The following is a 56,986-nucleotide window of genomic DNA, read 5'->3' as shown; positions in this document are numbered from 1 at the left end:
GTCGACTCGCGCGGGTCCATCTCACGGGCCCGGTCGATCGCCACCTGTGAGATGTCGATCGCGAGCACCTGCCAGCCGTGGTCGGCGAGCCAGCGCGCGTCGGCCCCCTCACCGGAGCCGACGTCCAGGGCGGTGCCGGGCGCGACGTCGGAGATCTCCGCGATCAGTGCCGGGTTGACGTCCGCGGTCCACAGTCGATCGGAGCTGCTGTAGCGCTCGTCCCATTCGTTGGCGCCGTCGAAGTCTTTGTGCTCACCCATGCCTTCGACCGTACTTGTCGGAGATCCATGCGAACATACGTTCTATGCGCATCGAGCGTAAGGAGAGGTCGGAGGCGACGATCCTGCATGCCGATCTGGACTCCTTCTACGCCTCGGTGGAGCAGCGGGACGATCCCCGGCTGCGCGGCCGGCCGGTCATCGTCGGCGGCGGTGTGGTGCTCGCGGCCAGTTACGAAGCGAAGGCGCGCGGCGTGCGAACTCCGATGCCGGGCCGGGAGGCGCGGGCGTTGTGTCCCGATGCCATCGAGGTGCGGCCCCGGTTCGACGCCTACATGGAGGCCAGCCGGGCGGTGTTCGAGATCTTCGACGACATCACGCCCGTCGTCGAGGGCATCTCCGTCGACGAGGCATTCATGGACGTCGGCGGGCTTGGCCGCATCAGCGGGTCGCCGGTCCAGATCGGCGCCCGCCTGCGGGACCGGGTCGCCACCGAGGTGGGGCTGCCCATCACGGTCGGCATCGCCCGCACCAAGTTCCTCGCCAAGGTCGCCAGCGCGGTCGCCAAGCCCGACGGGCTCCTCGAAGTGGCCCCCGGTACCGAGATCGACTTCCTGCATCCGTTGCCGGTGCGGCGACTGTGGGGAGTCGGCGCGATCACGGAGGCCAAACTCGCCGATGCGGGCATCCGTACCGTCGGCGACCTCGCGTCCTTCGGCGAACACTCCCTGTGCGGCCTGCTCGGTAGGGGTTCCGGCCGCCATCTGTACGCGCTGTCGATGGCCCGTGACCCGCGGCGGGTGGAGACCGGGCGTCGGCGTCGATCGATCGGATCGCAGCGTGCCCTGGGTCGGCGCCCCAAGAACGAGGCCGACATCGAGGCGACGCTGGTCGCGATCGTCGAACGTCTCGGCAAGCGTTTGCGTGGCGCCGAACGGGTGTGCCGGACCGTGGTTCTGCGGCTGAGGTTCGACGACTTCAGCCGCGCCACCCGGTCGCGGTCCTTTCTCGAACCGACCGACCGCACCGACATCATCATGGCCGTGGCCCGCGGTCTGCTCGACGACGCGATGCCACTGATCCGGGACCAGGGGTGCACGCTCATCGGGTTGTCGCTCACCAATCTCGACGACCGCGACAGTGTGCAACTGAGCCTGCCGTTCGAATCCGATCACGCCGCCGACCTCGACATCGCGATGGACGCGCTGCGCAACCGGTTCGGGCGCGACGCGGTGACCAGAGCGGTCCTCGTCGGCCGCCACCATGGCGACGACGCGCCGATGCTGCCGGACTGAGCCGCCCTCGCTGACCTTCCCGCTGAGCTTTCCCGCTGATCGAGTAGCGGGCGAGCGACAGCGAGAACGCGTATCGAGATTCCCTGCACCGCACTAGATCTCGATACGGCTCCTCGCTGCCGCTCGTCACCTACTCGATCAGCGGGGGGTGGGGCCCGCTACTCGATAGCGGCTGGACACCCCTGCGCAAAACGCGCAAAAGACGACTTATGAGCACAACAGTGACTGTGACGCCGGTTACCCGAAGACTGCTCCTGTAACGGCCGATACGCCCCGACTGCGGCGCACCCCGGGCCGTCCCCCACGCAGAAAGAGCACGGCAATGTTGGTAGCACTCGGCCTCGGAATGGTGGCCACCTTCATGTTCCTGATCATCACCAAACGGGCGACACCGGTGGTCGCCCTGATCCTGGTGCCGGTGGCGTTCGGCCTGTTCGCGGGCGCCGGCCTCGACATCAGCGACATGATCATAGGCGGCGTCGAGGACCTCGCCCCGACCGCGGCGATGCTGTTCTTCGCGATCATCTTCTTCGGGATCATGATCGACGTCGGCCTCTTCGACCCGATCATCCGGGTCATCGTGCGCGCGGTCCGCAACGACCCGGCCCGGCTGGTTGTCGGTACCGCAGTGCTCGCGATGCTGATCTCGCTCGACGGCGACGGCTCGACGACGTTCATCGTCACCACCGCCGCAATGCTGCCGTTGTACCTGAAACTCGGTGTGAGCCCGGTCGTCCTGACCGTCGTCGCCGGCCTGGCCAACGGCACCATGAACATCCTGCCGTGGGGCGGCCCCACCGCCCGTGCGGCCAGCGCGCTCGGTCTCGACACCAATTCGGTCTTCCTGCCGATGGTTCCGGCGCTCGCCGCGGGCCTGGTGGTGGTCCTGCTGTTCGCCTTCCACCTCGGTGTGCTGGAACGTCGTCGCATCGGACAGATCGAGATCAAGGAATCGTTGCTGATGCCCCGCGACGAGGTGTTGGTGGCGGCCGGCGGATCGGGCACCGACGTCCCGCCCCGCAGCCGCCGCTTCGGCGGGAGCTCCTCGGCCACAGGCGGTTCCGCCGACGGTCCCGACAACTCCGGCCCGTCCACGCGCGACCTCCCGGCCGCCGGTGACGCCAACGACGACGACCCGGCCGCGTCCGCATTCACCGGAATCCTCGACCCGAATCGGAAAACACTGCGGCCCAAACTGTTCTGGGTGAACGCCGGCCTGACCATCGCCCTGCTGGCCGTTCTGGGCCTCGACATCGTCTCCATCCCGGTGCTGTTCATGATCGCCGCCGGTATCGCGTTGGCCGTCAACTTCCCGCACCTGAAGGATCAGCAGGAGGCCATCACCCGGCACTCGTCGAGCATCGTGTCCGTGGTGGCGATGGTGCTCGCGGCGGCGGTGCTGACCGGCGTGTTCAGTGGCACCGGCATGGTCGACGCCATCGCCCGCTGGCTGGCCTCCGGCATCCCCGACTGGATGGGCCCGCACATGGCCGTCGTCATCGGAATCCTGTCGATCCCGCTGACCTTCCTGATGAGCAACGACGCCTTCTACTTCGGCGTGCTGCCGGTGTTGTCGGAGACGGCGACCCGCTACGGCATCGATCCCGCCGAGATGGCCCGGGCATCCATCACCGGACAGCCGTTCCACATGCAGAGCCCGCTGGTCCCGGCGATCCTGCTGCTCGTCGCGCTGGCCGGGGTCGGACTGGCCGATCACCACAAGAAGGTGCTGTGGCGGGCGGCCGCGGTGTCGCTCGTGATGCTGGGTGTCGGCTGCCTGATCGGCGCGATCCCGTTCTGATCTGACGCACTGCACCGGCGAATAGGCTGGCCGTATGCGCTTGCGAACGCAGGTACTGCTCCTGCAACTCGCGGTCATCGCGGTCAGCCTTGCCGTCGGTTTCGGGCTGGTGATCTCCGGCGCCGACGACCGCGTCCGCGACGAATACGCGCAGCGTGCGCTCGCCATCGCCCAGTCGGTAGCCGCCGACGCGACGGTCGCCGACGAGGTGGCGGCCCGGCAGGGTGGCAACCTCGACCCGGCCGAGCTGGCGGCCGGTCCACTCCAGACCGAGGCGAACGCGGTCCGCGACCGCACCGGCGCCTTGTTCGTGGTCATCGGCAACACGGCCGGTCTTCGCCTGGCGCATCCCGAAGACGACCAGCTCGGCGACCCGGTGTCGACCGATCCGTCCGCCGCGTTGGCCGGTGCGGAGGAGGTCACCACCGACCGCGGCACGCTGGGTGAATCGGTGCGGGCCAAGGTCCCGGTCGTCGACGACGGGCAGGTCGTCGGATTCGTCAGCGTCGGGGTCTCCACCGAACGTCTGGCCACCGAGACACGCCGCGACGTCGTCGCGACCGGCATTATCGCGGCGGCTGCGCTGGGGGTCGGCGCGCTCGGCTCGATGCTGCTCGCCCGCCGCTGGCGGCGGTTGACCCTCGGGTTGGAACCTGACGAGCTCACCGAATTGGTGCGTGAACAAGGCGCGGTGCTGCACTCGATCGCCGACGGTGTGCTCGCGGTCGACAGCGACGGAGTCGTGCGGGTCGCCAACGACACCGCCCGCCGCCTCCTCGACGTCTCCGACCCGATCGGCGCCCGCGTCGACGACCTCGACCTGAGCCCACGTATCCGCGGTGTCCTCGCCCGGCCGACCGCCGATCCGATCGCCGCGGGCATCGGGGACAGGGTGGTACTGGTCAGCTCGCACACCGTCGAAGCCGACGGCCGCGACCTCGGCATGGTGCTCTCGGTGGTCGACCGCACCGATGTGGAGCGCCTGACCCGCGAGGTCGACTCGATCCGGGCGATGAGTACCGCGCTGCGGGCGCACCGCCACGAGACCGCCAACCGCATGCATGTTCTCGCCGGTCTGCTGCGGCACGGCCACACCGACGAAGCCCTCGAGTACCTGGACGAACTGGGCGGCGGCGGGCCGCAGGGGGCGCTGCTCGACGGCCTCGACAACGTCGGCGAGCCGCATCTGCAGGCGTTTCTCGACGCCAAGGCCGCCCACGCGCGCGAACGCGCCACAACACTGACGCTCGGGGACCAGACCTGGGTGCAGGGCAGCTTGCGCGACCCGGTGATGGCGACGACCGTTGTGGGTAACCTCGTCGACAATGCCATCGACGCGTGTGCCCACACCGGCACCGGCCACACCGGTCCCGATCGGCCCGGGTCCGTCGAGGTCGAGGTGATCACCGACGGTGACGACCTGTTGATCAGCGTCGCCGACTCGGGTCCGGGAATCGCGTTCGACGACCCGGACGAGATCTTCGCCGAGGGCGTCACCACCAAGACCGATCCCACCGTGCCGGGCGGACGGGGTATGGGTCTCGCGCTGTCGCGACAACTCGTCCGACGCATCGGTGGGGACATCTGGGTCGCCGACCCGGGTGGCGACGGCGCGGGCGCGGTGCTGGTGGCGCGACTGCCCGGGGTGATGGATGCGTCGGAAGGAGAGATCAGGTGACCGACGAGCTGGGTGTCCTGATCGTCGACGACGACTTCCGGGTCGCCGCACTGCACGCGAGCATCGTCGACGCCGTGCGGGGCTTTCGGGTCCTCGACCGGGCCGGCAGCATCGCCGCGGCGCGCGCAGCGCTGGCCAATCACGGCAGCGACATCGACCTGGCGCTGCTCGACGTGTACCTGCCGGACGGATCCGGCATCGATCTGGTCGGCGAACTGCCCTGTGACACTTTCATCGTCGGTGCCGAGACCGACGCCGGTGCCGTGCGGGCCGCGATGCGTGCCGGCGCGCTGGCCTACATGATCAAGCCGTTCGACGACACCGAACTCGCCCGCCGGCTCGCCGGATATGCGCAGTACCGACGGGTGCTCGCCGCCGACGTCGTCGACCAACATGCCGTCGATTCGGCGTTGTCGGCGTTGCGATTCGGCGGTCGGGGATCGGATCGGGCGGAGACCGGCTCGCACACCGAGCAGCGCATCTTGGAACTGTTCGCCGAGTCCGAGGGGCCGATGTTCGCCGACCAGGTGTCCTCGGCGGTCGGGGTGTCACCCGCCACCGCACGCCGGCACCTCGCCCACCTCGTGTCCACGGGGCGGCTCGCCATGTCGCTGCAGTACGGCACCACGGGACGACCCAGGCAGGAGTACCGACTCGCCCGGTGACTGCCGGCCCACAGCATCGCCCCCGCCGACGGATTAACGTTCTATCTCGGATGTGGCCGCCGGTCGGCCGCACTCGAGAGGAGCGGCCGAGGTGGTGGTGAAGGCCCGACGGATGGGCGAGTGGCTGCGCACCGAATCCGGGAGCGCCGCGCTGTTGGTCGCCGTGACGATCGTCGCGCTGCTCTGGGCGAACTCGCCGATGGGCGACTCGTACGAAGAGTTGTGGCACACCCACCTCGGTGTCGTGTTCGGCGAGCACGACTACGAGATGGAACTGCATCACTGGGTCAACGACGGCCTGATGGTCCTGTTCTTCTTCGTCATCGGACTCGAGGTGCGCCAGGAGTTCGCCGTCGGGTCACTGCGCGACCGACGCCGCGCGATGGTGCCGATGGCCGCCGGCGTGGCCGGGGTGATCGTGCCCGCGCTCGTCTACCTCGCGATCGCCGGCCGCGACGCCGTCGACGGATGGGGTGTGGTGGTCGGCACCGACACCGCCTTCCTGCTCGGCGCCCTCGCGATCGTCGGTCCGCGGATGTCCAACCAGCTGCGGATCTTCCTGCTGACGCTCACCGTCGTCGACGACTTCCTCGCCGTCTCGATCATCGGTGTCGTCTACACCGAGGACCTGAAGGTCGGCCCGCTGCTCGTCGCCCTCGCCGGCCTGGTCGGACTGTGGCTGCTCTCGAAAACGTCCGAATGGCGCAGCACCCCGTACGTCCTGCTGGTCATCATCGTCTGGGTGGCCACCCTCGATTCCGGTGTCCACCCGTCCCTGGCCGGCATGGCCGCCGGCCTGCTGGTGCCCGCGCGGCCCACCGAACGAGGTCATGTGGAACGGGCCAAAACCCTGTTCCGGGCCTACTGGCAGTCGCCGGAGGCCACCGTCGCGCGCACTGCGCGCCGCGGCCTCGCCCGGTCGATCTCGGTTAACGAACGCCTGCACGACGTGCTGCGCGCACCGGTGTCGCTGTTCGTCGTCCCCGTGTTCGCGCTGGCCAACGCCGGTATCGACCTGGGCGGCGGTGTGCTCGCCGAGGCGTTCACGTCGTCGATCACGTGGGGTGTGGTGATCGGTCTGGTCTTCGGCAAGCTCGTCGGCATCGCCTTGGGAACGTGGCTGGCGATCCGAGCCGGCCTGGGCAAGCTGCCCGACGGCGTCGGGCCGGGCAGCATCCTCGGCGGCGCGGCGCTGTCCGGAATCGGCTTCACCGTCTCCCTGCTCATCGTCGGGCTGGCATTCACCGACGGCGACGACGCCGCCAAGGCGACGGTCGGTGTGCTCACCGCCATGGTGGGCGCGACCTTGTTGGGCTGGCTGATCTTCACACGGGCCCGGGTGAAATGGGGGGAGACGTCGGCCGACCTGCCGGTGACGCTGGATCCGCCGGTGGACCTCGTCATCGACCACATCCGCGGCCCGGTCGACGCGCCGCTGACCGTCGTGGAGTTCCTGGATTTCGAATGCCCGTTCTGCGCCCGCACCACCGGCATGTGGAACGACGTACACGCACACTTCGGCGACCGCGTCCGCTACATCGTGCGACACCTGCCGCTGCTCGACTACCACCCGCACGCGATGCTCGCCGCGACCGCGGCAGAGGCGGCGGCCCGGCAGGGCAAGTTCTGGGAGATGCACGACGTGCTGTTCGCCAACCAGGCCGAACTCGAGGCCGAGCACCTGATCGTCTACGCCGAACGCCTCGAGTTGGACGTGAACCAGTTCGTCGCGGACCTGGAGAGCGAGGAGATCGCGACGGTCATCGCCGCCGACGAACAGAGCGCGTTCGCCAGTGGCGCCCGCGGCACCCCGACCTTCTTCCTCAACGGACACCGCCATCGCGGACCCCACGACGCCCGCACCCTGATCGACGAGCTCGAACAAGCGGAGGAAGCGACGTCGGCGGCGCGGCGGAGGTCGTAGGGGGCGGCCGCTATCGTGGCCCCATGACGATGAACGTGGACGCCACCAACCCCGAGCTGGTCACCGTGGGGGTGCCCACGCACTGGTACAACCTCGCGGCCGAACTCGAGACCCCGATCCCGCCCCATATGCACCCGGGTACCAAGGAACCGGTCGGTCCCGACGACCTGGTCGCGCTGTTCCCGGGCGGGCTCATCGCCCAGGAGGTGTCGACCGAGCCCTACATCGAGATCCCCGAACCGGTCCGCGAGATCTACCGCATGTGGCGGCCGTCGCCGCTGATCCGCGCGCGCCGGTTCGAGGAGGCGCTCAACACCAAGGCGCGCATCTACGTCAAGTACGAGGGCGTCAGCCCGGTCGGCAGCCACAAGACCAACTCCGCGGTCGCGCAGGCCTACTACAACAGCGTCGACGGTGTGCGGAAGCTGACCACGGAGACCGGTGCGGGCCAGTGGGGCAGTGCGCTGGCGTTCGCCGGCGCCCAGTTCGGCATCGACATCGAGGTGTGGCAGGTCCGGGCGTCCTACGACTCCAAGCCCTACCGCGGCCACCTGATCCGCACATACGGCGGCACGCTGCATCCGTCGCCGTCGGACCTCACCGAATCGGGACGTGCGATGCTCGCCAAGGACCCGAACACCACCGGCAGCCTCGGCATGGCGGTCAGCGAGGCCGTCGAGGTGGCGGCCGCCGACCCGGATGCCCGCTACGCCCTCGGCAGTGTCCTCAACCATGTGGTGTTGCACCAGAGCGTGATCGGGCAGGAGGCGGTCGCCCAGCTCAACGAGATCGAGAGCGGCGCAGACGTCGTGTTCGGTTGCGCCGGAGGCGGTTCCAACCTCGCCGGCCTGTCTTTCCCGTTCCTGCGGGAGAAGATCCACGGTAGGTCGAACCCGCGGGTCGTGGCCGCCGAACCCGCCGCATGCCCGTCCATCACCCAGGGCGAGTACCGCTACGATCACGGCGACGTAGCCGGCCTGACGCCACTGCTCAAGATGCACACGCTGGGAATGGATTTCGTGCCCGACCCGATCCACGCGGGCGGCCTGCGCTATCACGGAATGGCCCCCGCGCTCAGCCACACCGTCGAACTCGGACTGGTCGAGGGAGTCGCGATCAGCCAACACGACGCGTTCAGCGCGGGTGTGCAGTTCGCGCGGACCCAGGGCATCGTGCCGGCCCCGGAGTCGACGCACGCGATCGCCGCATGCGCCGCCCACGTCGCCGACAGCGACAAGGAGGAGGTCGTGGTGATCGGCTTGTCCGGGCACGGTCAGCTCGATCTGCCTGCGTACGCCGAGTTCCTCGACGGGAAGTTCTGACCCCCGACGCGATGCCCCCTGTTCCCTGAGGAGCCTCGTGAGGAACGAGCGAGGCGTCACGAAGGGGCCCTTCGTGACGCTCGCAGGCTCGCTCCTCAGGGACCGGGGTGACGCTCGCAAGCTCGCTCCTCACGGACCGGGGTTCCCACCTGCTCCCTGAGGAGGCCCGGAGCGCTAGCGGAGGGCCGTCACGAAGGGTAGGTGAAATGCGCACCGTCGGAATCGATCTCGCGGCGTCCCCGGCGCGGACGGCCGTTGCCGTGGTCGACTGGTCGACCGGTGCAGCGCGGCTGACGGATCTCGTCATGCCCGCCGACGACGCGCGAATCGTCGACCTGACCGCAGGGGCCGACCGGATCGGGATCGATGCACCGTTCGGGTGGCCCGACGACTTCGTCGACCTCGTCGTCGCGCAGCATCGCGGACAGCTCGGGCCGGGACGCGGCCTGGACGACATCGAGCAGCGCCGACCACTGGCCTACCGCCGGACCGACCGTCACGTCATGTCTGCGAAGCTGGGGAACCCGCTGAGCGTGTCCGCGGATCAGATCGCGCATGTCGCATTCCGGTGTGTCGGCCTGCTGGCCGACCTCGGCGTGTCGGATCGCGTCGACGGCCGGGCGGTGGAGGCATATCCGGCTGCGGCACTGCGCCACTGGGGCCTCACCCACCGCAGCTACAAAGGTCCGGCGCGACGGTCCGTGCTGGCGGCGTCGTATCAGGACCTCGTCGAGCGTGCACCCTGGTTCGACGTCGCCGGCCACCGCGAACTGCTCGTCACCGACGACAACGCATTCGACGCCGTCGTCACCGCGTTCATCGCGCGCGCCGCGGCGCTGGGGCGCACCACTCTCCCCGACGACGGGGATCGGCCGATCGCGTTGCGTGAGGGCTGGATTCACGTGCCCGACTGTGCACTGGCTGAACTCGTGTGAGCAGACAATGCCGCCGACTATGTCCTGCGCGCTGCACTGATCGCCGCCATGTGCTGCTCGCCCCAATCGCCGAGCGACGCCATCGCCCGATCCAGGGTCACCCCCATCGGCGTGAGGCTGTACACCACCTTCGGGGGCACCTCCTGATGCACCTCCCGGTTGATGATGCCGTCCCGTTCCAATTCCCGGAGCTGTTGAGTCAGCACCTTTTCCGAGATGCCCTCGAGCTCACGGCGCAGTTCGCCGGTGCGGCGCGGCTCCACACTCAGGGCCCACAGGATCAGCGGTTTCCACTTGCCGCCGATCACCGCCACCGCCGCATCGAGACCACAGATGAACTCGGGCATGTGTCCTCCTTGCGTCCTCTTCATGGGTGCCCCGTCCTGGTCATGACACCCACCTCAAGGTAAGTACCCCACAATATAGTGGGTACTTGTCGCCGTAGCGGTACGCGTCGACCATGGAGACATGACGACATCGACACCAGTTCAGCTCGATCAGACCGCATTGATAGGACTCGGCCCGATGGGGACGGCCCTCGCCGGTGCCATGCTCGCCGGGTCCGTGCCGCTCACGGTGTGGAACCGTACCCGCGCCAAAGCGGAGCCTCTCGCTGCCGACGGTGCCACCATCGGCGACGACCTGGAAACCGTTGTACGAGATGCGCAGCTGGTCATCACGTGTCTCCGTGATCACCAGTCCACGCGGGAACTCCTGCAGACCATTCCCGCGGCGGCATTCGCCGACACCACGGTCGTCGTCCTCGCCTCGTCGACGCCGGACGACGCTCGGGAGACCGCCCGATGGGCCGAGCAGCAGGGAATCGCCCTGCTGCCGGGCGCGATCATGGTGCCCACGCCGGTGATCGGGACGCCGGGTGCGCTGGTGCTCTACAGCGGCCCCCGACACCTCGTCGACCGTCACCGCGCGGTGCTGCAGACCTTTGCGCCGCGTTCGGAGTACGTCGGTGGCGATCCCGGGCTGGCATCGACTTTCGACACCGCCATGCTGGAGATCTTCTTCACCGCGATGACGGCGTTCCTGCACGCGGCTGCGATGGTCACCGCGACCGGTACCAGCGCAACCGATTTCGTGCCGAAGGCCAAGGAGATGCTGGACATCCTCCCGGCGACCTTCGAGGGACTGGCCGCCGACGTCGATGCCGGACAGCATCCGGGCATCGAGGACAGCATCGCCATGGAGGCCGCTGCGCTCGGACACATCGTCGCCGCCGCGCGGGACGCCGGGCTCGACGAACGTCTTCCCGCGCTCATGTACGACCTGGCGAGCACGACCGTCGCACGCGAACACGGCGACGACAGTTGGTCCCGGATCGTGGACATTCTTCGCCGGCCAGCGGGCTCTCCGACGACCACCGCGCTCGCCGGCTAACCGAGGTCGCGCCGCATCAGCACCCGCGGAAACCGGTTGAGCACCGACGTCGTGTCGGCAGCCCATTCGAAGCCGCCGTCCTCGAACAACTTTCGCGTGCCGACGTAGGCCATCGTCAGGTCGACCTTCTCGCCTTTGTTGTCGACCGGGTAGCCCTCGATCGCGGGGGCGCCGTGGTCGCGGGCGAAGTCGACAGCGCCGGCCAGCAGGGCGTGGGAGATGCCCTGTTTGCGGTGGCCGGGACGGACCCTGATACACCACACGGACCAGACATCGAGATCGTCGACGTGGGGGATCTTGCGGTTGCCGGCGAACGAGGTGTCGGCGCGCGGTGCCACCGCCGCCCAACCGACCACCTCGTCACCGTCGTAGGCGAGGACGCCCGGCGCCGGCTTGCGCCGCACCAACTTCCGCACATACTCGCCGCGTTCCTGACGGGCGAGCTGCTGATTGAGCTTGTTCGGAATCCGATAACTCAGGCACCAGCAGACGTTGGCGTCGGGACTCTTGGGCCCGACGACTGCGCGGACGTCGGCGAAGCGGGTCGCCGGGCGAACCTCTATGGCCATGCGTCCCAGGATGGTCGGATGGCGACCCATCCGCAAGGCAGGTTCCGAACTGTCATGGGGCGATGTCAGATCGACACCGCCAGCTTCCCGCGCACCTGACCCTCGGTGAGGTACTCCATCGCCTTCGCGGCCTCGGACAGCGCGAACGTCCGGTCCAGGGTGGGGCGTAACGTGCCTGCCTCGACCATGCCGCTCAGCACGGCCAGGTCGTCGGCGCTCTCCTTGGCCAGGATGCCGACCAACCGGTGCTTGACGAACGGCGACAGCAGCATCGCGCCGAGCTGACGTTGAATGCCGCCCAACATTTTTCCGCCGCCTTCTCCGCCGACTATGACAAGGGTGCCGCTCGGAGTCAGCAGGCGACGCAGGGCCGAGACGCGTCGATTGCCCGCGATGTCGAGGATGACGTCGAACGGGCCGGCCGAGACGTCTACGTCGTCGCGGGTGTAGTCGATCACCTGCTGTGCGCCCAGCGACCGCACCCGCTCGGATTTCGGACCGCTGGCCACGGCAACCACGTCGGCGCCGAACCCCGCGGCGACCTGCACGGCATACGAACCGACACCGCCGGATGCGCCGATCACCAGCACACGATCACCTGAGGTCACCCGACCCGCGTCGCGCACGCCTTGCAGCGCGGTGAGTCCCGACACCGGCAACACCGCAGCCTCATCGAAGGAGACACCGGCGGGCTTGCGTCCCAGGCGCTTGACCGGAACCACCGCATACTCGGCCATCGACCCGCCCGCCGTACCGATCACCTCATCACCCACCGACCAGACGTCGACGCCCGGGCCGACCTCGGCGACGACCCCGGCGAGGTCACGGCCGGGTACCGGCCAGCGGGGCCGTCGCAGGCCGAGTCCGAGGCGTGCGACGTAGGGCGTGCCCGTCATGAGGTGCCAGGTGCCGCGGTCGAGACCGGCGGCATGCACCCGCACCAGAACCTCGTCCCTTTTGGGTAAGGGACGATCCACCTCGCCCAGGTGCAGACAGTCGCTGGTGCCGTACTCGCACTGAGTCAATGCCCTCATCGTCGGCTCCAAAACTTACGCTGTAAGTCGATGGTCAACGGTACGGCTTGCGTCGGCAGAGGGTCAAGGGGCTGGTCACGGAACGACACGACAGTGGGGTCGGTCCGAGCCCGCGTCAGCTACGGAAGAACTCCAACAGATCGGCGTTGATGGTTGCCGCCTCCGTCGTCGGCATCCCGTGCGGGAATCCCGGGTAGGTTTTGAGCGTGCCGTTCGGCAAGAACTCGGCGGACCGGACACCGGCATCCTCGTAGGGCACCACCTGGTCGTCCTCGCCGTGCAGCACCAGCACCGGGATCTCGATCTTCTCCAGGTCCGGGGTGAAATCGGTCTGCGAGAACGCGACCACACCGTCGTAATGCGCCTTCGCGCCGCCCATCATCCCTTGGCGCCACCAGTTCGCGATCACACCCTGCGACGGCTCGGCGCCCTCCCGGTTGTAGCCGTAGAACGGTCCGGCGGCGAACTCCCAGAAGAAGTCCGCACGACGCTGCGCGACCTGCGTCTGGATGTCGTCGAAGACCTCCTTGGGCAGTCCGTCGGGGTTGCTGTCGGTCTTGACCATGATGGGCGGCACCGCGCTGATGAGGACCGCCTTGGCGGCGCGGTCGACGCCGTGCCGGGCGAGGTAGCGGGCGATCTCGCCACCGCCGGTGGAATGGCCGACGTGGATGGCGTCGGTCAGATCCAGATGCTCGACGACCGCACGCATGTCGTCGGCGTAGTGGTCCATGTCGTGACCGTCTGTGACCTGAGCGGACCGCCCGTGACCGCGACGGTCATGGGCCACCACCCGATAGCCGTGCTCCAGGAAGAACATCATCTGCGCGTCCCAGTCGTCGGACGACAGCGGCCATCCGTGGCTGAACACGATCGGCTGACCGGAACCCCAGTCCTTGTAGAAGATGTCGACGCCGTCGGAGGTGGTGATGGTGGGCATGGGGTGCTCCTTCGCAGAGTGATGACGAGGTGACCAGCACTGTCAGTCTGCGCGCCGCGCTCGCTCCGCGGTCCCACTCGATGCGCCACAAACACCCCCATTTGCGACATCTCTTCCGGTGCTCACCTCATCCGGCGGCAGCCCGGGTGGAGGAGAACCGGCGCTGGTACTTGCGGGGGGAGATGCCGATCCGGGTGACGAACGCCCGGCGCATCACTTCCGCGCTGCCGTAGCCGGCCGCGTGGGCGGCTGCGGTCACGGTGAAACCGGCGTGCAGTTTGTCGCGGGCCATCGCGAACCGGGCCTCGGCGACGAAGCCGGCCGGAGTGGTGCCGAGCTCGTCTCGGAAGAGTCTGGTCAGTTGCCTCGCACTGACATTCACATGCTCCGCGATGCTCGCAACCGTGTGCGGCAGATGGAGATTCGCGTGAACATGATCGGTTGCCCGACGGACCAGGCTGGTGCGTGGCGGTGGCCCGCTGAGCGACGACGAGAACTGCGACTGGCCGCCGCCGCGCTGCATGTAGACGAGGAGCCCCTGAGCGGTCCGTCGCGCCACCTCGGCGCCGTGGTCCTCTTCTACAAGCGACAGGCTCAGGTCGATTCCGGCAACCACTCCGGCCGAACTGTAGACGTCACCGTCGCGGACGTAGATCGCGTCGGAGTCCACCCGGACCGCGGGGAAGCGGTGCGCCAGGTCGGCGGTGAACTTCCAGTGCGTCGTCGCTGACCGCCCGTCCAGGAGCCCGGCCTGGGCGAGCACAAACGAACCGGTGCACACCGACGCGAGGCGGCGGGTGCGTCCGGCGAGATCGGATACGGCGGCGATGAGTTCCGGTGTCACGAACAACGGCGGCGCGATCTCGCTGCCGGCGATCATCACGGTGTCGAACCGGCCCGAGCCCGATACCGGATCGGTGCTGACCCGCACCCCCACCGATGTCGCCACATCACCACCCGAGGGAGACATGACGACGACCTCGTAGTCGCCGCCGAACTGGTTGGCCTCGACGAACACCTCCGCGGGCCCGGTGAAGTCGAGCATCTTCACGCCGTCGAACACGACGATCCCGATCCGGCGGCGGGCGCCGGAGCGCACGATCTGCATGTCCACAATTTATGCCCTCACCGATGGCGGTGTCGTAGAGAACCTAGGGTGAGGTCATGAGCGTCGACACTTCGACCGAGCAGCAGGTCACGATCGTCGAGGTCGCTCCGCGCGACGGTCTGCAGAACGAGAAGGTGTCGTTGTCGACCGACCAGAAGCTCGACCTCGTGGGTCGCGCGGTGGGGTTCGGCGCACGCAACGTCGAGGTCACCAGCTTCGTCCACCCCAAGAAGGTGCCGGCGATGGCCGACGCCGAAGACGTGGTGCGCGGGCTGCCGGACGTCGACGGCGTCACCTACAGCGCCCTGGTGCTCAACGAACGTGGGCTCGACCGCGCACTGTCGGCCGGGGTCAGCGAGGTCAACGCCGTGGTCCACTGCACCGACACCTTCAGCAACCGCAACCAGGGCACCGACGTCGACGGTGGCGTGGCCATCTGGCATCGGATCGCGCGGACCGCGCGCGCCGCCGGCGTGACCGCGAACCTGACGATCGCGGTGGCGTTCGGCTGCCCGTTCGAGGGCGAGGTGTCCGTCGACCGGCTGCGGTCTGTGCTCGACGGGGTCATGGTGGAGCCGCCCACCGAGCTGTCCCTCGCCGACACCATCGGTGTCGCGGTTCCGGCCGACGTCCGCGAACGCTTCGCCGTCGCGGCCGCGCTGATTCCGTCGGGAGTTGCGCTGCGCGCGCACTTCCACGACACCCGTGCATGCGGGATCGGCAACGCCCTGGCCGCGGTCGAGTCGGGAGTCACCGTGCTCGACGCCAGCCTCGGCGGCATCGGCGGGTGCCCGTTCGCCCCGAACGCGACCGGAAACATCGCCACCGACGACCTTGCCTACGCTCTCGATCGCACCGGCGTCGGGCACGGGTTGGACACCGACCGGCTCCACGAGGCGGGCCAGTGGCTCGAGGACCTGTTCGGACGGCGGCTGCCGTCGTCCGTGTTGCACGCGGGCGGGTTTCCGGAGTCGTCGGTAGTCGGCTGAGCCGGCTTGGGGCCGCAGCGCCTGGTGGCGTAACGGCGACGATGCCGCCGATCGGGCGGCGCTGGCCAGCGGCTTCGCGGCGGCTCAGGTGGCGTAACACTGCGGGTAACGCCAAACTCGTCGGCTTTCGGCACGATCGACGGCATGCTCTTGACGACGCCACAGGCCCCCATGGCCCGTCAGCGATCCGCCGGCCGAAAGGGCATGGTGTGGATCCCCGGCGGAACCTTCTGGATGGGCTCCGACGATTTCTATCCGGAGGAACGTCCGGTGCACCAGGTGATGGTGGACGGATTCTGGATGGACACCCACCCGGTGACGGTGGCCGACTTCCGACGGTTCGTCAAAGACACGGGATATGTCACCACCGCCGAACGCCAACCCGACGCCGCAGATTTCCCGGACGCCGATCCTGACCTTCTCGTTCCCGGGTCGATGGTCTTCACACCGCCGTTAGGACCGGTTCCGCTCGACGACTACCGACGGTGGTGGTCGTATGTCCCGGAGGCGAACTGGCGCCATCCCGAGGGCACGGACAGTCACGTCGGAGACCGTCGACTGCATCCGGTGACCCACGTGTCGTTCGACGATGCGACGGCTTACGCCGAATGGGCGGGCAAGTCCCTACCCACCGAGGCCGAATGGGAGTTCGCCGCACGAGGCGGCCTCGACCGGATGGCCTATGTCTGGGGTGACCACGACGAGCCGCACGGCCGCCCCGGCGGCAATGTGTGGCAGGGTTTGTTCCCCTGGGAGAACCTCGAAACCGACGGCTTCGCCGGCACTTCTCCGGTGGGACGATTCCGCCCCAACGGATACGGACTCGTCGACATGGCGGGCAACGTCTGGGAGTGGACCTGCGACCGCTACACCGCGAGTCACGCGGACAGCGACAAGAACGTCGCACCCGCCACCAGTTGCTGCGTCCCCCGAAATCCTCTGCAGACCAATGCGTCCGGAAACGATGATCGACGCGTGGTGAAGGGCGGGTCGCACCTGTGCGCCCCCAACTATTGCAATCGATACCGGCCTGCCGCACGCCAGGGTCACGTCGACGACGCATCCACCGGGCACATCGGATTTCGCTGTATCGCAAAGGAAGTGGAACAGAGTTGACCGCAACGCACGAACCTGCCGTGCAGTACGGCGCGGACTCGATCACCATCCTGGAGGGTCTCGACGTCGTCCGGAAGCGGCCGGGCATGTACATCGGGTCGACCAGTGCCCGCGGATTGCACCACATGCTGTGGGAGGTCATCGACAACGGCGTCGACGAGGCCATGGCCGGGTATGCGACCCGCGTCGCGGTCCGGTTGCTCGCCGACGGGGGCGCCGAGGTCTCCGACGACGGCCGCGGAATCCCGGTGGCCATGCACGCCAGCGGAATCCCGACGATCGACGTGGTGATGACCCAACTGCACGCAGGCGGCAAGTTCGACGCCGACGGTGGCGCGTACTCGGTGTCCGGCGGCCTGCACGGAGTCGGTGTGTCCGTCGTCAACGCACTGTCCACCCGACTCGAAGTGGACATCGCCCGAGACGGCCACCACTGGTTCCAACGCTACGACCGGTCACTCCCAGGTCACTTACGCCGCGGTGAACAGACGACGTCCACCGGGACGACAGTGCGATTCTGGCCGGACCCGGACGTCTTCGAAACCGTCGACCTCGATGCTGAGATCGTCGCCCGTCGGCTGCAGGAGATGGCCTTCCTCAACAGCGGCCTCGAACTCACGCTGATGGACGACCGGACCGACGGGTCCCTGCGGCGGTACCACCATCCGGGGGGTCTGAAGGACTTCGTCGGGCACATCAACCGCACCAAAGAGGGGTTGCATCCCACCATCATCGGATTCGACGCGCGGGGAACGGGATACGAAGTGGAGGTGGCGCTGCAATGGAGTGCCGGCTACGCCGAGTCCATCCACACGTTCGCCAACACCATCAACACCCCGGACGGCGGCGTCCACGAGGAAGGGTTCCGCGCGGCGCTGACGGCCGTCGTCAACCGGCATGCTCGCTCGTCGAAGGTGTTGAAGGACAAAGACGCCAATCTGTCGGGCGACGACATCCGGGAAGGGTTGGCCGCGGTGGTCTCGGTGAAGGTGGCCGATCCGCAGTTCGAAGGGCAGACCAAGACCCGTCTGGGAAACAGCGAGATCCGCTCCTTCGTCCAACGCGTGTGCCACGAACGCCTCACCGAGTGGTTCGACGCCAACCCGGCGGAAGCCAAGGCGATCGTGAGCAAGGCGGCGTCGTCGGCGCAGGCCCGGATGGCCGCGCGACGGGCCAGGGAACTGGTGCGCCGCAAGACCGCCGGCGGTCTCGGTGGTCTTCCGGGAAAACTGGCGGACTGCCGCAGCGGCGAACCGGAGCGCAGTGAGATCTTCATCGTGGAGGGCGACTCCGCCGGCGGCAGCGCCAAATCGGGACGAGATTCGATGTATCAGGCCATCCTGCCCATCCGAGGCAAGATCATCAATGTCGAGAAGACGCGGATCGACAAGGTGCTAAAGAACACCGAGGTGCAGGCGATCATCACCGCATTCGGCACCGGTATCCACGCCGAGTTCGACATCGAGAAACTGCGCTACCACAAGATCGTCCTGATGGCCGACGCCGACGTCGACGGTCAGCACATCTCCACGCTGCTGCTCACTCTGCTGTTCCGGTACATGCGTCCACTCATCGAGCACGGGCATGTCTACCTGGCCCAACCGCCGCTGTACAAGCTCAAATGGCATAGGGGACAACCTGAATACGCGTACTCGGATCGAGAGCGTGATCAGCTTGTGGCCGCCGGCCGCGCCGCCGGACGGCGCCTCGACGCCGACTCCGGCATCCAGCGGTACAAGGGTCTCGGTGAGATGAGCGCCGCCGAGCTGTGGGAGACGACGATGGATCCCTCGGCACGCGTTCTTCGTCAGCTGACTCTCAGCGACGCCGCGCTCGCCGACGAGATCTTCTCGATCCTGATGGGTGAGGATGTCGAGGCGCGGCGTGGATTCATCACCCGCAACGCCGGGGACGAGCGTTTCCTCGACATCTGACACGTTCCGTTCTGGTCCCTACGGCCCCCGTCGACCCCCTCGGTCGACGGGGGCCGTAGGCGTCTGCGCCGGCGCAGAGTTCCTCGGGTGGCGTTTCTGGGGCCAAAGCGCCGGGCAATAGTGCCTGGCCAGCGGATTCTTCGGGTGCGACGTGGCGTAACTGATCGATAATTTCCAGGCAAATCGATGGGAATGTCCGATTGACAGAGTGAACACATGACATCGAGGCCACGGATTCCTCCGAAGGACTTCCCGCGAGCACCGGCCCGCAAGTACGCCGGTACCCGCGAGGACGCCGCACGGTGGGTTCGTGACGTGCTCCGTACACAGATCCTCGACGGTGCGTTCGGTGGTCTGGCTGCGCCGCGTCCGATGCTGCCACCGGAGAACGAGCTGGCCCGTGAGTGGGGAGTGAGCCGAAACGCGATCCGCGAGGCGCTCGACCTGCTTCGCGCGGAGGGCCTCATCACCCGAGTGCAGGGAGCCGGAACCTTCGTGACCGGTGCCAAACTCCGACAGCGCATCGACAGGCTCGAAGGTCTCGCCGAATCTCTGGCAGGACATCAGCTCTCGGTGGAGAATCGGGTCCTGTCGGCGCGCGAGTCGACGGCTACGCCATCGGTGGCCGACAAGCTGCAGATCCAAGAGGGCAGCCCGATCCTGTTCATCGAGCGGCTGCGATCGGTGGGGAACGTCCCGCTGTCCCTGGACACCACGTCGCTCCGGCCGGAGGCCATCGACATCCTCGACGGGGCCAACCTCGCCGAGGAGGACGTGTTCCGCCTCCTGGAAGACAAGCTCGGTGTGCGACTCGGTCAGGCGGAGAACACCGTCGAGGCGGTGGCCGCAGACAAGGGAACGGCTCGGCACCTGGATGTTCGCGTCGGCTCACCGGTACTGCTCCTGCATCGCCTCTCGTACCTGGATGACGGAACCCCGTTCGACCTCGAGTCCGTGCGCTATCGCGGAGATCGGCTGTCGCTGGTCTCCGTCAACCCCCGGGTCCGCCCCGCCGACGACGACCCGTCGGTCCTCTGACATTTCGGCTCAACAGGAATCACCAACAGAAAGGAAGTGAGGCACAACCATGTCCACACCCGGAAAACAACCCAACATCGTGTACTTTCACGTCGACAATCTCGGTCTCGGAGAACTCGGTTGCTACGGCGGCGGCATCCTGCGTGGCGCCGACACCAAGAACATCGACACCTTTGCCGCCGACAGCCTGAAGCTGTCCCACTTCGTCGTCGAACCCCAGTGCACACCAACCCGTTCGGCGCTCATGACCGGCCGGTATCCGATCCGATCCGGCAATCACACCATCGCACTCGGCGGCAACGCCGGCGGCATCGTCGCGTGGGAACGCACCATGGGCGACATCCTGTCCGACGCCGGTTACGCGACCGCCTGCTACGGCAAGTGGCACATCGGCGCCGAGGACGGTCGCTGGCCGACCGACCACGGGTTCGACGAATGGTACGGTCCCGCACGCACTTACGACGAGTGCCTGTGGCCCGACGATCCGTGGTACAAGGGCGAGCGTGACGGTTGGTCGTACATGTACGACGGCACCAAGGAAGGTGGGGTCCGTACGACCGACGAACAACTGACCGTCGAACTCAAGGGGCGGATGGACGCCGAGTACGACCGCCGCGCACACGCGTTCATGGAGCGAAGCGTCGCCGACGACAAGCCGTTCTTCCTGTACCACAACCACTCTCTGCTGCACTTCCCGATCGAGGTCCGCGAGGAGTTCCGGGGCAAGAGCAGCAACGGGGACTGGGGCGATGCCCTGCTGATGCTCGATCACGACTTCCAGAGCATCCTGGACAAACTCGATGAGCTCGGTATCGCCGACGACACCATCGTCGTGTTCGCCGGTGACAACGGACCCGAGGACCACCTGGCCGGCCGCGGCACCGCGGGCTTCTTCGACGGCTCGTACTTCAGCTCGGCCGAGGGCGGCATCCGTACCCCGGCACTCATCCGCTGGCCCGGCCACGTGAAGGCGCGCGAGAGCAACGAAATGATGCATGTCACCGACATGTTCACCACGCTGCTGCGGCTCGCCGGTTGCGAGATCCCCGACGATCGGCAGATCGACGGCATCGACCAGCGCGAGTTCTTCGCCGGTGCAGAAGAATCCGCACGCGAAGGATGCATGGTGTGGCTCAACGACGAACTACACGCGGTCAAGTGGTCGCAGTTCAAGATCAGTTTCGTCCGCCAGCAACACTTCCACGACCCGGAGATCCCACTCGGCTTCGCCCGGATCATCAACCTGCTGGAAGACCCGAAGGAGCGTGAGCCGGTGAACCAGACGTTCGTGCGGTGGTGGGTCATGCAGCACGCCCACCGGATCATCCGGGAGCACGACGAGACCGTCGAGATCGAAGAACTGATCCCGCCGGGCGCGCCGCTGGACTTCGTGCCGAAACGCAAGGTCGCCGTCGGGGTCTGACGGCAGTGCCGGCGGGGCGGCGGGCCCATATCGGCTCGCCGCCCCGCCGGCACACCATCGAGAGGAGCAACCATGAGCATCGACACGGCAACGCGCCGCGATGTGCGGACGCGCCTGACGTCGGGGATGGACGACGCGGTTCGCGGGTTCCGTGGTTCGGCGACGCTGGCCGCCCTGCGCGACCCGCGGAAGTTCCGGACGGAGTTCTTCGCCGGACTGGTCACCGCACTGGCGCTGATTCCCGAGACGATCTCGTTCTCGCTGATCGCCGGTGTCGGGCCCGCAGTCGGCCTGTTCACGTCATTCATCTTCGCGATGACGATCGCCGTCGTCGGTGGCAGACCGGCGATGATCTCGGCCGCAGCGGGGTCGGTCGCGCTCGTGGTCGCCCCTGTGGTTCGTGACCACGGCGTCGACTACCTCATCGCGACGGTGATCCTGGCCGGCGTTCTGCAGGTAGTGATGTCGATGCTCGGGGTGGCCAAGCTGATGCGTTTCATCCCGCACAGCGTGATGACCGGATTCGTGAATGCGCTGGCGATCCTGATCTTCACCGCCCAACTCCCACACCTCATCGGTGTGCCCTGGCTGGTGTATCCGATGACGGCGGCCGGCCTGATCATGATGGTCGCGCTGCCGAAGATCACCACGGTGGTCCCTGCGCCGCTGGTCGCCACGGCGATACTCACCGTGATCGCGGTGGTGTTCGCGGTCGGGGTGCCGACCGTGGGTGACGAGGGCCCGATGTCGTCGGACATGCCGACGCTCGGCATTCCGGGCGTCCCGTTGACCCTGGAGACGCTCCAGATCATCTTCCCGTACGCACTGGCGGTTGCATTGGTGGGACTTCTCGAGTCCCTCATCACCGCACAACTCGTCGATGATCTGACCGATACCCGGTCGGATCTGAAGCGGGAGAGTTGGGGGCAGGGAGTCGGGAACGTGGTCACCGGTTTCTTCGGCGGGATGGGCGGCTGCGCCATGATCGGCCAAACCATGATGAACGTGAAGAGTGGTGGGCGAACACGGCTTTCGACATTCGTGGCCGGCGCCGCGCTCTTGTCCTTGGTTCTGTTCTTCAGTCCGGCTCTGGCGGCGATACCCATGGCCGCGTTGGTCGCCGTCATGATGATGGTGGCTGCGGCGACGATGGATTGGCAGTCGATATCGCCGAAGACTCTGCGGCGCATGCCGTTCGGCGAATCGCTGACGATGCTGGCCACCGTCGCGGTCACAGTGGTGACACACAATCTCGCGTACGGGGTGATCGTCGGGGTCCTGTGCGCGATGGTGATGTTCGTGACCCGTGCCGCGGGCCGTGCATCGATCGAGGACGGCGACCAGGTCGACGTGGCCGAAGACGACACGTCCGGTCCCACGCGAACGTATCGGGTCACCGGTGATCTGTTCTTCGCGTCCAGTCACGGTCTGGTCGACCGCTTCGACTACCGCGGCGACCCCTCACAAGTGGTCATCGACTTCTCCGCATCGCACGTCTGGGACGCGACGACAGTCGCAACACTCGACGTCATCCGCGAAAAGTATCGCGAGCACGGTACGACGGTGCGTTTCGTCGGCCTCAACGCGGCATCCGAGGCGCTGCACACCCGCCTGTCCGGGGCATCACCGGCAGGCTGAACGTTCGACCGAGTCCGCCCGGGCATCCGATCACGACGGATCGGTGCCCGGGTTTCGTCGTTTCCAGAAACCGAGTCAGAGCAGGGCGGCGGCGAGCAGGACCGCGGCCAACGTGGTGATGGCGGCGCCCGACAGCAGGATCGCATAGGGAGCGGCGATCCGACGGGGCAGCGGACGGCGCGACAGAGTCCGTCGGCGGTGCTGACCGACGATGTAGACGATCAGGGCGAGCAATGCGGCGGCCGCGGCAGATGCGCAGCGCACCGGGCTGTAGGCGTCGGGATGAGCGATCAGATCGCGCCCACCGATCATCAGACCGTTCGCGAGAATTGCCAGTGAGGTCCGTGTCCACGCGAGATCTGTCCGCTCGGCCTGCAACCCGGGATCGAAGTTCGGCGTGTTCATCCGTGCAGGAAGGCCGAGACCACGGCCGCGCCGACAGCAATCGCGCCGATGGCGATCATCACGACTGTCACGTACGTGGCGACCCTCGGTCGTGGGAGTGGCTGGTCACGACGGATGGCCCGATCGTTGAGTTGCCAGCGGCGCAATCCGCCGGCCGCCGTCATCACGGCGAGAACCCCGAGCAGCCCGCCCAGGCCGTACCGGACGACCGGATCGGCCGGCTCCGGGAGGAACTGAAGGACCGCCACCGACGCCGCGAGCAGGCCGAGCGATGTCCGTTGCCAGGCGAGGAACGTCCGCTCGTTCGCGAGAGTGAAGCGATAGTCGGGTTCGTCCGCGACGGTGTCGTCGAGAGCAGGGTCGTGAGCGGGGGTGGGGTGGGATTCCATAGATACCAGGATCCCGTAATCGGGCATCGGTAGGCCAGCCAAACATGGTGGCGTTACTACTCTTTCGAGGAGGCAGGTAATGGTGTGCAGATACGAGAACGTGTGCCGAGGATGCGAAACCCGCTGTACAGCAGGGGGTCACGTGAATGCTGGGTGCCGCGGGCTGTGGCCGACGGTGGCCGCACAAGCCTGTGACCTGGTGGCTTAACCGTCATGCAACGGTGAGTCGCTCAGATGTAACAGTTGGCTCCGAGTCTTGTGTCATGTCCAAGACCACCACCACCCGTCGGGTTTCCACCACCCAGACACGCCGCCGCGGCCGGGTCGCGACGGCCGCGGCCACCGCCGCGCTCGCCCTGAGTTCCGTGCTCACCGGTTGTGGGATGTTCGACTCCGATGCCGTCGTCGTCAACGTCGGCTACCAGTCGAAGACCATCAACACGGTCAATGCCGGCACGCTGATGCGCGACCGCGAGGCCTTCGAGAACGCTCTCGACCAGGCGGGTGAGCAGACCGGCAAGAACTACCGGGTGGTCTGGCAGGACTTCTCCTCGGGCGCGCCGCTCACCGCGGCGATGATCGCTTCCCACGTCGACATCGGGTCGATGGGCGATTACCCGCTGCTGACGAACGGGTCCAAGACCAAGAAGTACGACGACGCGAAAACCGACTTCATCGCCACCACCGGCTACAACCTGCGCGGATCGCTGAACCAGGTCGTCGTGCCGAACGGATCGACGGCCACCGACCTCGACGATCTGGTGGGCACGTCGGTGTCCACGAGCCTCGGTTCCGCGGGTGACGGCATGCTGTCGACCGGCCTCGCACAAGCGGGTATCGCCAAGGACGACGTCAACATCTCCAACCAGGACCCGTCGATCGGAGCGGCAGCCATCGAGGGCAATCAGGTGGACGCGTTCGCCCAGTTCGTGCCGTGGCCCCAGCTCATCGTGTTCCGCAACCAGGGCCGCCTCCTCTACGACGGCGGCGACAACGGTGTACCGACCTTCCACGGAGTGGTCGCTCGCGAACAGTTCTCCGCAGAGCACCCGGAGGTGATGACCGCGTTCATGCAGGCCCTGCGGGAGACCACGGAGTACATCACCGCCGAGCCGATGCAGGCGGCACTGCGCGTCAGTGAGATCACCGGGATCGAACCCGAGGTCGTGTACCTCTACAACGGGCCCAACGGCCTCGTCTCGTTCGACCCGACCATCAAGGCCCAGTTCGGGCCTGCCCTCGAACAGGTCAAGAAGTACCTCGTCGGTCGAGGTGCGGTGGCCGAGGACTTCGACGTCGCCGGATTCACCGACACGGAGTACCTGCGGGAACTGTACGGTGCCGATTTCGCAGCCAAGACTGCCGACGTCGGCAACCCCAGCACCCTGACCGGAATCGACGACGTCTGCGGGCTCCCCGTCGGGGACCCCGCCACCGCATCGGAGGTCTGGTTCGCCGGACAGCAGACCACCGACGTCGCCGCGACGCCGAGCTGTGCCCTCCGCAGAATGGCCGACACCGGAACGGCCGTACGGGCCGGCTACGTTCCTGATGCGGTGACCGCCACCAAGCTGTTCGCCGCGCACGCGACATGGCTTGCCGACCCGAATGCGCCTGCATCGCAGCGCTTCCTGCCCTTCGCGACCCAGGCGGGTGCGGCCGAGTACCTGGAGAGCCACCCCGGTATGACCGAGGTGTCCTACGAGACCGCGCTGCAGGAGTCTCGCTCGACCACCTGACCTGACCCGACACCGACCCCATACCCACTCCCCGACAGGAGAACTCACATGGCTCACATCGCCGCCACCGAGGATCGTCCCACCACCCCACCAAGCGCCGACTCCGCGCCCGCCACAGCGCCGACGCCGACCGCCGACGCGCCGGCCGGAATTGCCGAACAGCGTCGGCGAAAGCTGCGCCGGACCGCGCTGACGATCGTCCTGCCGATCATCCCGATCGCCGCGTTCGTCGCCGTCTGGTACTACCTCACTGCCAACGAGGTGGTCGCGTGGCTGCGGTTCAACCGGATGCCGACTCCCGGTGCGGTACTGGACAGCTTAGTCGAGCGGGTCAGCAGCGGCGGCTACTACGCTGACCTGTTCGCGAGCCTGCAACGCATCCTCATCGGATTCGGGCTCGCGGCCATCGTCGGCATCGCGCTCGGCATGCTGATCGGTCGCTCCGAGATCGCCCGGAAGACGTTGCGGCCCTTCATCGAGATGATCCGGCCGATCCCCGCGATCGCACTGGTGCCCCTGACCATCCTGCTGTTCCCGTCCAGTGAGCAGGGCATCGTCTTCATCACCTTCTTCGCAGCGTTCTTCCCCGTCCTCGTCAGTACCATCCACGCGATGGACTCGCTGCCGAAGGTCTGGGAGGAGGCAGCCCAGACGATGGGTGCCGGCCGCTGGACGATCCTGCGCAGCGTCGTGCTGCCCGGCGCCATGCCGGGAATCTTCGCGGGCCTCTCGGTCGCGATGGGCGTCGCCTGGATCTGTGTGGTCAGCGCCGAGATGATCTCCGGTCAGTTCGGCATCGGCTACTACACCTGGCAGTCCTACGGCCTTCTCGACTACGCGGGCGTCGTCGTCGGCATGCTGTCGATCGGAGCTCTCGGACTCATCACCGCCTGGATCGTCGAACTCATCGGCCGCCGGGTCAACCACTGGCTGCCGCGAGCCTCGCGCTGAGCCTGCCCACCCCTTCGACAAAGGACCCAAGACGATGACGATCACCAAGAACAGGACCAAGGTCGACGCCAAGGCCACCTCGGACATCCACGTACACGAATCCGGCGCCGGCGCCGCGGTCAGCCTCCGGCGACTGCAGCTGGGATACGGCGGAAACGTCGCGGCCAACGTCACCCTCGACATCGAACCCGGCGAGGTCGTGGTCTTCCTCGGCCCGTCGGGCTGCGGAAAGTCGACCATCCTCCGGGCGATGGCCGGGCTGCTCCCGCCCATCGCCGGCGAGGCCACCGTGAACGGAAAAGCCATCGCCGGCAACGATGCACGCTGTGCCATGGTCTTCCAGGAAGATGCCCTCTTCCCGTGGCGAACCGCACTGAAGAACGTGCAATTCCCACTCAAGCTGCGGGGACTGCGAGGCAACGACTCCACAAAGGCCGCGACCCGCTACCTCGAGCAGGTCGGCCTCGGCAAGTATCTGGATCACCTGCCCAGTCACCTGTCGGGGGGCATGCGTCAGCGCGTGCAACTCGCACGGACACTGGCATGTGAGCCCCAGGTCATGCTCATGGACGAGCCGTTCGGCGCGCTCGACGCCCAGACCCGACTCGACATGCAGCAGCTGCTGATCTCGGTGTGGGAGCAGACGCAGATGACGATCCTGTTCGTCACCCATGACGTCGACGAAGCGTTGCTTCTCGCCGACCGCGTGGTGCTCCTGACCCACCGCCCGGCCACTGTCGCCGATGTGATCACCATCGAGAAACCGCGCGACCCAGAGGCCCAGTTCCAGGAGAGCTATCAGCGTCGGCGCCAGTCGATCCTGGAGTTCCTCGGGCACTCGCCGGTCGGCACGCACTGACGCCTCCGAGCCGTTCGTCCCCCAGGTTTCGTTTCCTCCCCCTGCTGCAGATGGCGGATGAGGCAGGACCTGGGGGACGAACGGGTTTGGGGCATAGTACAACTCAGTCGAGCAGCTTCTTCTGCACCTTGCCCATGGCGTTGCGGGGGAGGGCGTCGACGAAGCGGACTTCCCGGGGGCGCTTGTGGTGGGACAGTTCGGTGGTGACGTGATCGATCAACTCGGTCTCGGACGTGCCGCCGCCGACGACGTACGCGACGATCCGTTGGCCGAGGTCGTCGTCGGGCACGCCGATCACCGCGACCTCGTCGACGGCCGGATGGCCGAGCAGGACGGTCTCGATCTCGCCTGCACCGATCCGGTAGCCGCCGGACTTGATCAGGTCGGTCGCGCGACGTCCGACGATGCGGTGCATCCCGTCGGGATCGATGACGGCGACGTCGCCGGTGGCGAAAAACCCGTCGACCAACCATGATTCAGCCGACTTCTCGGGTTGGTTCAGGTAGCCCGACGCCATCATCGGGCCACGCACGTGCAGATCACCGACCGTCTCGCCGTCGTGGGGGAGGTCGGTGTCGCCCTCGCGGATACGGGTTTCGACACCGCGCACCGGGAGGCCGACCCAACCCGGCCTACGCTCACCGTCGGCACGGGTGCTGACCGTGATCATCGTCTCGGTCATGCCATAGCGTTCGACGATCTCGTGGCCGGTCAGGGCACGGATGTTCTCGAACACCGGTACCGGTAGCGGCGCGCTGCCGGACACCAGCAGCCGTGCCGATGACAGGCGTTGCGCGGAAGCGGAATCGGCAGCCATCCGGGTCCACACCGTCGGAACACCGAAATACATTGTCGCACCATGATCCATTGCGGCGGCATAGTTCTCCGGAGTCGGCCGCACCGTGTGAACCAGGCGGCCCCCGCGACGCAGCGGACCCAGCACCCCGAGGATCAGTCCGTGGACATGGAAAAGTGGAAGGCCATGTGCCAGAGTGTCGTCGGCAGTCCATTGCCATGCATCGGCGAGTGCGTCCAGTCCGGCGGCGATGGCACGACGTGAGATCGGCACCCCCTTGGGCAGGCCGGTGGTGCCGGATGTGTAGAGGATCAACGCGGTCGATGACTCCGGCGGTTCCGGATGTCGATGCCACGAGCGGGCGTAGCGGCGCACCGGGATCACCGGCAGCGTCGGTTCGTCCGGCGCGGCACCGAGCCACGCCTGCGCCCCGGAGTCGGACAGGATGTGCTCGAGTTCGCGGGCCCCGGAATCCGGCGGAACGGGCACCGCGGCAACACCGGCGATGAGGCATCCCACCAGCGCCAGCACCGTGTCGGTGCTCGGCCGCGCGAGGACCGCGAGAGTGTGCGCGCCCCCGATCCGCTCGGCCACCGCCGTCGCCGCGCCGACGAGATCTTCGCGGGAGAGTCGGTCGTCGCCGATCGTGATGGCGTCGGCGAGGTCGGGTGCGGCAGGGGTCAGCGTCGGGAACAGCACCCCACTACCTTCCCATTTATCGATTCGTGCCCGAGCGTGCCCGGCTGATAATCTGGTGGCCACGTTCACGCGATGCTGTAACTCGCTAGTTGAACCAGAGGCCGGGGCGATTACAGAAACCCCCCGGTCTTGTCCAAAACTTTCAGGCCGAAAGTCCCTCCCGCTCGGAATCGTGCGCAGTTAGGGTGCCCTACATGGCTCGCTCGTTTCGGTTCCTCGTCCTGCTCATGGCTGCCGTCACGGCAGTCGTGGCATCGGCGGGACTGTCGGCTTCCGCCTCCGCGGCGCCGACGTTCCGGCCGCACATCGACGTCTATCTCGCCGACGGGGTCACGCCGGTCGGTGACACGATCGTCCACCCGGGCGACGAACTCGTGGTCACGGGCCGCGGTTTCGATCCGAACGCGAACCGGGATGGACTGCCGCTGCCGGTCCCGCCCGGTGTGCCGCACGGGACGTTCATCGCCTTCGGCGCGTTCGCCCCGGACTGGAAACCGTCTGCTGGTGCCCCGGAGTCGGCGCGTGCCACCGATCGACTCGGCGTCCAGTGGGCTCTGTCGGCGGACGCGTTGGCCCGGGTGCCCGACGTGCCGTTCGACATGCGACGCACCATCCGCCAGCAGTGGGTGCCGCTCGAACGCGACGGCACCTTCACCGCCCGCCTCCAGGCCGGCACCCCTGCCGACATCCCGGCGGGCGCCCGCTACGGCGTCTACACCTATGGCGCCGCCGGGGCGACCAACGCCGCACAGGAACTGTCGGTGCCCGTCAACTATTCGGCCGAGCCCGGCCCGAACACTCCCGTGCCCGCGCCCCGCAACCTGCTCTGGGGCTATTCACCCGGCTTCCATCGGACGATAACCGACGATGTGCAGGGCGGCATCTACGGAACCGGCGGTGCCGACATCGACGACGCCGGGCGGATGACGTTCGATCTCGTCGAGGAGTCGGTCACCGACGGCAGCGGTGTGTTGCGGTATCGCGGAACCGTCGTCGCATTCAGTCGCTTCCACCTCGCCGAGATCGCGCTCGCCGACCCGGTGATCCGCGTCATTGACGGGCAGGGCGTGCTGAGTATGCGCACGTCCACCACGAACATGAACGGCACCGACGCGATGCGCCGCGTCGACATCGCCGACGTCGATCTCCGCCAGATCGGCAGCGGCCGCGACGTTCTGGGCGCGCAGGTCAGTTTCCGGCCCGGTATCGGTCCCGAAGCGCTCGCCGTGCTGTCTCTCGGACCGGCCGCGCCGATGGACCTGCGGTTTCCGGTGAACTGACGGCGCGGCTCAGGCCGCGAACTGCACCGCCGCCCATTCGGCGAACGACTGCCACCCGACGTCGGGGAAGCGGGTGTGCAACGCCGGGATGTCGACGCTGTAGCCCTCGCGGCCGAGGAACCCGAACATCGCGCTCATGTCGGGCGACGAGATACGTTCGGGGTCAAAGCTTTCGGCGTGCACGTCCTTGGCGAGGAGTGACGACAGGGTGGCCGCCATCTGATCGGGGGTCACCGCATCGGAGGCGATGTCGATCCGTTCGCCCGCGAATTGATCCGGGTTCGTGAACAATTCGACGACGAAGCGCCCGAGGTCGCGACGCGACAGCTGCTGTAGCGGCTTGTCGGCGGGCATCGCGATCGGCATCACTCCCGCCGACAGGGCGTCGGCGCCGCCGAGAAGGTTGTCGTAGAAGTATGTCGGCCCGACGATGGTGTACGGGATGCCGCTGTCGGCCAGGGCCTGCTCGACGCGGTACTTGCTCTCGAAATGTGGCACGCCGGTGCCGCGGTCGGCGCTGGCCACCGACGAGAACACCAGGTAGGGAACGTGTGCGAGACGGGCGGCGTCGAGGATCGCAGCGCCCTGGGTCAGTTCCGCGTCGACGCCGGTCTCGAACGGTGTGGTGAACGCGAATACGCCGGATGCCTGCACAAATGCGTCGACCAATCCATCTCCGGAAGCCATGTCCGCGACGACCAGTTCGACGCCTCGGGTCGCGAGCTCTTCCGCCCGTTTGGAGTTCCGATCACGCACCACGGCGCGGACGGGAAGGCTCGCCTCGAGGAGTTCGGCGACGACGGCACCGCCCTGACCGCCGGTCGCGCCCAGCACTACGTAGGTCATGACCCCAACCTACTCGGGCTCCCCGGCGCGTCCGCTCGGATCGGCCTCGCCGGACAATGCCCGATCCTGCCGGTCCCGCCAGTTCTTCAGGTAGCGGGCCTCGCGATTCCGGTTGAACAGTTCCCGAACCCGGCGGGCGGCCGGAGCCAACGCCTCCGTTTCCTCCGGCGGCACCGCCCAGCCGTACGGGAAAGGGAACCTGTTGACGAAGTGCGACATCCACAACAGAACAAGATCACCGTGTCGGGTCAGTCGATTTCGGTCGACCGTGCCCCGCTCGTGCTGGGTGATCCCCCAGCCGCCGTCGTCGAGAGGCGTGGCCGTGAAGTCCGGGTCCCCCAGCCACAGCCAGTTGCCGTCCACGGATCGAGGAGGGTAGCGCCTCTCGACCTGCGCGATCTGTGCGGCAAGCGTCGTCGGGGTCCAGGGAGCCGGAAAGAACGACAGCATGCTCGCGCGGAACTCCGCCGCACCCAGAAAAGCGGAGTCGGTGCCAGTCAGAACGGAGTTGACGATAACCGTCGACCGCGACGGCCCGCCGTCATCGATCATCGCCAGGTGCAGCCGGAGCATTCGGAGATAACGCTCGCGGTCTGCACGGTCGGTGAACGGCGGCACCGGGATGTCGTCGACGATCGGTCGGCCCCAGGGCACGCTGTTGTCGGTCCACGGCGGGGCGTCGGCGAACTCCGATGAGGCGTCCATGACGACAGTCTCGTCGACGGCGGTGCACATCTGAGGACCACACCGAGAAAAAGAACTCCGCCCTCCGGAGCGAAACCCGAGGGCGGAGCGATGGCGGAGGATAGGGGATTCGAACCCCTGAGGGCTGTTAACCCAACCCGCGTTCCAGGCGAGCGCCATAGGCCACTAGGCGAATCCTCCAACTCAGAGATGGTAGCGGTCGAGGGCCGCTCAACCCAAAATGAGGGTTGGGGCGCCTGCCGCCGACCGGTTTGTCGGGTGGCGGGACCCTGCGGTTACACTGGTCGGCGGATCCCGCGCGGCGTGCATCCTGTGAACTCCCCCAGGGCCGGAAGGCAGCAAGGGTCAACGGGCTCTCTCGGGTGCGCGGGGTCCCCAGATTTCTCAACCAAACACCTGAGGCGCCGCCCTACCGATGCCGGTGTCACGGAGAGGTCCCCGCGTTGAATTACCACTCGATGAGTGCCGACCAACTTCGCGAAACCCAGTCCGACCTGCGAAAGCTCTACGACGCGCTGTGCGCGGCCGGACTGCAACTCGACCTCACCCGCGGCAAGCCGGCGCCGGAGCAACTCGACCTGTCGAACGCGCTCCTGGCCCTGCCCGGCGACGACTACCGCGACTCCGCCGGCACGGACACCCGCAACTACGGCGGCATCGTCGGCCTGCCCGAGATCCGGAACATCTTCGGTGAGCTGCTCGCCGTCGACCCGGCCAACCTCATCGCGTTCGGCAACTCCAGCCTCGAACTGATGCACGACCTCACGGTGTTCGCACTGCTCAGCGGCACCGTCGACTCGGCCAAGCCGTGGAACGCGGAGCCCATCAAGTTCCTCTGCCCGGCTCCCGGCTACGACCGGCACTTCTCCATCACCGAGACCTACGGCATCGAGATGATCCCGGTGCCGATGCTGCCCACCGGGCCCGACGTGGACGCGTGCGCCGCCCTCACCGCGAAGGACCCGTCCATCAAGGGCATGTGGGCGGTACCGACCTACTCGAACCCCACCGGAGTCACCTTCACCGAGGAGGTCACCCGCGGTCTGCTGGAGATGCCCGCCGCCGACGACTTCCGCATCTACTGGGACAACGCCTACGCGGTGCACACCCTGGTCGACGCGCCCCCGACCCCGCTGCCCGTCCTGGAGATGGCAGCTGCCGCAGGCAACCCGAACCGGGTGTTCGTGCTCGGCTCGACGTCGAAGATCACCTTCGCCGGCGCCGGCGTCTCGTTCTTCGGGTCGTCGACGGAGAACCTCGACTGGTTCAAGCGGCACCTGTCGTTCAAGACCATCGGACCCGACAAGATCAACCAGCTGCGCCACGTGAAGTTCTTCGGCGACGCCGACGGCGTGCGCGCGCACATGGCCAAGCACCGCGAGATCCTCGCGCCGAAGTTCCGCCTCGTCCTCGACATCCTCGACGACCGGCTCGGCGACTCCAAGGTCGCCGCGTGGTCGCAGCCGGAGGGTGGCTATTTCATCAATCTCGATGTCATCGACGGCACCGCACGGCGGGTCATCGAACTGGCGAAGGACGCGGGCATCGCATTGACCGCGGCCGGGTCGGCGTACCCGTACAAGAACGATCCGCTCGATCGCAACATCCGGCTGGCGCCCACCTTCCCGACCACCGAGGACCTTCGAACGGCCATGGACGGAGTCGCGACCTGCGTGCTGCTGGCCGCGTCGGAGACGTTGCTCGGATCCCGCGAATCCTGACCCCGCGGACCATGACAGCACCGTGATGCACGTGAAAACCAGCGAGGAGTGAAGCACCACCGGCCGGCAGTGATCGCAGTCGGCTCCGTGCTCATCGGTCTTCTCGCGCTGTGGCTGCAGGACGTCATCGTCCCGTACAGCACCCCGTTCTGGGGACTGTTCGACAACCAACTCGACCTCGACGTCTACCTGTCGGGTGCGCAGACCGTCCTCGACGGCGACAGTCTTTACGACGCCAAGCTGCTCGGTCAGATGGACTACACCTACGCGCCGATCTCCATCCTGCTGTTCACACCCTTCACCTGGGTGTCGTTCGAGACCGCACGGATCATCTGGTCGGCGGGCATCTTCGTCGCTCTGTACCTGGTCATCATGCTCAGCTTCAAGAGCCTCGGCCGGGCAGCGTCCTGGCCGTTGCGGGTGATTGCGCTGTCGCTGGTCGCTGTCGTCCTGCTGTTCGAACCGGTACGCACCACCGTCTGGTACGGGCAGATCAACGTGTTCCTGATGCTGATCATCGTCGCCGACCTCACCCGGCCCGACGGTGCTCGACTGCGCGGTGTGGGCACCGGGATCACCGCGGGCATCAAACTGACCCCGCTGCTCTTCCTGGTCTACCTGGCGCTACTGCGACAGTGGCGATCCTTCGTCGGAGTCCTCGGCGGGTTCCTGGCGTCGATGATCATCGGCTTTGCGGTGCTGCCGAGGGAGTCGTGGGCGTACTGGACCGGCACGTTGTTCGATTCGGACCGGGTCGGCGCCCCGCAGACGCCCGGAAACCAGTCGGTCCGCGGGCTGCTCGCCAATCTGTTGAACTCCGACGACCCGAATACGTTCGTCTGGCTGGTACTCGCACTCGGGTCACTGGCCGTCGGCATGTATGCCGCCGTGCTGGCGCACCGGCACGGCCAGGAACTCCTCGCGGTCACGATCGTGGGGATGACCGCTTGCGCCGTGTCGCCGATGTCGTGGGGACACCACTGGGTGTGGTTCGTACCCCTCACCGTCATCGGACTCCATCTGCTGTGTACGCCCGGCCGCGGCGTCCTGCGGTGCGGGCTCATCGCCGCAGGTCTGGTGGCGTTGTTCCTGATCGCGCTGTCGTGGCGCACGTACCTGGCGTATCCGTTCTGGTTCGTGAACCGGACGGTGACCGAGGGCTATCTGGTCGGGCTGTTCTTCAAACACGGCATCGAGTGGCTGCAGTGGTTCACCTATTACCCGTACAACGTGATCTTCCTCGGGACGGCGATCGCAACGATCGTTGTGCTGCGAGGCGATCACGAACGAGAAACAAGCGTATCGAGCGGGTCGCCCGAAGCGGGATCGACGCGACACACTCGGTGAGGGGACCCGTGCGGGGGAGTGAGGAGCACCGCACATGGGACGTCGCAGCGTGGCGGTGGCCCTGACGGCGACGGCTGTCGCGGTGGGTGTGTCGACCGGCGTGGCCGCGCCTGCCCAGGCCGCGGTGCGGACGCAGCCCGTCGGCCAGAATTGCTGGGGGCTCAGTCCGCACGTCGTGGACATCCCGCTGTACGGGGGAGCGACGGTCCGCACCGATCCCCGACGGCCCGGATCGTTCAGCATCTGGGGTGCAGGCAAGAGCTTCTTCTCGTACACCACCGACACCTGGGTGACCGTGCTGCATTTTCCGACCGGCCACATCGAGACGTTCCATCGACGCTGGCAGCCGAGCCTCGCCGACCTCCCCGGTTTCCGCATCGACGACCTGCGTGCCAGCGGCCCGATCCGCGTCACGGTGCGCTCGGTGGCCCGTGGTCCGGTTCCGGTGCCGCCGTTGATCTGCAGCGGAACGGCCGTCGCCTGACCCTGTGGGGGAGCACGCCCGGGTGTCGGCGACCGCCGGTACTCTCGACGCGTGGCTCTGTATCGCACCTATCGCCCGGCCTCCTTCGCCGAAGTCGTGGGTCAGGAGCACGTCACCGAACCGTTGAGCCGGGCGCTCGACGCCGGCCGCATCAACCACGCCTACCTCTTCTCCGGGCCGCGCGGGTGCGGCAAGACGTCGTCGGCGCGGATCCTGGCCCGATCGCTCAACTGTGTGCACGGCCCGACGTCGACGCCCTGTGGCGAATGTGACTCCTGTGTGGCGCTGGCCCCCGGCGGGCCGGGCAACCTCGACGTCATCGAGCTCGACGCGGCCAGCCACGGCGGCGTCGACGACACCCGCGAGCTCCGTGACCGCGCCTTCTACGCCCCCTCCGAGTCGCGCTACCGCGTGTTCATCGTCGACGAGGCGCACATGGTCACCAACGCGGGCTTCAACGCGCTGCTGAAGATCGTCGAAGAGCCACCCGAGCACCTGATCTTCGTGTTCGCGACCACCGAACCCGAGAAAGTTCTTCCGACGATCCGATCGCGGACCCATCACTATCCGTTCCGGCTGCTCGCGCCGCCGGTGATGCGTGGCCTGCTGGAGCGGATCTGCGCCCGCGAGAATGTCGTTGTCGCGCAAGATGTCTACCCGCTGGTGATCCGCGCCGGTGGCGGATCGCCCCGCGACTCGCTGAGTATTCTCGACCAGCTGCTGGCGGGCGCCGGCTCCGACGGCGTCACCTATGACCGCGCCCTCGCCCTGCTCGGTGTCACCGACATCGCACTGATCGACGAGGCGATCGACGCGCTCGCCGAGGCCGACGGCTCGCAGCTGTTCGGCACGGTGGAGAAGGTCGTCGACGCCGGACACGATCCCCGCCGATTCGCCGTCGACCTGCTCGAACGTCTCCGGGATCTCATTCTGTTGCAAGCTGTTCCGGACGCTGCCGACCGCGGCCTGGTGGAGGCGCCGGGGGATCAGCTCGGCCGGATGCAGCGGCAGATCGAGATACTCGGCCCGGCGTCGCTGACCCGCTTCGCCGAGACGGTACACGCTGCGCTGGGGGAGATGCGGGGCACCACGTCGCCGCGGCTGTTGCTTGAGGTGATGTGCGCCCGGATGTTGCTGCCCGCGGCCTCCGGCGAGGACATCGCCCTGCTGCAGCGGGTGGAGCGGCTCGAGTCCGGAATCGCCGGCCCCGGTGGATCTTCCGGGCCGACCGCCGCCGGTGGACCGGCGGGCGCGGGCTCCGAACCGGAGCCGGCTCCGAAGTATGTGCGCCCGTCGCAGCGCAAGGCAGCCGAAGAAGCGGCGGCGCGGGCTGAACAGGCGGCGCCGGCCGCTCCTGATGCGGCCACCACCGAACAGTCCGCCACCGAAACCTCCGCTACCGAAACCCAGCGGCCAGAACCGGAGCCCATCGCCGCCCCGCAGCCGGAGGAGCCTGCTCGGCCGACGCCCGTCGAGACTCCGGAACCGCCCGCACCGGTCGACTCCGCCGAACCACCACCAGCTGTCGTGCCTCCGGAAACCACGGAGAACGACGAGCCGCAGCCCGTCGAACCAGCAAGACCGTCGGCCACGCCGCAGCCTGCGTCGTCGGCGCCCGTGTCCCCACCGCCCGCGGCACCGCAACCAATCGCGCCGCAACCAACCGCGCCGCAAACGGCTGCGTCCCAGCCGATTCCGCCCAATCCCACGGGCCCCCGGCCTCCCGCTCGACCGTCGTCGGCGCCGGTGGACGACGACATCCCGTTGCCCGACGAGCCCGCCGACGAGGAGATGCCGCCACCTCCGGACATCGTCGAACCCGTGGTGGCAGAGACAGAAGATGCTGCCCCGCAGCAGGATTCCGGACTGACTGTGGCGGACGTCGAGGCGCGATGGTCGGACATCCGGGCGGCGGCCCGTGGCATCACCCCGGTGCTGGAGGTGATGCTCTCCGGCGCGTCAATCGCGGGTGTCGACGGCACCACCATTGTCTTCGGACACGCGACCGAGATGTTGGTGGGTCGACTCAGCAACGAGCACGCGGGCAACCTTCGCGCCGCCGTGCAGGAGGTGTTCGGACCGTCTGCCGACGCCCGGTGTGTGCATTCCACCGGACCTGCCGGTGGTGGACAACCCGCCGCGGCGCGGGAACGCGCAGATCGACCGACTTCGCAGCCGGCGCCGAAGCGGCCCACCTATGCGCGGCCGAGCCGGGGTCGGGATCAGTCCGCCGCCCCCGCACCGACACCGGAGTCCGCCCCGGAGCCCGAGGAGCCCGAGCCGCCGCGGGCGGATGAGGAACTGACCGACGCCGAACGGGACGAGATGGTCGAGGACGCGCGGTCCGGGCCGCCGGAACGACGCCTCGATCCAGACCAGGTGGCGCTCGAACTGCTCAAGTCGGAGCTGGGGGCGCGTCCGCTGGAGTGAGGGCGCGGGAGGTTTCGATACGCCCTCGCCTAGCGGCTCGGGCTACTCAACCAGCGGCTGTGGAGGCTCGGGCTACTAACCAGCGGGTGTGGAGCGCGTCCTTCTCCCGCTGATCGAGTAGCGGCGAACGAAGTGAGTCGCGTATCGAGATCAGGCGTCCCACCACGGACGCAGCGGAAGATCGTTGTGTCCCTTGTCGTCCAGCTTGGTGGCCAGGACGTGATGTAGCTGGACGATGTCGCGTTCGAACCCGATCCGACAGCCGGCCATGTACAGGCCCCACAGGCGGGCGGTGCCCTCGCCGACCTCCTCGACCGCCTCGTCCCAGTGCTCGACGAGATTGCGGTTCCAGTCGCGCAAGGTCATCGCGTAGTGGTCACGGAAGTTCTCCTCGTGCACCACTTCCATGCCGCCGACGTCCTGCAGCTTGGAGATGATCTTGCCGGATCCCGTCAGCTCGCCGTCGGGGAACACGTACCGGTCGATGAACGAGCCGGCGCGGCCACGTTTGTGGTTGTCCGGGCGGGTGATGCAGTGATTGAGCAACATGCCGCCCACCCGCAACCGGTCACGGATGAACGTGAAGTAGGCCGGGTAGTTGCTGACACCGATGTGCTCGGTCAGCCCGATGGACGAGACGGCGTCGAAGCCGGTCTCGGTGATGTCCCGGTAGTCGCAGTGCCGGACCTCGGCGAGGTCGGCGAGCCCTTCCTCCACGATCGCCTTCTGCGCCCACTCCGCCTGCTCGGCGGAGAGCGTCGCGCCGATCACCTTGACGCCGCGATGCGCGGCGTACCGCACCATTCCGCCCCAACCGCAACCGATGTCGAGGAGTCGATCACCCGGCTTCAGGCGGAGCTTGTCGAAGATGAGGCGATACTTGTTCTCCTGAGCCGCTTCCAGCGACGCCTCGAGGTCGGGATAGACCGCGCACGTGTAGGTCATCGACGGCCCGAGCACCCATTCGTAGAACGTGTTCGAGACGTCGTAGTGGTAGTGGATCACCTCCGCGTCGCGGGACTTGCTGTGCCGCAAGCCATCGGTGAACCGACGCCACCGCGGCAGGGCCTCCTGCGGCGGCGGCGCGATCGGACGGAAGTGCTCGATGCCGAGTGACCGCGCGATGTGCGCCAGGGTCAGCGGGGAGGGCCGGACGAAGTTGAGGTCGGACGCCAACGCCTGGAGCGCGCCGTACGGATCGCCCGGATGTGCGCCGGTGAGTTCGAGATCGCCGGAGATGTAGGCACGCGCCAACCCGAGGTCGCCGGGGGCGGTCACGAGGTAGGTGGTCCCGCGCGAGGTGGCGAGATGCAGGCCGAACTCGGCGTCCTCGGGGCCGGCGGCGCTGCCGTCGTAGGCGGTGATGCGCACGGTCAGTTGACCGCCCATGAGCGCCTCGAAGATCTGGGCCAACGTCATCTTGTGCTGCGCGGAGGTGGAGCCGGTGCTGCCGTTGTGCAGCGAACTGTCCTTGAATGTGGTCATTGTCGTTTCACCGCTTTCGCATACAGGTCGAGCAGACGGCCCTGGGGGTCGTACCGCTTCTTGAGGAGTCGATAGTTCTCACCGCCATAGAGCTCATCGAACTCGTCCGGCGCATAGAAGGACTCGGAATAGAGCGATTTGTGACCATCGAGCTCGGCCACCGTGCGTTCGATCAACTTGTTGGCGTGTCCGGGATCTCCGGGCGTGACGGGTACTGCCGACCAGAATCCGACGTTCACATACGTGCGTCGGGGTTCGAGGGGATAGAGCGGCCATGGCCGCACCGCGTCACTGTTGGGTAGGGACGGTTCCCGTAGCCGCAACGGGCACAACCAGATCGGCTCGATCGGGATGTTCTCGAGGAACCACTCCAGGTAGGCCGTGGTGTTCTCGATCGGGACCTCGATGTCCTGTACGACGCGCTCGTTCGCCGGTTGGCCCTTGCGGGCGTTGAGCTTGTCGGCGATGTCGAAGCGATGGTCGAGCCCGATCAGCTTCCAGTAGAAGCTGCTGCGCAGCAGCTTCTTCGGCCAGAACCGCCGGATTCGCGGATTCTGTGCGCCGAAAGCCCGTGAGCACCAGAACCAGTCGGTGTCCCAACGCCACAGGTAGTCGTGGATGGTCAGCCGATCGCGCGTGACACCATCGCGATGCTGGATCGAGCGGTAGTAGATGTTGCGCTTCGTGTAGTCGCTGGTGGGGCCCGGTTCGTCTGTCTGGCGTCCCAAGGTCAGATAACACTCGTCGGCGGTGAACACCACGCCGTCGAGGTAGTCGACGGGCTCGCCGTCGTAGGAGCCGTCGGCGGCGATCGCCGCCATCGTCTTCTGCAGGTCGTCGAGTCGATGGAATCGGACGTGCCGCAACGCGACGTAGGGTGCGACCTCTTCCAGCTCGATCTTCAGCCGCACGGAGTATCCGAGGGTGCCGTACGAGTTCGGGAAGCCGAAGAACAGATCGGCATTGTCGTTGCCGGGGGTGGCGGTGATGATCTCGCCACCGCCGGTGAGGATGTCGATCTCCAGCACCGATTCGTGCGGCAGGCCGTTGCGGAACGAGGTGCTCTCGATCCCGAGCCCGGTGACCGCACCACCCAGCGTGATCGTCTTCAGCTGGGGCACGACTTTCGGTGCCAGCCCGTACGGCAGTGTCGCGGCGACCAGGTTCTCGTAGGTGCACATCCCGGCGACGTCGGCGGTCTTGGTGGCCTTGTCGACGGAGATGACCCGGTCGAGGCCGGATACGTCGAGACCTGGATGCGGGTTGGCGGCGCGCTGGCGGAACAGGTTCGACGTCTTCTTCGCCAGCCGGACCGTCGCACCCGGAGGGATGGCACGGTAGCTGGACAGAAGGGTGGCGACACCCTCATCGAACGCCTGCGCACCCATCTCCAACCGGTCCGAGCTCACTTGGATAGCCTAGGACGTGAGTTTGTGCCCCGCCAATCAGTTCGAAGGAGAACACGCCGTGGGTCAGGTTTCCGCAACCCAGTCGATCGACATCGCCGCCGCGCCGGATGCCGTGGTCGCAGCGCTGGCCGACTACAACGAGGTGCGGCCCGCCATCCTGCCGGCGCAGTACCGGGACTACAAGGTTCTCGAGGGTGGCAACGGCGCGGGCACTGTCGTCCACTGGATTCTGCAGGCCACCGAGAAGCGCCAGCGCGACGTGAAGGCCACCGTGAACGTGGTGCCCGACACGGTGACCGAGAACGACGAGAACTCGTCGATGGTGACCACGTATGTCGTGGCGAAGGCGGGTACCGGCAGCAAGGTCACCACCACGACCACCTGGACCGGCGCCGGCGGCATCGGCGGGTTCTTCGAGAAGACGTTCGCGCCCAAGGGGCTGAACAAGATCCAGGCCGAACTGCTCGGCAATCTCAAGAAGCGCCTGGAGAGCTGACCCGCCGTCGACGCCGAGGCCTCGCCCCGCCGCTGCCGCCGCGGGACGGGGTGGATGCGACCCGCGTTGTGTTGCGCGCCGGCGCCGACCACACCGTCGCCGACTGTCTCCTTGCGACGCGGTCACTGGCCGGACTGAGCATCGACGATCTGGCCGAACGTGCCGATCGCGGGGAGATCGTCGACGCGGAAGGGCAGGCGGTACGTCTCGACGATCCGGCCCGGATGAATGCGTCGGTCTATCTGTACCGGGACCTGCCCGACGAGCCGCCGATCCCGTTCGACCTCACGATTCTGTATGCCGACGACGACATCGTCGTCGTCGACAAGCCACACTTTCTGGCCACCATGCCGCGCGGCCGTCACGTGACGCAGACCGCGCTCGTGCGGCTGCGCCGTGAACTCGGTACAGACCTGGTGTCGCCGGCCCACCGGCTCGATCGTCTGACCGCCGGGGTCCTGCTCTTCACGCTGAGGCCAGAGGTGCGCGCGCGGTATCAGGCGCTGTTCGCCGAGCGCCGGGTGAGCAAGCAGTACCGTGCCCTGGCCCCGGTCCGTGACGACCTCGCGACCACCGTCACCGTCGCCGATCGGATCGAGAAGACCGCCGGTGACCTGCGGGCGCGCGTCGTGCCGGGCGAGGTCAACGCCATCAGCGACATCACGCTGATCGAGCAGACCGCGGCCGGCGGCATCTACGACCTCCGGCCGCACACCGGCCGCACCCATCAACTCCGTATGCACATGGCGCAGCTCGGCGTCGGTATCGTCGGCGACCCGCTCTACCCCGAGATACGCCCTGACCTGGCCGAACGCCCGGACCACGGTGACTTCACGCAGCCGCTGCGGTTGGTGGCGCACTCGCTCGCCTTCGACGACCCGCTGTCGGGGGAGCGTCGGGAGTTCGTGTCGGGGCTCCCGGTGGTCGAGTAGTCCCTCAGGTGGTCCCCTACCGGTGGTCGAGTAGTCCGAGGCGCTAGCCGAGGACGTATCGAGGCCACGTCACCAGGATCTCGATACGCACGCTCACTCCGTTCGCGGGCTACTCGATCAACGGGTGGGGGACGCGGGCTACTCGATCAGCGAATGGGGGACGCGGGCTACTCGATCAGCGAATGGTGGACGCGGGCTACTCGATCAGCGGGTGGGGTGTGCTCAATCGACGGACTGTAGCCTGACCGCATGGCCATCCAGGCGACCTATGAGCGGCACCCTGACCTGGGATGCGAGGCCGTCGTGTTCATCGACGACGAGTCGATGGCGTGCTTCCAGATCCAGCGGGACCTCACGGGTGGGCCGCGCGCCGACGAATACTGCGTGAGCACCGGTGCCAGCGCACCCGTCTACGGCGCCATCACCGAATGGCGGCGCGTCGACGACCGGTTCGAGTTCGCGCTGACCAGCCGTGCGGGACGGCTGTTCGGCGACGACGTCCTCTCGTTCGTCGTCATCCCGGGTGACGGTGCGACCGTCGACGAACTCGCCGAGCACGTGGATCGGTTACTTCGGTGAGACGGCGATACAGTTGAGGACGTGACTCAACCTTTCGACCCCAGCGCACTCTTCGGCGGCGGTGAAGGCGGCGACAACCCGATGGCCGGGCTGCTCGCCCAGGCCCAGCAGATGCAGGAACAACTGCTGTCCGCCCAGAACGAGATCGCGGCGGCCGAGGTCACCGGATCGGCCGGAAACGGCCTGGTCACGGTGACCGGAAATGGGACAGGCGAGGTCACCGCGGTGACCATCGACCCCAAGGTCGTCGACCCCGACGACATCGAGACGCTGCAGGATCTCGTGCTCGGCGCCCTCGCCGATCTGTCGACGAAGCGCGAAGCCCTCGCGCAGGAGAAGATGGGACCGCTCGCCGGAGGTCTCGGCGGCGGAATTCCCGGCCTCGGCCAGTAGGCCGCCATGTACGAGGGCCCGATCCAGGATCTGATCGACGAACTGGCCAAGCAGCCGGGTCTCGGTCCCAAGGGTGCACAACGCATCGCCTTTCATCTGCTGGCGGTCGAGAGCAAGGACATCGACCGGCTGATCGCTGCGCTGGCACGGGTCCGGGACGACGTCACCTACTGCGCGGAGTGCGGCAACGTGTCGGCGAACGCGCTGTGCCGGATCTGCTCCGACGCCCGACGGGACGCGACCAAGATCTGCGTCGTCGAGGAACCCAAGGACGTGCACGCCATCGAGCGCACCAAGGAGTTCAACGGCCGATACCACGTCCTCGGCGGCGCGCTCGACCCGTTGTCGGGCATCGGACCAGATCAACTTCGTATCCGTGAGCTGCTCAAACGTCTGGCCACCCAGGAAGACGGCAACGACGTCACCGAGGTCATCGTCGCCACCGACCCCAACACCGAGGGCGAGGCCACCGCGACGTATCTGCTGCGGATGCTGAAGGATTTCCCGGGGTTGTCGGTCACCCGGCTGGCGTCCGGGCTGCCGATGGGCGGCGATCTGGAGTTCGCCGACGAACTGACGTTGGGACGCGCGCTGTCGGGCAGACGGATACTCGCGTAACCCGGCGGGTCTGCTACAGATAGACCCGTGACGCGTCGGGGAAGATTTCGCACTCGTTTGCTCGCAGTGACCGTGGCGGTCGGAAGTGCGCTGGGAATGACGGCGTTGCCGCAGGCCCACGCGGTTCCCGAACAGAGACTCGACTGGGGGCCGTGCCCGGCGATCCACTACGCCGCCCCCGAGGTGCGATGCGCGACGGTTCAGGTACCCCGCGACCATGCCAACCCGTCAGGGCCGACGATCGACATCACGGTCAGCCGCCTGGCAGCTCGCGACCCCTCCCGCAAGCGTGGGGTGCTGATCGGCAATCCGGGTGGCCCCGGTGGAGACGCGGTTGGGATGTTCTCGGCGCTGCCGATCCCGCAGGCCATGCGCGACGAGTGGGACCTCGTCGCGGTGCAGCCACGCGGGCTGCTGTCCTCCACGCCGGTGCAATGCGATCCGCTCGAGGAGTCGGACACCGTCGCCGCGATCACCACCGCCGGCGCGGTCAACCGTGAGCGATGCGACCGCAGCAACCCGGGCTACGTGCGCACCATCACCACCGAGAACACCGCCCGCGACATCGAGTCGGTGCGACGGCTCCTCGGTGTGGACAAGGTCAGCCTCTACGGAATCTCCTACGGCACATTGCTGATGTCGACGTATGCGACCCTGTTCCCGCACCGCACCGACCGGTTGGTGCTCGACTCCGGGGTCGATCCGGCCCTCGTGTGGAACGACGTGCTGGCGTCGCAGACCCAGGCGTACAAGCGTCGCGTCCACGAGATGATGGCCTGGATCGCGCAGCGCGACAACATCTATCACCTGGGGACCACCCCGTTGGCGGTGTACCGGGCGTGGAGCGCGAAGGTCGCCGCGGAATCCGGTGTCCCGCCGTCACTCGCGGCGCCGCCCGCCCAGGTGGGCGATGTGCCGCCGGGCCTGCGCAGCGTCGCACAGCAGTACATCGCGGGCGTGAACCTGACCGCCGACGCACGCGCCCGATTCGAGAATCTCATCGCCACGCTGCTGGTTCCCGGTGGTGTGCAGGCGAGTTCGTCGTTGCTCGGGGTCACCCGGATGGCCGCACCGGAGCGCAACATGTGGCCGCTGGTCGCGATGCGCACCAACGGCACCGCGGTGCCGCCCAAAGAGCCGGCCCCGGAACTCGTGAAGGTCCTCACCAACCTGCAGGAGATGCAGAATCTGATCCTGTGCAACGAGAACCAGGCACCCGCCCAGCCGGCGCTGATCCCGGCCTCGGTGTACGCCAATTACGTTGTCGGGGATGTGTTCGAGAGTCCTGGGCTGATCTATCAGTCGGGAATGGCCTGCGCCGGCGCGCCTGCTGTGACGCGGCCGGTGGCCCTGCGCAATCGAGGGCTCGCGGTGCAGCCGTTGCAGATCCAGAGTCTGGGAGATCCGCAGACCCCGTACCGGGAGTCGTTGGCGATGCAACGCCAGATGCGAAGCCATCTGATCACCGTCGGCGGCGGTGATCACGCGCAGCTCGGTCGGTCCAACCCGCCCCTGGATCGCGCGATCATCGAGTACCTGAGAACCGGACGTACCTCTGTCAGAAGGGCTCCCGAGCCGCCCATCGCGGCGTCGTTGACCGATCCGCCGCGAACCGGGATCGGAATCCTCAGGTGATCGACCCGGCGATCGATCGTCGGATCGACGATCTCGCGAGCGAGATGGACTCCGGGATCGTGGCGATCGACGGCCCGTCCGGGGCCGGCAAGTCGACGGTTGCCGACGCGTTGGTGTCCAGGCTTCGCGCCAACCGCGTCGGTGTACAGCTGATTCGCACCGACGACTTCGCCACCTGGGACAACCCGGTGGCCTGGTGGCCGGAGCTGGAAACCGATGTGCTGCAAGCGTTTGTGCGACGACATGACTACCATTTCCGGCCTCGGGTGTGGCGTGACGGGGTCCCCGAGCCGGGACGGTTGGTGTGGCTGCGCTGGGAACCGCTGCTGATCATCGAAGGGGTGTCGTCGGCGCGACGACGTATCGCGCCGCGTCTGACCCATTCTCTCTGGCTCGACGGCGGGACTGCCGCTGAGCGACTCGAGCGCAGCGTCGCCCGCGACGGTGAGGGATCGCGACCGCAACTCGAGCGGTGGCAACAGTTCGAGCGTGGATGGTTTGCGGTCGACCGCACGCGAGAACGGTGTCGCGTCCTGGACTGAGGGCTGGCGGCATTCATCGCGACCATGAATGAATCCGGCGAAACTCTGTCCTGGTCTCCGACTGCATCGGCGATACGATGGGGCCTCCGGCAAAGTGATGCCGTGCCAAGGATTGTCGATGCCAGGAGCTTTGCATGGTCGCGCCGCACACGCGCCCGCACACCGCCACAGCGGTTCTCGACTCCGCCGATGATCGGTCGGAGAGGCCGGCCGTTCGCATCGCGCGCCCGCGCACCGTGCTTCGTGACGTCGGTCCGGCATACATCCTCAATGGCGTTGTCGGCCTGATCTTCTCGGCCTCCGGGCCGGTGGCGATCATCCTCGCGGCCGGAGCGGCCGGCAATCTCACCGCAGCCGAACTGTCGTCATGGATCTTCGGGGTGTTCGTCCTCAACGGTGCGCTGACCGCGGTCGCAAGTTGGGTGTATCGGATGCCGCTGGCGTTCGCCTGGACCATCCCGGGAACCGTATTGGTGGGTGCGTCGCTACAGCACCTCGCATGGGCGGAGGTTCTCGGCGCATTCATCCTCACCGGTGTGCTGATCGCGGCGATCGGGTTGACCGGGCGGGTCCGTGCCTTCATGTCGGCTCTGCCGACCCCGATCGTGATGGCGATGGTCGCCGGGGTGTTCCTGCAGTTCGGCGTCGACGTCGTGACGTCGGTGGGAGCCGATCCGGTGGTCGCGGTACCCGTGGTGGCGGCGTTCTTCCTGCTCGGTTGCCATCGAGTACTGCGGCGGTGGATGCCGCCGATCATCGGGGCGTCGCTCGTCGGGATCGCCGCGGTCGTCGCCTCCGGCCAGTTCGACCTCGAGCGGACATCGTCGGACATCTTCGCGGCGCCCGTCGTCCAGCTGCCGGAGTTCACGGTCCGCGCCATCGTCGAGTTGGTCATCCCGCTCGCGATCACCGTCATCGTCGTACAGAACGGGCAGGGCGTCGCCGTACTGAGGTCTGCGGGGCATCGGCCGCCGGTCACCGTGGTGACGGTGGCCTGCGGGGTGATGTCGATGCTGGCCGCCTTCATCGGTTCGATCTCGACGTGCCTGGCGGGGCCGACCAACGCGATTCTCGTCGCCGACGGTCGCCGTGAACGGCAGTACACCGCAGCGTTGACGTTCGGCCTGCTGGCGGTACTGGTCGGTCTGTTCGCCCCCGCCTTCGTGGCGGTGATGCTGGCGATGCCCGCCGCGTTCATCGCGACCGTCGGTGGTCTGGCTCTTCTCGGCGCGTTGCAGAACGCGTTCCGCGCCGCGTTCTCGGGCGGCTTCACCCTGGGCGCGCTCGTCACTTTCCTGGTCACCGTCTCCGATCTCACCGTGCTGAACATCGGTGCCCCGTTCTGGGGTCTGGTGGCCGGTGTGGTCGCGGCATGGCTCGTCGAACGAAACGACTTCGGCGCATCGAAGTCGCGTCCGTAGTGTTGACCCATGGGCGCCTATCGCACGATGGCCGCGCTCGACAGTGACCTCATCGACTGCCGGGCGTGTCCGCGGCTGGTGGAGTGGCGTGAGCAGGTGGCCCGCGAGAAGCGCGCCGCGTTCGCCGACCAGACGTACTGGGGGCGACCTGTCCCAGGCTTCGGACCGGTCGACGCGCGGGTACTGATCCTGGGCCTGGCGCCGGCCGCACACGGGGCCAACCGGACCGGGCGGATGTTCACCGGCGATCAAAGCGGGGATGTGTTGTTCCGGACCCTGCACGATGTCGGGCTGGCGAGCCGTCCGACGGCGGTCTCGGCCGACGACGGTATGCAGTTGTTCGGTGTGCGGATGACGGCCCCGGTGCATTGCGCTCCGCCGCAGAACAAGCCGACGATCGCCGAGCGCGATTGCTGCGCCCGGTGGCTGGACGCCGAACTCGCCCTGCTGGCGCCGACCCTGCGGTCGGTCGTGGTGCTCGGTGCGTTCGGATGGCAGGCCGGGTTGCGGGCGTTCGGAGATCTCGGGTGGATCGTCGAGCGGCCGAAACCCAAGTTCGGCCATGGTGCGCGAACAGTGATCCACCGCGACGAGGCGGAGCTCGCGGTTTTCGGGAGTTATCACGTGAGTCAACACAATACGTTCACCGGGCGGCTCACACCCGCGATGCTCGCCGACGTGCTTCGCGCTGCCGCCGCGCACGCCGGACTGCCGACCAAGCCTCCACGGAGACGAGGCGTCGGCGGGTAGGCTTCCGGGGAGTGGTGGCAGTGTCGTCGCGGAAGGGAGCGGGGCCCGAAGCATGCGGGATCTGATCACACGATGGCTCGGACGCAGCCCCTCGTCACCCTGCCGGTGCGGACATCCGCGGGATGCACACACGCACTACCGGGCCGGTACCGACTGCGCGATCTGCGGACCGACGGTGTGCGCGCGGTTTCGGTTCGATCGATCGCTCAGTCCCGATCCCTGAGGAGGTCGGAGCTTGCGGAGACCGTTTAGCCTCGATCCCTGAGGAGGTCGGAGCTTGCGGAGACCGTCACGAAGGGGCCCTTCGTGACGACCCTCCGCAGGCTCCGGGTCTCCTCAGGGACCGGGGTGGGGTTCCGGGTCTCCTCAGGGACCGGGGTGGCTAGCCGCGGCGACCGGCGGCCAGACGCTCCTTGCGGAGGCGATCGACCTGTGGAAGATCCAGCGGTGCAAGCGAATCGGTTCCCATCGCACGCGCCAGGAGGTGGTCGGCGAGCTCCGGATTGCGGGCGAGCGCGGGACCGTGCATGTACGTGCCGATCACCGATCCCTGCGCCACTCCTTCGGTGCCGTCGCCGACGCCGTTGCCGACACCGTGCCGCACCTTGGCGAGCGGTTTGGCGTCTGCGCCGAGAGTGCTTCCGCCACGGTGATTCTCGAAGCCGGACAGCGGTGCGGTGAGACCGTCGACGACCGGCTCGGTGACCAGTTCGCCGATGCTACGGGTGTCCTGGGGCGAGGTGGTGAGGTCGAACAGCGAGATCCCGTCCACCCGTTCGCCTGCCGACGTCTCGTACCAGTGGCCGAGAACCTGGATCGCCGCGCAGATCGCCAGCACCGGGCGGCCGGCAGCGGCCGCGCGCTGCAGCCCCGGGTATCGGGTGAGGTGTCGGGTGGCCAGGCGCTGCGCGTAATCCTCAGCGCCACCGAGGGTGTAGACGTCGAGTGAGTCGGGTACGTCGTCGTCGAGGGTGATCTGGACGATCTCGGCGTCGATGCCGCGCATCAACGCACGCTGACGCAACACCAGCGCGTTGCCGCCGTCGCCGTAGGTGCCCATCACGTCGGGCAACACGAGACCGATCCGCAGAGTGGATTCGCTCATGACCCGGCCCCCTTCAGATCGGCGCCGCGGGCGCGTTCGGCGCGCTTGAGTGCGACGCCGAGATCGCGGAACGCGGTGTAGTTGGCGAGCACCTCCACCCGGCCCGGTGGGCACGACGCGATGGCCTTCATCGGGTCCGGGATCGTGGTGTGTTCGGCGCCGGCATAGAGCAGGCGGACCGACAGATCCGCGGCCCGTTCGCCGGCCGCGACCACCTTCATGGTCTCGAACGCCTCGAACCGCACATCCCACAGCCAGGAAAGGTCCTCGCCGTCGGGAACCTGTCCGTTGACGGCGATCACCAGCCCGTCGGCGTCCTGGTCGATCATCGACAGCGCCTCCTGCCAGCCGGCCGGATTCTTCGCCAGCAGCGTCCGCACCGAGTGGTTGCCCACCTGATGGGTGCCGTAGCGGCCGGCCACCTCGCCGACGGTGCCCACCGCCGCAACGGCTTTCGCCGGGTCGGCGCCCATCGCGACGGCGGCCGCGACGGCCTGGGTCGCATTGCCGCGGTTCGCCCGGCCGGGCACCGACAAGGTCATCGGCGCGACGAAACCGTCTGGGCCATAGATGTTCTCGTCATCGAACCACCAGGCAGGGGTCGGGCGGCGGAAACCCTCGTCGCCGCTGGAGTACCAGTCGGGGCCGGAGCGGATGATGGGCTCGCCGGTGCGCGGACAGCTCACCGAGTCACCCACCCAGCTCGCACCCGCCGCAACCCACACGACATCCGACGCATCGAACGCCGCGGACGTGACCAGCACATCGTCGCAATTGGCGACGATCGTCATCGACGGATGGCGGGAAATGCCCTCCCGCAGACGGCGTTCGATCATGTTGATCTCCCCGACGCGATCGAGCTGATCGCGGGAGAGGTTGAGCATCACCAGAACCTCGGGGTCGACGGCGTCGCTGACGTGGGGCACGTGCAGCTCGTCGACTTCGAGAGCGCAGATCTGCGCCGCTCGGTGCAGCGTCAGCGTCGCGATGATGCCGGCGTCCATGTTCGCGCCGTCGGCCTGCGTGGCCACCTCGCCGAGTTCGGAGAGCGCCGCGGCCGTCATCCGGGTCGTGGTGGACTTGCCGTTGGTCCCGGTGACCAGCGCGGTGCGCTTACCGGCGGCCAGTCGATCCATGATGTTCGGGTCGATCTTCGCCGCGACCAGGCCGCCGATCATCGATCCCTTGCCGCGACCTGCGGTTCGCGACGCCCAGCGTGCCGCCGACGCGGCAGACAGCGCGAGGGTGGTGCGCAGCGGGACACGGGTGCCGTCGGACATGGCACGAGTCTGACACAAGCGCCCCACGGCGGGCAGATCGTGCACCGGCGGTACTCTCGCGGGCGTGAGTCAGGCCACAGCGACGTCGCCCTCGTTCCTTACCCGCATGCAACGCGGACTGATGCGGTCCGCCGGGCACCTCCCACCGGCGGTCCTGCGGTTCGCCGGCCAGTGGGGCCGGGTCAACGCCGACGGCGACCGCCTGTCGCCGGAGATGGCGTTGACGGGGCTGATCGCCGACAAGGTGCCGGCGTTCGCGCTCACCGGCAAACCGATCGACCGGGCGCGCGCCGACGTTCTCGCCAACGCGGTCACCCTGGCGGAGAAACTGCCGGCGATGGCCGTCGAGGAAGACCTGCTCATCGACGGTCCCGGCGGCCCGATCCCGGCCACCCGCTACCGCGCCCGGGTGGACTCGGTCGGCGTGGTCGTGTTCTTCCACGGTGGCGGCTTCGTCCTCGGGGACCGGGTCAGCCACGACAACCTGGTGCGCAGGCTCGCCCTGTCGACCGGCGCCGACGTCCTTTCCGTCGACTATCGGCTGGCGCCCGAACACCCGTTCCCGGCAGCCGTCGACGACGCGGTCGCCGCCTGGCGGTTCGCCGTCGACAAGGCACCGCACTGGGGTGTCTCGGCCGACCGGGTCGCGGTGGCCGGCGACAGCGCCGGCGGCAACCTCTCCGCAGTCGTCGCGCAGCAGGTCCGCGACGACGACGTCACACCGTGCCTGCAGATGCTCATCTACCCCGTCGTCGACGTGTCGAGCAAGAGGCCGTCGCGCCTCGAGTTCGCGTCCGGCCTGTACCTGACCGACGCCGACGTCGACTCGTTCACCGACGACTACGTCCCCGATGTCGAGCAGCGCACCGATCCGCGCGTCTCACCGCTGCTGGCCGACGACCTCTCCGGACTCGCGCCGGCGTACGTGATCGTCGCCGGATTCGATCCGCTCCGCGACGAGGGCATCGAGTACGCGGACCGGCTGCGCCAGGCGGGCGTTCCGGTGACGCTCGATCGAGCCGGCGGCCTCATCCATGGGTTCGCCAACATGACGCTGACCAGCCCCGACGCGCGCGCCGCCGTCGACCGGATCGGCGCCGCGCTGGCGTACGCGTTTCGCTGAGGCGCGCGCCGACGACCCCGGCGATGCCAGCACTCCGGCCGCGCAGCCGGCGATCACCGTGGCCGCACCCACCAGCTCGACCCAGGTGGGCACCTCGCCGAGGATCGCCCACGCTGCGGTGATCCCGACGATGGGCACCAGCAGCGACATCGGTGCCACCCGGCTCGCCGGATACCGCGACATGAGATGAATCCACAGCCCGGATCCGACGACCGTCCCGAGCACGACCGTGTAGGCGAGTCCGGCGATGGCCAGCAGGCCGGTGTGCGAGGCGACGGTGGACAGCGCCTCGATGCCCGCGGTCGGTCCGTCGAACACCAGACTCATCAGCGCGAAGGGGATCGGCGGGACGACCGACATCCACAGGGTCATCCGCAGCGGGTCGTCTCGGTCGGAATCGCCGCCCTGCACGGCGAGCCGTGAGCCGATGTTGCCGAATGCCCAGCCCAGGCCGGCGGCGACGGTGAGCAGCATCGGGAGGATCGCGGCGGCACCGACCGACGTCTCACCGGCGCGGGAGATCCCGATCGTCACCATGCCGCCGACGGCCACGGCGATCCCGATCACCCGCAGCAGGCTCATGCGCTCGTGCAGGAACAGCACTCCGAGCAGCACGGTGAACGGCGCCGAGGTCTGCAACACGAGTGACGCCAGTCCGGTCGGCATGCCGAGATCCATCGCGAGAAACAGGAAGGCGAACTGGACGAACCCGAATCCGATGGCGTACAGCAGAAACCACTTCATCCGGACCTTCGGGAACCGGACGAAGACGATCACCGGAATCGCCATCACAGCGAAGCGCAATGCAGCCGTGAAGAACGGCGGGAAGTGGTCGAGGCTGAGTCGGATGGCGATGAAGTTCAATCCCCACAGCACGACCACGCAGAGTCCGAGGAGTCGATCGCGAATGGTCACGAGGATCAGCGTGCCGATCGAATCCGTTCACGACAATCGAATTGTTGTGCACATTCAATGTAGAAGAACTTAACTGATCGGGGTCACCGCCAGCCGAGTTCCGGCGCGACATGGGTCAGGATCGACTCGATCACGTGAGCGTTGTACTCCACGCCCAGCTGGTTGGGGACGGTCAGCAGCAAGGTGTCGGCGGCCTCGATCGCCTCGTCCTCGCGGAGTTGCTCGATGAGCTTGTCCGGCTCGTCGGCGTAGCTCCGGCCGAACCGTGCGACCGAGTTGTCGATCACCCCGACCTGGTCGTCCTCGGTGCCGCCGCGACCGAAGTAGGTGCGGTCGCGGTCGTCGACGATGGCGAAGATGCTGCGGCTCACCGATACCCGTGGTTCACGCGGATGGCCGGCCTCGTCCCACGCGTCGCGGAACCGCTGGATCTGCTCGGCCTGCAGTTTGTGGAACGGGACGCCGGTGTCCTCGGTGAGGAGTGTCGAACTCATCAGGTTCATCCCCTGCTGCGCAGTCCATTCCGCGGTGGCTCGGGTGCCCGCACCCCACCAGATCCGGTCGCGCAGGCCGGGGGCCTGCGGTTCGATCGGCAACAGGCCCGGCGGATTGGGGAACATCGGACGCGGATTGGGTTGTGCGAAGCCACTTCCGGTGATGACCTTCAAGAAGACGTCGGCGTGCTGCCGGGCCATGTCGGCGTCGGTGGAGTCCTCCGGGGGGACATAGCCGAAGTACTTGTAACCGTCGATGACCTGCTCGGGAGATCCCCGGCTGATGCCGAGCTGCAACCGTCCACCCGAGATCAGGTCCGCGGCGCCGGCGTCCTCCGCCATGTAGAGCGGGTTCTCGTAGCGCATGTCGATCACGCCGGTCCCGATCTCGATGCGGTCGGTCTTGGCGCCGATCGCCGACAGCAGCGGGAACGGCGAGGCGAGCTGCCGCGCGAAGTGGTGCACCCGGAAGTAGGCACCGTCGGCGCCGGGCTCCTCCGCGGCCACCGCCAGGTCGACGGACTGCAACAGCGCATCCGACCCGGACCGCACCTGCGATCCATACGAATCGGACCAATGACCGAACGACAGGAAACCGATCTTCTTCATGCTCAGTGAACTGAAACCGCGGTCCGTTTCATTCCCGGGGTGGCGCGGTGAGGGAGCGCAGTAGCGTGTGGGCGTGGATGTGAAGCGCCTTCGGCTGCTGCGGGAGTTCGCCGACCGTGGCTCTGTCGGAGCGGTCGCCGATTCCATGCACATGACGCCGTCGGCGGTGTCCCAGCAGCTCAAGGTGCTCGCCCGGGAAGCAGGTGTCGAGCTTCTCCAGCAGGACGGCCGCCGCATCCGCCTCACCGACGCGGGGCGCGCGCTCGTGCTGCGAGCCGACGAGGTGATCGCCGCGGTCGATCGGGCTCAGGAGGAGATGGAGACCTACCGGTCGGGACGGGCCTCGGTGCGGCTGGCGATGTTCCCGTCGGGGGCGGCCTTGCTGCTGCCGGGAGTCCTCGATCGGATCGGTGCCTCCGGGATCGACGTCCACGCATCCGAACTCGACGTGGGATATCCCGACGCCGTGCCGGCGCTGGCCGACTTCGACATCGTGGTGACCCACCGAGACGAACGCACCGCGCCGGTCCGATCACCGCGTGTCGGCGTGGTCGAACTGATGCGTGAACCCGTGGACGTGGTGGTCGCGGCGACGTCGGAGTTCGCCGGACGCGGCGAGATCGAGGTGGCCGAACTGGCCGACTGCGACTGGATCAGCGTGGAGGGCGGGTTCCCGGTCGACGATGTGCTGCTGTCGATCTCCGCGGTCACCGGGGTCGCGACGCGTGTCACCCAACGGATGCTGGATTTCGGCACCATACAGTCAATCGTCGCCGCCGACCACGGCATCGCGCTGATACCTCGGTATGCCGTACGGCATGCGGGTGTGAAACGGTTGACGCTCAAGGGAGTTCATGCGGCGCGGGTGTACGAGGCGTTGACCCGGCCGGGTTCACGAGCGGCGGTCGCCCAGGTGGTGGACCATCTCGTCGACTCGGCCCACGAGGTGGTACGTCACTGAACCTGCTGTGGTCCAGGATGTCTCGGATCAGGCGCGATCAGCGGCATCGCGGACGGCCTGTTCGATGAAGACGCGGAACGCCCACTCCAGCGTCTCGCGCGAACGATATGTGCCGTTCTCGTACCCGACGAGCAGATACATTGCGGCGGTTGCGAAACGATCGGCGAGAACGCGATCACCGAGAACCTGCGCGTAGGTCTCGGCGATGAACTGGCGGCGCTGTTCATCGGCCTCCTCCTGGACGGCGCGCACATCCGAATCGTGCTCGGCCCACACGCGGATCGCCGCCTCGGTGTCGTGGGGGAGGCTCAGCGCGATCACCGTGAGGACGTCGAGCCGACGCGCCGGGTCGGGCTCCGCGCCGGCCTGCTCGATCGGCCGCTCGCTCTGCTCGGTCCGCCAGTGTCGGATGAGCGCCGACGTGTAGTCACTCCAGCTCGGGAAGGCGTGGTAGAAGGAGCCCGTCGTGGCGCCGACTGCGGCGCACACCGTCGCCTGCTTCAGGCCGGCATGTCCCTGATCTGCGAGGACCTGAAGCCCGGCATCGAGATAGCGGCGTCGGGCGGTGTGTGAGGCGGTGCTGCGCTTCTTCCCGGGGGACGTCACGATGCCAGTTTAGATGTGACCCCTTGCACAAAACAATAACTCGACTTATGCTCGGTTCGAGCGACGAGGAGAGTGCCGTGGGCAAGCAGAACCGCAACACCGGATTGAACCCGGAGACCCAGTTCATGGAGATCTACCGGAACCTGTCCACCTATGAGTTCCCGTGGGACATCAATCAGGCGCTGAGTTTCGCGCTGTTCCGCACCTACGCGGTCCCCAGCATCGGTGCCCTGCTGGACGAGACGGGCGCGTTCACCGACCACACCCAGAAACGCTACGACGACACGGCAATCCTGTTGGAGGTCCCGCTGATCGAAGGCTTCGACAGCTCGGCGGGCAAAGCGGCGATCCGCCGGATCAACCAGATGCACAAGATGTACGACATCTCCGACGATGACTTCCGGTACGTGTTGTCGACGTTCGTGGTGGTTCCGGTGCGATGGTTGGCGCGGTTCGGGTGGCGCGAACTCACCGACACCGAACAACAGGCGATGGTGCGCTACTACCAGGCGCTCGGTCGGCATATGGCGATCAAGGACATCCCGGACACCTATGAGCAGTTCGCGGCCCTGATGGACGCCTACGAAGCCGAGCATTTCGCCTACGACGCCGGCGCCCGAAGGGTGGCGGATTCGACGATGGAGTTGATGGCGTCCTTCTATCCGTCGTTCGCCGCCCGTGGTGTCGACATCTTCAGCCGCTCGCTCATGGACGAGCCGCTGATCACCGCCTTCCGTTATCGCGAACCGGGAACGGTGGCCCGTGCGGTGTCGGTCGGCGCGCTCAAGGCGCGGGCGCGGATGCTGCGATTCTTCCCGGCCCGGCGCAGACCCGCACTGGTCCAGAACATGTCGCGGGTGCGGTCCTATCCCGACGGGTATGACATCGAGAAGATGGGCACGTTCGCCGCACCGGGATGTCCGGTGCATCGGAGTGACCCGGCGTCGGGAGCGGCCGCGTCGGAGAGCTGACCAGGTCGGACGCGACCGGGCCCTGTCAGAAGGCCATGAAGAGGATCTCGTCCCGGCTGTAGTCGTGGCCGGGGTGGTTCTCCTTGAGGTGCTCGCGCACCTTCTCCACCAGTTCGTCCTCGTCGGTGCCCTTCATCGCCTCGCCGCACGGGCAGGTCAGTCGTGTCTTCATGCCATCACCTCGTTGCCGTTCGTCCGGGTGTGCCCGGCGTCTCGGCGTGAGGGTACTCGTGGTGTGCGTCTCAGGGGAGGGGGCGGGTCGCGTGGCCTCACGCTCGGCGGTCGCGGTCACGTGCCGGGTGAAAGGCGAACCCGACGGTAAGGTGGCGGTTTGACCAGCCCGCCCACTCCTGTCCCGAACGGAGGCGCCACACGGTGCGATCCCGCCGGTACGGAGTCGTCGTCGGACTGCTCTCGATCATCGTCGCGCTGCTCGCCGGGCTGGTGGACACACCTGCACGGGCGAGCACGTCCGTCGACAGTCCGGGACGTGCCATCGCGGTCTCGCAATCGGGCGACTGGGGTGGCCTCGACGGCGTATACCGACTCACCTATCTGACGACGGACGCGCGCGGCGCGGTCGTCCCGGCCGGCGGGATCGTGCGTCTGCCCGACGGCCCCCGGCCGGACGGCGGCTGGCCGGTGATCTCCTGGGCGCACGGGACGTCCGGCCTCGGGGACGAATGCGGACTGGCCGACTCCACCGACCTCATCCGATCGACCGCGCCCGTCGTCGAGGCACTCACCGGTGCGGGATATGCGGTGGTGGCCACCGACTACATCGGCCTCGGACCCGACTCACTGGGTCCGCACGCGTACCTCCACAGCCGATCCGAGGCCACCGCCGTCATCGACATGGTCCGGGCGGCGCGGAGCGTGATCATCGGGTTGTCGCGCAGCTGGGCCGCGGCCGGCTCCTCGCAGGGTGGGCACGCCGCGTTGGCGGCCGGTCACCACGCGCGCACGTATGCGCCGGAACTCGACTTCCGGGG

At 67.5% G+C, this 56,986-nt stretch carries 53 protein-coding genes, 1 tRNA gene, 1 other RNA gene and 1 pseudogene (2 of these 56 running past the window's edge); 36 read left to right on the top strand and 20 right to left on the bottom strand.

What is annotated here, in order from left to right:
* Positions 1–260 carry the 5' end (the start) of a class I SAM-dependent methyltransferase gene (locus VZC37_RS15145; RefSeq protein WP_330433395.1) on the bottom strand. The gene continues 343 nt to the left of window position 1, outside the view, so only the first 260 of its 603 coding nucleotides appear in the window; it begins with the start codon at positions 258–260; its stop codon lies off the left edge, out of view.
* A 44-nt stretch (positions 261–304) separates the two neighbouring features.
* On the opposite strand from VZC37_RS15145, the gene dinB reads away from it, so the two are divergent.
* The 7 genes from dinB (at position 305) to VZC37_RS15110 (ending at position 9,838) form a co-directional block, all read left to right on the top strand.
* Complete coding sequence (dinB, locus tag VZC37_RS15140) at positions 305–1,513, top strand: DNA polymerase IV (RefSeq protein ID WP_330433394.1); 1,209 nt, start codon at positions 305–307, stop codon at positions 1,511–1,513.
* 322 nt (positions 1,514–1,835) lie between these two features.
* Complete coding sequence (locus tag VZC37_RS15135; protein WP_330433393.1) at positions 1,836–3,314, top strand: CitMHS family transporter; 1,479 nt, start codon at positions 1,836–1,838, stop codon at positions 3,312–3,314.
* 34 nt (positions 3,315–3,348) lie between these two features.
* Entirely contained in the window at positions 3,349–4,992 is a 1,644-nt protein-coding gene (locus VZC37_RS15130) for a sensor histidine kinase (protein WP_330433392.1), read from the top strand.
* Positions 4,989–5,657: a response regulator gene (locus VZC37_RS15125; RefSeq protein WP_330433391.1), complete on the top strand. Its 669-nt coding sequence runs from the start codon at positions 4,989–4,991 to the stop codon at positions 5,655–5,657. Before VZC37_RS15130 ends, VZC37_RS15125 begins: the two co-directional genes overlap by 4 nt.
* Before the next feature lie 91 nt (positions 5,658–5,748).
* On the top strand, positions 5,749–7,581 hold the full coding sequence (gene nhaA / locus VZC37_RS15120; protein WP_330433390.1) for a Na+/H+ antiporter NhaA: 1,833 nt from the start codon (positions 5,749–5,751) through the stop codon (positions 7,579–7,581).
* Between the two features lie 23 nt (positions 7,582–7,604).
* Positions 7,605–8,903 (top strand): TrpB-like pyridoxal phosphate-dependent enzyme, encoded by a 1,299-nt coding sequence (locus VZC37_RS15115; protein WP_330433389.1) that lies wholly within the window; start codon positions 7,605–7,607, stop codon positions 8,901–8,903.
* Positions 8,904–9,109: 206 nt separating this feature from the next.
* The gene (locus VZC37_RS15110; RefSeq protein ID WP_330433388.1) at positions 9,110–9,838 is read left to right on the top strand and encodes a DUF429 domain-containing protein; all 729 of its coding nucleotides are present in this window, start codon (positions 9,110–9,112) and stop codon (positions 9,836–9,838) included.
* Positions 9,839–9,855: 17 nt separating this feature from the next.
* Here the strand turns inward: VZC37_RS15110 and VZC37_RS15105 are convergent, their stop codons facing one another.
* The gene (locus tag VZC37_RS15105; protein WP_330433387.1) at positions 9,856–10,185 is read right to left on the bottom strand and encodes a winged helix-turn-helix transcriptional regulator; all 330 of its coding nucleotides are present in this window, start codon (positions 10,183–10,185) and stop codon (positions 9,856–9,858) included.
* Positions 10,186–10,306: 121 nt separating this feature from the next.
* Between VZC37_RS15105 and VZC37_RS15100 the strand changes: the two genes are divergently transcribed.
* Entirely contained in the window at positions 10,307–11,230 is a 924-nt protein-coding gene (locus VZC37_RS15100) for an NAD(P)-dependent oxidoreductase (protein WP_330433386.1), read from the top strand.
* On the opposite strand, the gene VZC37_RS15095 is transcribed toward VZC37_RS15100, so the two are convergent.
* The 4 genes from VZC37_RS15095 to VZC37_RS15080 form a co-directional block, all read right to left on the bottom strand.
* The gene (locus tag VZC37_RS15095; RefSeq protein ID WP_330433385.1) at positions 11,227–11,799 is read right to left on the bottom strand and encodes a GNAT family N-acetyltransferase; all 573 of its coding nucleotides are present in this window, start codon (positions 11,797–11,799) and stop codon (positions 11,227–11,229) included. The two genes, VZC37_RS15100 and VZC37_RS15095, sit on opposite strands and share 4 nt — an antisense overlap.
* A gap of 65 nt (positions 11,800–11,864) precedes the next feature.
* On the bottom strand, positions 11,865–12,833 hold the full coding sequence (locus VZC37_RS15090; protein WP_330433384.1) for an NAD(P)-dependent alcohol dehydrogenase: 969 nt from the start codon (positions 12,831–12,833) through the stop codon (positions 11,865–11,867).
* 115 nt (positions 12,834–12,948) lie between these two features.
* The gene (locus tag VZC37_RS15085) at positions 12,949–13,773 is read right to left on the bottom strand and encodes an alpha/beta fold hydrolase (RefSeq protein ID WP_330433383.1); all 825 of its coding nucleotides are present in this window, start codon (positions 13,771–13,773) and stop codon (positions 12,949–12,951) included.
* A gap of 127 nt (positions 13,774–13,900) precedes the next feature.
* On the bottom strand, positions 13,901–14,881 hold the full coding sequence (locus VZC37_RS15080; protein WP_330433382.1) for a GlxA family transcriptional regulator: 981 nt from the start codon (positions 14,879–14,881) through the stop codon (positions 13,901–13,903).
* A 56-nt stretch (positions 14,882–14,937) separates the two neighbouring features.
* Between VZC37_RS15080 and VZC37_RS15075 the strand changes: the two genes are divergently transcribed.
* From VZC37_RS15075 to VZC37_RS15050, 6 genes are all read left to right on the top strand, one after another.
* Entirely contained in the window at positions 14,938–15,870 is a 933-nt protein-coding gene (locus tag VZC37_RS15075; protein WP_330433381.1) for a hydroxymethylglutaryl-CoA lyase, read from the top strand.
* A 144-nt stretch (positions 15,871–16,014) separates the two neighbouring features.
* Complete coding sequence (locus VZC37_RS15070; RefSeq protein ID WP_488803385.1) at positions 16,015–16,986, top strand: formylglycine-generating enzyme family protein; 972 nt, start codon at positions 16,015–16,017, stop codon at positions 16,984–16,986.
* Positions 16,983–18,920, top strand: a complete 1,938-nt coding sequence (gyrB, locus tag VZC37_RS15065) for a DNA topoisomerase (ATP-hydrolyzing) subunit B (protein ID WP_330433380.1) — start codon at positions 16,983–16,985, stop codon at positions 18,918–18,920. Before VZC37_RS15070 ends, gyrB begins: the two co-directional genes overlap by 4 nt.
* Before the next feature lie 216 nt (positions 18,921–19,136).
* Positions 19,137–19,958, top strand: a complete 822-nt coding sequence (locus VZC37_RS15060; RefSeq protein ID WP_330433379.1) for a GntR family transcriptional regulator — start codon at positions 19,137–19,139, stop codon at positions 19,956–19,958.
* Positions 19,959–20,007: 49 nt separating this feature from the next.
* A complete protein-coding gene (locus VZC37_RS15055; protein WP_330433378.1) occupies positions 20,008–21,381 on the top strand; it encodes an arylsulfatase in 1,374 nt (457 codons plus the stop codon).
* A gap of 126 nt (positions 21,382–21,507) precedes the next feature.
* Positions 21,508–23,019: a SulP family inorganic anion transporter gene (locus VZC37_RS15050; protein WP_330433764.1), complete on the top strand. Its 1,512-nt coding sequence runs from the start codon at positions 21,508–21,510 to the stop codon at positions 23,017–23,019.
* Between the two features lie 75 nt (positions 23,020–23,094).
* Here VZC37_RS15050 and VZC37_RS15045 read toward each other — a convergent pair whose 3' ends face one another.
* Both VZC37_RS15045 and VZC37_RS15040 read right to left on the bottom strand, forming a co-directional pair.
* A complete protein-coding gene (locus VZC37_RS15045; protein ID WP_330433377.1) occupies positions 23,095–23,424 on the bottom strand; it encodes a DUF202 domain-containing protein in 330 nt (109 codons plus the stop codon).
* Positions 23,421–23,813 (bottom strand): YidH family protein, encoded by a 393-nt coding sequence (locus tag VZC37_RS15040; protein WP_330433376.1) that lies wholly within the window; start codon positions 23,811–23,813, stop codon positions 23,421–23,423. Before VZC37_RS15040 ends, VZC37_RS15045 begins: the two co-directional genes overlap by 4 nt.
* A gap of 263 nt (positions 23,814–24,076) precedes the next feature.
* On the opposite strand from VZC37_RS15040, the gene VZC37_RS15035 reads away from it, so the two are divergent.
* The 3 genes from VZC37_RS15035 to VZC37_RS15025 are packed head-to-tail and all read left to right on the top strand — an operon-like array spanning position 24,077 to position 27,362.
* Positions 24,077–25,552, top strand: a complete 1,476-nt coding sequence (locus tag VZC37_RS15035) for an ABC transporter substrate-binding protein (RefSeq protein WP_330433375.1) — start codon at positions 24,077–24,079, stop codon at positions 25,550–25,552.
* A 48-nt stretch (positions 25,553–25,600) separates the two neighbouring features.
* Entirely contained in the window at positions 25,601–26,503 is a 903-nt protein-coding gene (locus VZC37_RS15030; protein WP_330433374.1) for an ABC transporter permease, read from the top strand.
* Positions 26,504–26,537: 34 nt separating this feature from the next.
* Complete coding sequence (locus tag VZC37_RS15025; protein ID WP_330433373.1) at positions 26,538–27,362, top strand: ABC transporter ATP-binding protein; 825 nt, start codon at positions 26,538–26,540, stop codon at positions 27,360–27,362.
* A gap of 103 nt (positions 27,363–27,465) precedes the next feature.
* Here the strand turns inward: VZC37_RS15025 and VZC37_RS15020 are convergent, their stop codons facing one another.
* Entirely contained in the window at positions 27,466–28,857 is a 1,392-nt protein-coding gene (locus tag VZC37_RS15020) for an acyl-CoA synthetase (RefSeq protein WP_330433372.1), read from the bottom strand.
* Positions 28,858–29,051: 194 nt separating this feature from the next.
* On the opposite strand from VZC37_RS15020, the gene VZC37_RS15015 reads away from it, so the two are divergent.
* Positions 29,052–30,137 (top strand): HtaA domain-containing protein, encoded by a 1,086-nt coding sequence (locus VZC37_RS15015; RefSeq protein WP_330433371.1) that lies wholly within the window; start codon positions 29,052–29,054, stop codon positions 30,135–30,137.
* 9 nt (positions 30,138–30,146) lie between these two features.
* Here the strand turns inward: VZC37_RS15015 and VZC37_RS15010 are convergent, their stop codons facing one another.
* The 3 genes from VZC37_RS15010 to VZC37_RS15000 form a co-directional block, all read right to left on the bottom strand.
* The gene (locus tag VZC37_RS15010) at positions 30,147–30,983 is read right to left on the bottom strand and encodes an NmrA/HSCARG family protein (RefSeq protein ID WP_330433370.1); all 837 of its coding nucleotides are present in this window, start codon (positions 30,981–30,983) and stop codon (positions 30,147–30,149) included.
* A 9-nt stretch (positions 30,984–30,992) separates the two neighbouring features.
* Positions 30,993–31,688, bottom strand: a complete 696-nt coding sequence (locus tag VZC37_RS15005) for a hypothetical protein (protein WP_330433369.1) — start codon at positions 31,686–31,688, stop codon at positions 30,993–30,995.
* 91 nt (positions 31,689–31,779) lie between these two features.
* Positions 31,780–31,868 (bottom strand) — tRNA-Ser (locus tag VZC37_RS15000).
* Positions 31,869–31,974: 106 nt separating this feature from the next.
* Between VZC37_RS15000 and ffs the strand changes: the two genes are divergently transcribed.
* The 5 genes from ffs to VZC37_RS14975 all read left to right on the top strand — a co-directional run bounded on the left by ffs (position 31,975) and on the right by VZC37_RS14975 (position 37,670).
* An RNA gene (gene ffs / locus VZC37_RS14995) (signal recognition particle sRNA small type) lies at positions 31,975–32,069 on the top strand.
* 62 nt (positions 32,070–32,131) lie between these two features.
* Positions 32,132–33,409 (top strand): aspartate aminotransferase type Ic, encoded by a 1,278-nt coding sequence (locus tag VZC37_RS14990; protein ID WP_330433368.1) that lies wholly within the window; start codon positions 32,132–32,134, stop codon positions 33,407–33,409.
* A gap of 72 nt (positions 33,410–33,481) precedes the next feature.
* On the top strand, positions 33,482–34,756 hold the full coding sequence (locus tag VZC37_RS14985) for a glycosyltransferase 87 family protein (protein ID WP_330433763.1): 1,275 nt from the start codon (positions 33,482–33,484) through the stop codon (positions 34,754–34,756).
* 34 nt (positions 34,757–34,790) lie between these two features.
* On the top strand, positions 34,791–35,240 hold the full coding sequence (locus tag VZC37_RS14980) for a hypothetical protein (RefSeq protein WP_330433367.1): 450 nt from the start codon (positions 34,791–34,793) through the stop codon (positions 35,238–35,240).
* Between the two features lie 51 nt (positions 35,241–35,291).
* Positions 35,292–37,670 (top strand): DNA polymerase III subunit gamma and tau, encoded by a 2,379-nt coding sequence (locus tag VZC37_RS14975; RefSeq protein ID WP_330433366.1) that lies wholly within the window; start codon positions 35,292–35,294, stop codon positions 37,668–37,670.
* A gap of 150 nt (positions 37,671–37,820) precedes the next feature.
* Here the strand turns inward: VZC37_RS14975 and VZC37_RS14970 are convergent, their stop codons facing one another.
* Positions 37,821–39,155: a class I SAM-dependent methyltransferase gene (locus VZC37_RS14970; protein ID WP_330433365.1), complete on the bottom strand. Its 1,335-nt coding sequence runs from the start codon at positions 39,153–39,155 to the stop codon at positions 37,821–37,823.
* Positions 39,152–40,543, bottom strand: a complete 1,392-nt coding sequence (locus tag VZC37_RS14965; protein ID WP_330433761.1) for an FAD-binding oxidoreductase — start codon at positions 40,541–40,543, stop codon at positions 39,152–39,154. The genes VZC37_RS14970 and VZC37_RS14965 overlap by 4 nt, the downstream gene beginning before the upstream one ends.
* Positions 40,544–40,622: 79 nt before the next feature.
* Here VZC37_RS14965 and VZC37_RS14960 point away from each other — a divergent pair, with 79 nt between their 5' ends.
* The 9 genes from VZC37_RS14960 to VZC37_RS14920 all read left to right on the top strand — a co-directional run bounded on the left by VZC37_RS14960 (position 40,623) and on the right by VZC37_RS14920 (position 47,930).
* Entirely contained in the window at positions 40,623–41,060 is a 438-nt protein-coding gene (locus tag VZC37_RS14960; protein ID WP_330433364.1) for an SRPBCC family protein, read from the top strand.
* Positions 41,061–41,110: 50 nt separating this feature from the next.
* Positions 41,111–41,992, top strand: coding sequence for a pseudouridine synthase (locus VZC37_RS14955; protein ID WP_330433363.1), 882 nt, complete (start codon positions 41,111–41,113; stop codon positions 41,990–41,992).
* A gap of 249 nt (positions 41,993–42,241) precedes the next feature.
* Entirely contained in the window at positions 42,242–42,571 is a 330-nt protein-coding gene (locus tag VZC37_RS14950; RefSeq protein WP_330433362.1) for a hypothetical protein, read from the top strand.
* Positions 42,572–42,592: 21 nt separating this feature from the next.
* Positions 42,593–42,964: a YbaB/EbfC family nucleoid-associated protein gene (locus VZC37_RS14945; RefSeq protein WP_330433361.1), complete on the top strand. Its 372-nt coding sequence runs from the start codon at positions 42,593–42,595 to the stop codon at positions 42,962–42,964.
* Positions 42,965–42,970: 6 nt separating this feature from the next.
* On the top strand, positions 42,971–43,582 hold the full coding sequence (gene recR / locus VZC37_RS14940; protein ID WP_330433360.1) for a recombination mediator RecR: 612 nt from the start codon (positions 42,971–42,973) through the stop codon (positions 43,580–43,582).
* Between the two features lie 96 nt (positions 43,583–43,678).
* Entirely contained in the window at positions 43,679–45,217 is a 1,539-nt protein-coding gene (locus tag VZC37_RS14935; RefSeq protein WP_330433759.1) for an alpha/beta fold hydrolase, read from the top strand.
* A 44-nt stretch (positions 45,218–45,261) separates the two neighbouring features.
* Positions 45,262–45,759, top strand: a complete 498-nt coding sequence (locus VZC37_RS14930) for a uridine kinase family protein (protein WP_330433757.1) — start codon at positions 45,262–45,264, stop codon at positions 45,757–45,759.
* A gap of 134 nt (positions 45,760–45,893) precedes the next feature.
* Positions 45,894–47,180 (top strand): benzoate/H(+) symporter BenE family transporter, encoded by a 1,287-nt coding sequence (locus tag VZC37_RS14925; protein ID WP_330433359.1) that lies wholly within the window; start codon positions 45,894–45,896, stop codon positions 47,178–47,180.
* Between the two features lie 9 nt (positions 47,181–47,189).
* Positions 47,190–47,930, top strand: coding sequence for a uracil-DNA glycosylase (locus VZC37_RS14920; protein WP_330433358.1), 741 nt, complete (start codon positions 47,190–47,192; stop codon positions 47,928–47,930).
* A gap of 382 nt (positions 47,931–48,312) precedes the next feature.
* On the opposite strand, the gene VZC37_RS14915 is transcribed toward VZC37_RS14920, so the two are convergent.
* Entirely contained in the window at positions 48,313–49,035 is a 723-nt protein-coding gene (locus tag VZC37_RS14915) for a type 1 glutamine amidotransferase (protein ID WP_330433357.1), read from the bottom strand.
* A complete protein-coding gene (locus VZC37_RS14910) occupies positions 49,032–50,315 on the bottom strand; it encodes a MurT ligase domain-containing protein (RefSeq protein WP_330433356.1) in 1,284 nt (427 codons plus the stop codon). Before VZC37_RS14910 ends, VZC37_RS14915 begins: the two co-directional genes overlap by 4 nt.
* A gap of 106 nt (positions 50,316–50,421) precedes the next feature.
* Here VZC37_RS14910 and VZC37_RS14905 point away from each other — a divergent pair.
* Positions 50,422–51,300, top strand: a pseudogene (locus VZC37_RS14905) (alpha/beta hydrolase); the annotation flags it as partial.
* On the opposite strand, the gene VZC37_RS14900 reads toward VZC37_RS14905, so the two are convergent.
* A complete protein-coding gene (locus tag VZC37_RS14900; protein ID WP_330433355.1) occupies positions 51,196–52,353 on the bottom strand; it encodes an EamA family transporter in 1,158 nt (385 codons plus the stop codon). The pseudogene VZC37_RS14905 and the gene VZC37_RS14900 overlap by 105 nt on opposite strands.
* A gap of 83 nt (positions 52,354–52,436) precedes the next feature.
* The gene (locus VZC37_RS14895; RefSeq protein WP_330433354.1) at positions 52,437–53,456 is read right to left on the bottom strand and encodes an LLM class flavin-dependent oxidoreductase; all 1,020 of its coding nucleotides are present in this window, start codon (positions 53,454–53,456) and stop codon (positions 52,437–52,439) included.
* Between the two features lie 73 nt (positions 53,457–53,529).
* On the opposite strand from VZC37_RS14895, the gene VZC37_RS14890 reads away from it, so the two are divergent.
* On the top strand, positions 53,530–54,417 hold the full coding sequence (locus tag VZC37_RS14890; protein WP_330433353.1) for a LysR family transcriptional regulator: 888 nt from the start codon (positions 53,530–53,532) through the stop codon (positions 54,415–54,417).
* 27 nt (positions 54,418–54,444) lie between these two features.
* Here the strand turns inward: VZC37_RS14890 and VZC37_RS14885 are convergent, their stop codons facing one another.
* Positions 54,445–55,023 (bottom strand): TetR/AcrR family transcriptional regulator, encoded by a 579-nt coding sequence (locus VZC37_RS14885; RefSeq protein WP_330433352.1) that lies wholly within the window; start codon positions 55,021–55,023, stop codon positions 54,445–54,447.
* Positions 55,024–55,100: 77 nt separating this feature from the next.
* On the opposite strand from VZC37_RS14885, the gene VZC37_RS14880 reads away from it, so the two are divergent.
* Positions 55,101–55,994, top strand: coding sequence for an oxygenase MpaB family protein (locus tag VZC37_RS14880; RefSeq protein ID WP_330433351.1), 894 nt, complete (start codon positions 55,101–55,103; stop codon positions 55,992–55,994).
* A gap of 25 nt (positions 55,995–56,019) precedes the next feature.
* Here VZC37_RS14880 and VZC37_RS14875 read toward each other — a convergent pair whose 3' ends face one another.
* Positions 56,020–56,166 (bottom strand): DUF1059 domain-containing protein, encoded by a 147-nt coding sequence (locus VZC37_RS14875; protein ID WP_330433350.1) that lies wholly within the window; start codon positions 56,164–56,166, stop codon positions 56,020–56,022.
* A 203-nt stretch (positions 56,167–56,369) separates the two neighbouring features.
* Between VZC37_RS14875 and VZC37_RS14870 the strand changes: the two genes are divergently transcribed.
* Positions 56,370–56,986 carry the 5' portion of an alpha/beta hydrolase family protein gene (locus VZC37_RS14870; protein ID WP_330433349.1) on the top strand. Its footprint extends 526 nt past the window's final position, so only the first 617 of its 1,143 coding nucleotides appear in the window; it begins with the start codon at positions 56,370–56,372; the stop codon falls past the right edge of the window.

Source organism: Gordonia sesuvii (assembly GCF_036350415.1).
Classification (GTDB): Bacteria; Actinomycetota; Actinomycetes; order Mycobacteriales; family Mycobacteriaceae; genus Gordonia; species Gordonia sesuvii.
The sequence above is the reverse complement of the archived record's forward strand: the minus strand, read 5'-3'. Positions and strand labels throughout refer to the sequence as shown.

Excerpts from the sequence above, each read along its gene's own strand:
- VZC37_RS15075 (WP_330433381.1), top strand. The coding sequence starts at position 14,938 with ATGAGCGTCGACACTTCGACCGAGCAGCAGGTCACGATCGTCGAGGTC.
- VZC37_RS15045 (WP_330433377.1), bottom strand. The coding sequence starts at position 23,424 with ATGAACACGCCGAACTTCGATCCCGGGTTGCAGGCCGAGCGGACAGAT.
- VZC37_RS15050 (WP_330433764.1), top strand. The coding sequence starts at position 21,508 with ATGGACGACGCGGTTCGCGGGTTCCGTGGTTCGGCGACGCTGGCCGCC.
- VZC37_RS15010 (WP_330433370.1), bottom strand. The coding sequence starts at position 30,983 with ATGACCTACGTAGTGCTGGGCGCGACCGGCGGTCAGGGCGGTGCCGTC.
- VZC37_RS15025 (WP_330433373.1), top strand. The coding sequence starts at position 26,538 with ATGACGATCACCAAGAACAGGACCAAGGTCGACGCCAAGGCCACCTCG.
- VZC37_RS15130 (WP_330433392.1), top strand. The coding sequence starts at position 3,349 with ATGCGCTTGCGAACGCAGGTACTGCTCCTGCAACTCGCGGTCATCGCG.
- VZC37_RS15100 (WP_330433386.1), top strand. The coding sequence starts at position 10,307 with ATGACGACATCGACACCAGTTCAGCTCGATCAGACCGCATTGATAGGA.
- VZC37_RS14930 (WP_330433757.1), top strand. The coding sequence starts at position 45,262 with ATGGACTCCGGGATCGTGGCGATCGACGGCCCGTCCGGGGCCGGCAAG.
- VZC37_RS15070 (WP_488803385.1), top strand. The coding sequence starts at position 16,015 with ATGCTCTTGACGACGCCACAGGCCCCCATGGCCCGTCAGCGATCCGCC.
- dinB (WP_330433394.1), top strand. The coding sequence starts at position 305 with ATGCGCATCGAGCGTAAGGAGAGGTCGGAGGCGACGATCCTGCATGCC.
- VZC37_RS15005 (WP_330433369.1), bottom strand. The coding sequence starts at position 31,688 with ATGGACGCCTCATCGGAGTTCGCCGACGCCCCGCCGTGGACCGACAAC.
- VZC37_RS15095 (WP_330433385.1), bottom strand. The coding sequence starts at position 11,799 with ATGGCCATAGAGGTTCGCCCGGCGACCCGCTTCGCCGACGTCCGCGCA.
- VZC37_RS15030 (WP_330433374.1), top strand. The coding sequence starts at position 25,601 with ATGGCTCACATCGCCGCCACCGAGGATCGTCCCACCACCCCACCAAGC.
- VZC37_RS14925 (WP_330433359.1), top strand. The coding sequence starts at position 45,894 with ATGGTCGCGCCGCACACGCGCCCGCACACCGCCACAGCGGTTCTCGAC.
- VZC37_RS15105 (WP_330433387.1), bottom strand. The coding sequence starts at position 10,185 with ATGCCCGAGTTCATCTGTGGTCTCGATGCGGCGGTGGCGGTGATCGGC.
- VZC37_RS15035 (WP_330433375.1), top strand. The coding sequence starts at position 24,077 with ATGTCCAAGACCACCACCACCCGTCGGGTTTCCACCACCCAGACACGC.
- VZC37_RS15060 (WP_330433379.1), top strand. The coding sequence starts at position 19,137 with ATGACATCGAGGCCACGGATTCCTCCGAAGGACTTCCCGCGAGCACCG.
- VZC37_RS15015 (WP_330433371.1), top strand. The coding sequence starts at position 29,052 with ATGGCTCGCTCGTTTCGGTTCCTCGTCCTGCTCATGGCTGCCGTCACG.
- VZC37_RS15080 (WP_330433382.1), bottom strand. The coding sequence starts at position 14,881 with ATGCAGATCGTGCGCTCCGGCGCCCGCCGCCGGATCGGGATCGTCGTG.
- VZC37_RS15090 (WP_330433384.1), bottom strand. The coding sequence starts at position 12,833 with ATGAGGGCATTGACTCAGTGCGAGTACGGCACCAGCGACTGTCTGCAC.
- VZC37_RS14915 (WP_330433357.1), bottom strand. The coding sequence starts at position 49,035 with ATGAGCGAATCCACTCTGCGGATCGGTCTCGTGTTGCCCGACGTGATG.
- VZC37_RS15040 (WP_330433376.1), bottom strand. The coding sequence starts at position 23,813 with ATGGAATCCCACCCCACCCCCGCTCACGACCCTGCTCTCGACGACACC.
- VZC37_RS14950 (WP_330433362.1), top strand. The coding sequence starts at position 42,242 with ATGGCCATCCAGGCGACCTATGAGCGGCACCCTGACCTGGGATGCGAG.
- recR (WP_330433360.1), top strand. The coding sequence starts at position 42,971 with ATGTACGAGGGCCCGATCCAGGATCTGATCGACGAACTGGCCAAGCAG.
- VZC37_RS14965 (WP_330433761.1), bottom strand. The coding sequence starts at position 40,543 with ATGGGTGCGCAGGCGTTCGATGAGGGTGTCGCCACCCTTCTGTCCAGC.
- VZC37_RS14980 (WP_330433367.1), top strand. The coding sequence starts at position 34,791 with ATGGGACGTCGCAGCGTGGCGGTGGCCCTGACGGCGACGGCTGTCGCG.
- VZC37_RS14920 (WP_330433358.1), top strand. The coding sequence starts at position 47,190 with ATGGGCGCCTATCGCACGATGGCCGCGCTCGACAGTGACCTCATCGAC.
- VZC37_RS14875 (WP_330433350.1), bottom strand. The coding sequence starts at position 56,166 with ATGAAGACACGACTGACCTGCCCGTGCGGCGAGGCGATGAAGGGCACC.
- VZC37_RS14895 (WP_330433354.1), bottom strand. The coding sequence starts at position 53,456 with ATGAAGAAGATCGGTTTCCTGTCGTTCGGTCATTGGTCCGATTCGTAT.
- VZC37_RS15085 (WP_330433383.1), bottom strand. The coding sequence starts at position 13,773 with ATGCCCACCATCACCACCTCCGACGGCGTCGACATCTTCTACAAGGAC.
- VZC37_RS14970 (WP_330433365.1), bottom strand. The coding sequence starts at position 39,155 with ATGACCACATTCAAGGACAGTTCGCTGCACAACGGCAGCACCGGCTCC.
- VZC37_RS15115 (WP_330433389.1), top strand. The coding sequence starts at position 7,605 with ATGACGATGAACGTGGACGCCACCAACCCCGAGCTGGTCACCGTGGGG.
- VZC37_RS15110 (WP_330433388.1), top strand. The coding sequence starts at position 9,110 with ATGCGCACCGTCGGAATCGATCTCGCGGCGTCCCCGGCGCGGACGGCC.
- VZC37_RS15055 (WP_330433378.1), top strand. The coding sequence starts at position 20,008 with ATGTCCACACCCGGAAAACAACCCAACATCGTGTACTTTCACGTCGAC.
- VZC37_RS15135 (WP_330433393.1), top strand. The coding sequence starts at position 1,836 with ATGTTGGTAGCACTCGGCCTCGGAATGGTGGCCACCTTCATGTTCCTG.
- VZC37_RS14935 (WP_330433759.1), top strand. The coding sequence starts at position 43,679 with ATGACGGCGTTGCCGCAGGCCCACGCGGTTCCCGAACAGAGACTCGAC.
- VZC37_RS14910 (WP_330433356.1), bottom strand. The coding sequence starts at position 50,315 with ATGTCCGACGGCACCCGTGTCCCGCTGCGCACCACCCTCGCGCTGTCT.